This is a genomic window from Halomonas sp. LBP4 (assembly GCF_003202205.1).
GTDB classification, from domain to species: domain Bacteria; phylum Pseudomonadota; class Gammaproteobacteria; order Pseudomonadales; family Halomonadaceae; genus Halomonas; species Halomonas flagellata.
Genome location: NZ_PDOG01000004.1, coordinates 322,431 through 379,076 on the forward strand (window position 1 = coordinate 322,431; position 56,646 = coordinate 379,076).

49 protein-coding genes, 1 tRNA gene and 2 pseudogenes (2 of these 52 running past the window's edge) are annotated in these 56,646 nt (G+C 65.5%); 23 read left to right on the forward strand and 29 right to left on the reverse strand.

Annotated features, from left to right (window positions below; translation table 11 throughout):
• The 10 genes from CR157_RS14905 to glyA form a co-directional block, all read right to left on the reverse strand.
• Positions 1-1,299, reverse strand: the 5' portion of a protein-coding gene (locus tag CR157_RS14905; protein WP_110284315.1) for a copper resistance system multicopper oxidase. Its footprint begins 516 nt before the window's first position; 1,299 of the gene's 1,815 nt are visible here — the first part of the coding sequence; its start codon is at positions 1,297-1,299; the stop codon falls past the left edge of the window.
• A 74-nt stretch (positions 1,300-1,373) separates the two neighbouring features.
• Positions 1,374-2,702, reverse strand: a complete 1,329-nt coding sequence (locus CR157_RS14910; RefSeq protein WP_258364186.1) for an ATP-binding protein — start codon at positions 2,700-2,702, stop codon at positions 1,374-1,376.
• On the reverse strand, positions 2,689-3,354 hold the full coding sequence (locus CR157_RS14915; RefSeq protein WP_110284317.1) for a response regulator transcription factor: 666 nt from the start codon (positions 3,352-3,354) through the stop codon (positions 2,689-2,691). Before CR157_RS14915 ends, CR157_RS14910 begins: the two co-directional genes overlap by 14 nt.
• A gap of 3 nt (positions 3,355-3,357) precedes the next feature.
• Positions 3,358-3,852 carry a cupredoxin domain-containing protein gene (locus CR157_RS14920; RefSeq protein WP_110284318.1) on the reverse strand — a complete coding sequence of 165 codons (495 nt, stop codon included), beginning with the start codon at positions 3,850-3,852 and terminating at the stop codon, positions 3,358-3,360.
• 310 nt (positions 3,853-4,162) lie between these two features.
• Positions 4,163-5,026, reverse strand: coding sequence for a formyltetrahydrofolate deformylase (gene purU / locus CR157_RS14925; protein WP_219999956.1), 864 nt, complete (start codon positions 5,024-5,026; stop codon positions 4,163-4,165).
• Positions 5,027-5,073: 47 nt separating this feature from the next.
• Positions 5,074-5,724: a sarcosine oxidase subunit gamma gene (locus CR157_RS14930; RefSeq protein WP_110284320.1), complete on the reverse strand. Its 651-nt coding sequence runs from the start codon at positions 5,722-5,724 to the stop codon at positions 5,074-5,076.
• Positions 5,717-8,767, reverse strand: a complete 3,051-nt coding sequence (locus tag CR157_RS14935) for a sarcosine oxidase subunit alpha (protein ID WP_110284321.1) — start codon at positions 8,765-8,767, stop codon at positions 5,717-5,719. Before CR157_RS14935 ends, CR157_RS14930 begins: the two co-directional genes overlap by 8 nt.
• The gene (locus CR157_RS14940) at positions 8,764-9,123 is read right to left on the reverse strand and encodes a sarcosine oxidase subunit delta (protein WP_110284322.1); all 360 of its coding nucleotides are present in this window, start codon (positions 9,121-9,123) and stop codon (positions 8,764-8,766) included. Before CR157_RS14940 ends, CR157_RS14935 begins: the two co-directional genes overlap by 4 nt.
• Before the next feature lie 22 nt (positions 9,124-9,145).
• Positions 9,146-10,396 carry a sarcosine oxidase subunit beta family protein gene (locus CR157_RS14945; protein WP_110284323.1) on the reverse strand — a complete coding sequence of 417 codons (1,251 nt, stop codon included), beginning with the start codon at positions 10,394-10,396 and terminating at the stop codon, positions 9,146-9,148.
• A gap of 39 nt (positions 10,397-10,435) precedes the next feature.
• A complete protein-coding gene (gene glyA / locus CR157_RS14950; RefSeq protein WP_110284324.1) occupies positions 10,436-11,755 on the reverse strand; it encodes a serine hydroxymethyltransferase in 1,320 nt (439 codons plus the stop codon).
• 318 nt (positions 11,756-12,073) lie between these two features.
• Here glyA and CR157_RS14955 point away from each other — a divergent pair, with 318 nt between their 5' ends.
• Entirely contained in the window at positions 12,074-12,937 is an 864-nt protein-coding gene (locus tag CR157_RS14955; protein WP_181422076.1) for a LysR family transcriptional regulator, read from the forward strand.
• A gap of 50 nt (positions 12,938-12,987) precedes the next feature.
• Here CR157_RS14955 and CR157_RS14960 read toward each other — a convergent pair whose 3' ends face one another.
• The 7 genes from CR157_RS14960 to CR157_RS14990 all read right to left on the reverse strand — a co-directional run bounded on the left by CR157_RS14960 (position 12,988) and on the right by CR157_RS14990 (position 22,343).
• Complete coding sequence (locus CR157_RS14960; protein WP_110284326.1) at positions 12,988-13,746, reverse strand: creatininase; 759 nt, start codon at positions 13,744-13,746, stop codon at positions 12,988-12,990.
• Positions 13,746-15,293: a BCCT family transporter gene (locus tag CR157_RS14965; protein WP_258364187.1), complete on the reverse strand. Its 1,548-nt coding sequence runs from the start codon at positions 15,291-15,293 to the stop codon at positions 13,746-13,748. The genes CR157_RS14960 and CR157_RS14965 overlap by 1 nt, the downstream gene beginning before the upstream one ends.
• Positions 15,294-15,402: 109 nt before the next feature.
• A complete protein-coding gene (locus CR157_RS14970; protein ID WP_110284328.1) occupies positions 15,403-16,611 on the reverse strand; it encodes a M24 family metallopeptidase in 1,209 nt (402 codons plus the stop codon).
• A 22-nt stretch (positions 16,612-16,633) separates the two neighbouring features.
• The gene (locus tag CR157_RS14975) at positions 16,634-16,945 is read right to left on the reverse strand and encodes a hypothetical protein (RefSeq protein ID WP_110284329.1); all 312 of its coding nucleotides are present in this window, start codon (positions 16,943-16,945) and stop codon (positions 16,634-16,636) included.
• Positions 16,946-17,311: 366 nt separating this feature from the next.
• Positions 17,312-18,874, reverse strand: coding sequence for a hypothetical protein (locus tag CR157_RS14980; protein ID WP_110284330.1), 1,563 nt, complete (start codon positions 18,872-18,874; stop codon positions 17,312-17,314).
• Between the two features lie 317 nt (positions 18,875-19,191).
• A complete protein-coding gene (locus tag CR157_RS14985) occupies positions 19,192-21,558 on the reverse strand; it encodes a hypothetical protein (protein ID WP_110284331.1) in 2,367 nt (788 codons plus the stop codon).
• Positions 21,558-22,343, reverse strand: coding sequence for a protein-L-isoaspartate(D-aspartate) O-methyltransferase (locus tag CR157_RS14990; RefSeq protein ID WP_219999957.1), 786 nt, complete (start codon positions 22,341-22,343; stop codon positions 21,558-21,560). Before CR157_RS14990 ends, CR157_RS14985 begins: the two co-directional genes overlap by 1 nt.
• A 245-nt stretch (positions 22,344-22,588) precedes the next feature.
• Here CR157_RS14990 and CR157_RS14995 point away from each other — a divergent pair.
• A pseudogene (locus CR157_RS14995) lies at positions 22,589-22,885 on the forward strand (transposase domain-containing protein); the annotation flags it as partial.
• 68 nt (positions 22,886-22,953) lie between these two features.
• On the forward strand, positions 22,954-23,724 hold the full coding sequence (gene hpaI, locus CR157_RS15000) for a 4-hydroxy-2-oxoheptanedioate aldolase (RefSeq protein ID WP_110284332.1): 771 nt from the start codon (positions 22,954-22,956) through the stop codon (positions 23,722-23,724).
• Between the two features lie 28 nt (positions 23,725-23,752).
• Here the strand turns inward: hpaI and CR157_RS15005 are convergent, their stop codons facing one another.
• Positions 23,753-24,931, reverse strand: coding sequence for a fumarylacetoacetate hydrolase family protein (locus CR157_RS15005; protein ID WP_110284333.1), 1,179 nt, complete (start codon positions 24,929-24,931; stop codon positions 23,753-23,755).
• Positions 24,932-25,109: 178 nt separating this feature from the next.
• Here CR157_RS15005 and CR157_RS15010 point away from each other — a divergent pair, with 178 nt between their 5' ends.
• The 8 genes from CR157_RS15010 to nanR all read left to right on the forward strand — a co-directional run bounded on the left by CR157_RS15010 (position 25,110) and on the right by nanR (position 33,158).
• Positions 25,110-25,874, forward strand: coding sequence for an SDR family NAD(P)-dependent oxidoreductase (locus CR157_RS15010; protein ID WP_110284334.1), 765 nt, complete (start codon positions 25,110-25,112; stop codon positions 25,872-25,874).
• On the forward strand, positions 25,871-26,884 hold the full coding sequence (pdxA, locus tag CR157_RS15015) for a 4-hydroxythreonine-4-phosphate dehydrogenase PdxA (RefSeq protein ID WP_110284335.1): 1,014 nt from the start codon (positions 25,871-25,873) through the stop codon (positions 26,882-26,884). The genes CR157_RS15010 and pdxA overlap by 4 nt, the downstream gene beginning before the upstream one ends.
• Positions 26,881-28,086, forward strand: coding sequence for a four-carbon acid sugar kinase family protein (locus CR157_RS15020; protein ID WP_258364188.1), 1,206 nt, complete (start codon positions 26,881-26,883; stop codon positions 28,084-28,086). The genes pdxA and CR157_RS15020 overlap by 4 nt, the downstream gene beginning before the upstream one ends.
• A gap of 187 nt (positions 28,087-28,273) precedes the next feature.
• Positions 28,274-29,272, forward strand: a complete 999-nt coding sequence (locus CR157_RS15025) for a sialic acid TRAP transporter substrate-binding protein SiaP (protein WP_110284591.1) — start codon at positions 28,274-28,276, stop codon at positions 29,270-29,272.
• Between the two features lie 63 nt (positions 29,273-29,335).
• Positions 29,336-29,869, forward strand: a complete 534-nt coding sequence (locus CR157_RS15030) for a TRAP transporter small permease (RefSeq protein WP_110284337.1) — start codon at positions 29,336-29,338, stop codon at positions 29,867-29,869.
• A 25-nt stretch (positions 29,870-29,894) separates the two neighbouring features.
• Positions 29,895-31,274 (forward strand): TRAP transporter large permease, encoded by a 1,380-nt coding sequence (locus CR157_RS15035; RefSeq protein ID WP_110284338.1) that lies wholly within the window; start codon positions 29,895-29,897, stop codon positions 31,272-31,274.
• A gap of 19 nt (positions 31,275-31,293) precedes the next feature.
• Positions 31,294-32,370, forward strand: a complete 1,077-nt coding sequence (locus tag CR157_RS15040; protein ID WP_110284339.1) for an Ldh family oxidoreductase — start codon at positions 31,294-31,296, stop codon at positions 32,368-32,370.
• A 65-nt stretch (positions 32,371-32,435) separates the two neighbouring features.
• Entirely contained in the window at positions 32,436-33,158 is a 723-nt protein-coding gene (gene nanR / locus CR157_RS15045; protein ID WP_110284340.1) for a transcriptional regulator NanR, read from the forward strand.
• 85 nt (positions 33,159-33,243) lie between these two features.
• Here the strand turns inward: nanR and CR157_RS15050 are convergent, their stop codons facing one another.
• The 5 genes from CR157_RS15050 to CR157_RS23355 all read right to left on the reverse strand — a co-directional run bounded on the left by CR157_RS15050 (position 33,244) and on the right by CR157_RS23355 (position 38,326).
• Positions 33,244-34,884, reverse strand: coding sequence for a UxaA family hydrolase (locus tag CR157_RS15050; protein WP_110284341.1), 1,641 nt, complete (start codon positions 34,882-34,884; stop codon positions 33,244-33,246).
• Positions 34,862-35,932, reverse strand: a complete 1,071-nt coding sequence (locus CR157_RS15055; RefSeq protein ID WP_110284342.1) for a zinc-binding alcohol dehydrogenase family protein — start codon at positions 35,930-35,932, stop codon at positions 34,862-34,864. The genes CR157_RS15050 and CR157_RS15055 overlap by 23 nt, the downstream gene beginning before the upstream one ends.
• Positions 35,933-35,945: 13 nt before the next feature.
• The gene (locus CR157_RS15060; protein WP_110284343.1) at positions 35,946-36,797 is read right to left on the reverse strand and encodes a fumarylacetoacetate hydrolase family protein; all 852 of its coding nucleotides are present in this window, start codon (positions 36,795-36,797) and stop codon (positions 35,946-35,948) included.
• A 16-nt stretch (positions 36,798-36,813) separates the two neighbouring features.
• The gene (locus tag CR157_RS15065; protein WP_110284344.1) at positions 36,814-37,563 is read right to left on the reverse strand and encodes an SDR family oxidoreductase; all 750 of its coding nucleotides are present in this window, start codon (positions 37,561-37,563) and stop codon (positions 36,814-36,816) included.
• Between the two features lie 361 nt (positions 37,564-37,924).
• Positions 37,925-38,326 (reverse strand): HAD hydrolase-like protein, encoded by a 402-nt coding sequence (locus CR157_RS23355; protein ID WP_373681023.1) that lies wholly within the window; start codon positions 38,324-38,326, stop codon positions 37,925-37,927.
• Between the two features lie 106 nt (positions 38,327-38,432).
• On the opposite strand from CR157_RS23355, the pseudogene CR157_RS15080 reads away from it, so the two are divergent.
• Positions 38,433-38,693 (forward strand): annotated as a pseudogene (locus tag CR157_RS15080) (IS66 family transposase); the annotation flags it as partial.
• 136 nt (positions 38,694-38,829) lie between these two features.
• Here the strand turns inward: CR157_RS15080 and CR157_RS15085 are convergent.
• Positions 38,830-38,906, reverse strand: a tRNA-Arg gene (locus CR157_RS15085).
• Between the two features lie 327 nt (positions 38,907-39,233).
• Here CR157_RS15085 and CR157_RS15090 point away from each other — a divergent pair.
• Positions 39,234-40,046 (forward strand): c-type cytochrome, encoded by an 813-nt coding sequence (locus tag CR157_RS15090; protein ID WP_258364189.1) that lies wholly within the window; start codon positions 39,234-39,236, stop codon positions 40,044-40,046.
• A 101-nt stretch (positions 40,047-40,147) separates the two neighbouring features.
• Here CR157_RS15090 and rep read toward each other — a convergent pair whose 3' ends face one another.
• The 4 genes from rep to pyrE form a co-directional block, all read right to left on the reverse strand.
• Positions 40,148-42,196, reverse strand: a complete 2,049-nt coding sequence (gene rep, locus CR157_RS15095; protein ID WP_110284346.1) for a DNA helicase Rep — start codon at positions 42,194-42,196, stop codon at positions 40,148-40,150.
• Positions 42,197-42,199: 3 nt separating this feature from the next.
• On the reverse strand, positions 42,200-42,715 hold the full coding sequence (gene trmL / locus CR157_RS15100; protein WP_110284347.1) for a tRNA (uridine(34)/cytosine(34)/5-carboxymethylaminomethyluridine(34)-2'-O)-methyltransferase TrmL: 516 nt from the start codon (positions 42,713-42,715) through the stop codon (positions 42,200-42,202).
• 76 nt (positions 42,716-42,791) lie between these two features.
• Positions 42,792-43,355: a YfaZ family outer membrane protein gene (locus CR157_RS15105; RefSeq protein ID WP_110284348.1), complete on the reverse strand. Its 564-nt coding sequence runs from the start codon at positions 43,353-43,355 to the stop codon at positions 42,792-42,794.
• Between the two features lie 45 nt (positions 43,356-43,400).
• A complete protein-coding gene (gene pyrE, locus CR157_RS15110) occupies positions 43,401-44,081 on the reverse strand; it encodes an orotate phosphoribosyltransferase (RefSeq protein ID WP_258364190.1) in 681 nt (226 codons plus the stop codon).
• A gap of 110 nt (positions 44,082-44,191) precedes the next feature.
• Here pyrE and CR157_RS15115 point away from each other — a divergent pair, with 110 nt between their 5' ends.
• Positions 44,192-44,959, forward strand: a complete 768-nt coding sequence (locus CR157_RS15115) for an exodeoxyribonuclease III (RefSeq protein ID WP_110284349.1) — start codon at positions 44,192-44,194, stop codon at positions 44,957-44,959.
• A 293-nt stretch (positions 44,960-45,252) separates the two neighbouring features.
• On the opposite strand, the gene rph is transcribed toward CR157_RS15115, so the two are convergent.
• Positions 45,253-45,975, reverse strand: coding sequence for a ribonuclease PH (gene rph / locus CR157_RS15120; protein WP_146218697.1), 723 nt, complete (start codon positions 45,973-45,975; stop codon positions 45,253-45,255).
• Positions 45,976-46,089: 114 nt separating this feature from the next.
• On the opposite strand from rph, the gene CR157_RS15125 reads away from it, so the two are divergent.
• The 9 genes from CR157_RS15125 to CR157_RS15165 form a co-directional block, all read left to right on the forward strand.
• Positions 46,090-46,953: a YicC/YloC family endoribonuclease gene (locus CR157_RS15125; protein ID WP_110284350.1), complete on the forward strand. Its 864-nt coding sequence runs from the start codon at positions 46,090-46,092 to the stop codon at positions 46,951-46,953.
• Between the two features lie 6 nt (positions 46,954-46,959).
• The gene (locus CR157_RS15130) at positions 46,960-48,735 is read left to right on the forward strand and encodes a transporter substrate-binding domain-containing protein (RefSeq protein ID WP_110284351.1); all 1,776 of its coding nucleotides are present in this window, start codon (positions 46,960-46,962) and stop codon (positions 48,733-48,735) included.
• 62 nt (positions 48,736-48,797) lie between these two features.
• The gene (locus tag CR157_RS15135; RefSeq protein ID WP_110284352.1) at positions 48,798-50,222 is read left to right on the forward strand and encodes a sigma-54-dependent transcriptional regulator; all 1,425 of its coding nucleotides are present in this window, start codon (positions 48,798-48,800) and stop codon (positions 50,220-50,222) included.
• 351 nt (positions 50,223-50,573) lie between these two features.
• Positions 50,574-52,040 carry an alanine/glycine:cation symporter family protein gene (locus CR157_RS15140; protein ID WP_110284353.1) on the forward strand — a complete coding sequence of 489 codons (1,467 nt, stop codon included), beginning with the start codon at positions 50,574-50,576 and terminating at the stop codon, positions 52,038-52,040.
• A gap of 107 nt (positions 52,041-52,147) precedes the next feature.
• Positions 52,148-53,095 (forward strand): glutaminase B, encoded by a 948-nt coding sequence (gene glsB / locus CR157_RS15145; RefSeq protein ID WP_306766784.1) that lies wholly within the window; start codon positions 52,148-52,150, stop codon positions 53,093-53,095.
• Between the two features lie 165 nt (positions 53,096-53,260).
• Positions 53,261-53,875, forward strand: a complete 615-nt coding sequence (gene gmk / locus CR157_RS15150) for a guanylate kinase (RefSeq protein WP_110284596.1) — start codon at positions 53,261-53,263, stop codon at positions 53,873-53,875.
• Positions 53,876-54,064: 189 nt separating this feature from the next.
• Positions 54,065-54,325: a DNA-directed RNA polymerase subunit omega gene (gene rpoZ / locus CR157_RS15155; protein ID WP_110284354.1), complete on the forward strand. Its 261-nt coding sequence runs from the start codon at positions 54,065-54,067 to the stop codon at positions 54,323-54,325.
• A 66-nt stretch (positions 54,326-54,391) separates the two neighbouring features.
• Positions 54,392-56,527 carry a RelA/SpoT family protein gene (locus tag CR157_RS15160; RefSeq protein WP_110284355.1) on the forward strand — a complete coding sequence of 712 codons (2,136 nt, stop codon included), beginning with the start codon at positions 54,392-54,394 and terminating at the stop codon, positions 56,525-56,527.
• Positions 56,528-56,632: 105 nt separating this feature from the next.
• Positions 56,633-56,646: the beginning of a RidA family protein gene (locus CR157_RS15165; protein ID WP_110284356.1), read on the forward strand. The gene runs 376 nt beyond the window's last position; only the first 14 of its 390 coding nucleotides appear in the window; it begins with the start codon at positions 56,633-56,635; the stop codon falls past the right edge of the window.

The window sequence follows — 56,646 nt, forward strand, 5'->3', positions numbered from 1 at the left end:
GGCCTCATCCATGCCCGCCATATTGGAGTGGTCCATGCCCGCCATGGCGGAATGCTCCATGTCGCCCATGGTGGAGTCGTCCATGCCCCGCATATCGGAGTGATCCATGCCCGCCATGGCGGAATGCTCCATGTCGCCCATGCTTGAGTGATCCATGCCACCATGCGCGCCCATCGCTTCCATGCCGCGGTCGGCAATCCTTCTAGGCTCCGGGATGGCCGCCGTCATGCCCTCGCGTGGTGCCAGGGTGCCGCGGGCGTAGCCGCTGCGGTCCATGGCCTCGGCGAACAGGGTATAGGCGGTATCGGCTTCGGGCGCGACGAGCACGTCGTAGGTCTCGGCGACCCCGATACGAAACTCGTCGACGGGTACCGGCTGGCCATCGGCGGCCACCACGGTCATCTTCAGCCCGGGGATGCGCACATCGAAGTAGGACATCGCCGAGCCATTGATCACGCGGAGGCGAACCCGCTCGCCGGGGTTGAACAGCGCCGTCCAGTTCTCTCCCGGGGCATGCCCGTTGAGCAGGTAGGTATAGGTGCTGCCGGTGACATCGGCGATATCCCGCGAGCTCATGCGCATCCGGGCCCACATGGCGCGCCTCCTGGCCGTGTCGGCGAAGCCGTCTGCGCGTACATCGGCCAGGAAGTCGGCGATGGTGCGCTCCTGGAAGTTGTAGTACCCCTCGCCGATCTTCAAGTGACGGAACACCCGGGCCGGATCCTCGAAGGTCCAGTCGGTGAGCAGTAGCACATGCTCGCGGTCGTAGCGGAAGGGCTCCCGCTCGGCCGCATCGATGATCAGCGGCCCGGCATGGCCGAGCTGCTCCTGCAAGCCCGAGTGGCTGTGATACCAGTAGGTGCCGTTCTGGCGGACCGGAAAACGGTAGGTGAAGGTCTCGCCCGGTTCGATGCCGGCGAAGCTGATCCCCGGCACGCCGTCCATCGCCGCGGGCAGGATCAGGCCGTGCCAGTGGATGGACGTCGGCTCCTCGAGCAGGTTGGTAACCTTGAGGACGGCATCCTGGCCCTCCTTGAGCCGGATCAGGGGGCCGGGGCTGGTGCCATTGATGCTGATCGGGCGGGCGGCCCGGCCGTCGATGGGCAATGACTCCCGGCGGATGGCCAGGGCGACTTCGGGGCCCTCCTCGACGCCCTTGGGATAGGCCGTGCTCTGCCCCCAGGGGTTGGCCCAGGTCGGCTGCAGGCCCAAAGCCGCCGTACTCAGCCCCAGGGCGGCACCGCCCTGGAGGATCTGGCGGCGCGAGAGAGGGAAAGCAGCAGCTTTCGAGCTTGCCATGCGTGTCTCCTGTCAGGGGATGAAACAGGAGTCGATAGTGACCCACCAAGCTGAAACAAGGCTGAATGGCGCGGTCAGGGACACGGCTCGCCATGGGCAATGGTGAGCACCACCCGCAGGCCTCCTCGCGCACCGATGTCGAACCGCAGCTGGCCACCGTACTGCTCGACCAGCTGCCGAAGGATGGAGAGCCCCAGGCCGTGGCCGGGGCGACTCTCGTCGAGACGCCTCCCCCGCTGGCCCAGCAGTGGAATGTCACCCGGCGTCACACCGGGGCCATCGTCCTCGACGGTGATCCTCAGCGATGACGCCAGTTCCAGGCGACAGACCACCGCGCGCTCGGCCCACTTCCCGGCATTGTCGAGCACGATGCCCAGCATCTCCGAGAAGTCCCGGGATTCGATCGGCGCGCAGGCTTCACCGTCGGGAAGGACCTCGAGGCGAAAGTCCTTGTCCGGATAGAGGACGCCGAACATCTCGATCAGGCGCTCGCCATCCCGTCGCAGATGCGTGACCTGGCCGGCATGGGGCCCGGCGATCTGTGATCGGCGCAACTCGGCGGCGAGCTGGGCATGAATGTCCTCCAGGCGCTGCAGCATCCTGTGGCGGCGCTCGTCATCGATGGGACGGGAGCCCCGCAGCACCTGGGTGACGGCCGCCAGGGGCGTCTTCAGCGCATGCGACAGGTTGGCGACGGATTCGCGGGAGCGCTCGAGGCGCCTGTCGATCTCGTCCATGAAGCGGTTGAGCTGCGCCACCAGGTCATCGAGTTCGGAGGGCGTCTCGAGGTCAAGCCGATGCCGACTGCCCGACTGCAGCTCGTGGAGCTGACGCTGCAGCCGGGACAGCGGACGCAAGCCTCGGTTGACCGCCATCAGGTTGAGGGCGAACAGCAACACCAGCAGCAGGCCGGCAATGCCCCCGACCCACCAGTGCAGCGTCGCCAGCCCCGCCTTCACTTGGGCGAAATCCTCACCGATCAGCAACACCCCCCGACCACCCTCCAGCGTGAAGGCGCGGCGATGGATCAGTAGCTGGCGGTCCTGCCACACGACATCGACGAGGGCATCGTCCTCCCCCTCCAGGTGGGGCTCGAGTGGCGCCAACCAGCGCGGATGGGACGTGGTGACCTCGCCATTCAGCTGCAGCACATAGAGGTGATGGAACACTTGGTAACCCTGGCTCGCCGAATCAAGCAGGGAAGGTGCCGAGGAGCGGTCCTGGCGAAGCTGCTGCAGGGTATGGCTGGCCTCCTGACGCAGACGCTCGCCGAGAAAGTCCCGTGCCAGATCCTGCAACAGGAAGCCGTGCAGCAGCCAGGTCGTCCCGACGACGACCAGGGCGACACCACACAACCAGGTGAACAGGTGGAAGCGCAGGCTGCGCCGATCAATGCGAAACAAAGATGTACCCCTGGCCACGCCGGGTCTGGATGACATCCTTGCCGAGCCGACGTCGCAAGCGGCCGATATAGACCTCGACCAGGTTCGGGGCGGCGGCATCCTGCTCCAGCGCATAAAGCTGGTCGAGGAGTTGCGACTTGGAGTGCAGCCGGTCGGGGTGATGCATCAGATACCGCAGCAGCCGGAACTCGGTGGCCGTGAGGGCCTGCCAGGTCGCCCCATCGGTACTGACACGCTGCGTGTCCTCATCGAGCCGGATGCCGTGGAGGGTCAGGCCATGGACCCCGCCGCCGGAGCGGCGCCGCAGCAGCGCGTGCAGCCTGGCCAGCAACTCGGCTTCGTGGAACGGCTTGGTCAGATAGTCATCCGCGCCACGCCGCAGCCCGACGACCTTGTCCTCCCAGGTATCCCGGGCCGTGAGGACGAGAACGGGCAAGTCATGCCCCTGATGCCGCCATCGCTCCAGCAGGTCGAGCCCCGAACCATCGGGCAGGCCGAGGTCGAGGATCGCCAGCGCGTAGTCTTCGGTCGCCATCAAGGACTCGGCCTCACGGATGCTCGTGGCCGAGTCGATGCGATAGCCGTTGTCTTCAAGGGTCTCTGCCAGGCTCTCGGCCAGCAGGTCATCGTCTTCGAGAAGCAACAGCTTCATGCGTCAGCCCTGGATATCGATCATTCCCGACATGCCCGACTCGTAGTGGCCGGGAAGGTTGCAGGCGAACTCCAGGCTATCGACCTCCGCGGGCGCGGTCCATACCAGGGTGGTGGTTTCACCCGGCGCGATGGTCACCGAAGGCATCTGGCCACCGTGCTCGCCTTCGGCCATGTCGTGGCCATGATGGTCGCCGTGCCCACCATGCCCGGCCGCCCCCATCTCCTGCATCATCTTGCGGTGCGCTTCCTGGGCCTGGGCATCGCCGATCACGAACTCGTGCTCGAGATTGCCGGTGTTGGCGATCTCGAACTTCACCGTCTCGCCCGGCTCGATATCCAGCTTGCCGGGGGTGAACCACATGTCGCCGGCCTCGAAGCTGATGGTCCGATCTACCCGGGCATCGCCTTGCTCAGCGTGCTGGCCAGCGTGTTCGCCTGCTGCCATGGCGGCGGTCGAGAACATTCCAAAGGCCATTACCAACAATCTCTTACGCATGTCACTACCTCTTGATTCGATCAGGGGAGTCCCCGTTGTAACCGATGATCCTGAAAAGGAGCTGAATGACTGCCACTGCATCGCGTTGGCGAGCATCGTGGGCAATGAAGAATAGCCAAGCAAGGCTGTTCCCATCACGATATCAGCGCCTGACCTTCCGATGATAGGAAGGCTTATGGTGCAGGGAGTGCTTCTCACAGCGGAGTGCGGCGCATGTCGACCAACGATGCAGCAAGGCCAAGGCCGGCGGCTCGGGCCTGGCGCCGGTGAAGTCGCTTGTGGAAACGGCACTGGCTGCGTCGACATCGTGCTAGCGATCAAACACGACCGTGCGCCCGGCATGCAGGAAGACCCGCCGCTCCACGTGCAGGGCGACGGCCCGGGCCAGCGTGAGACACTCGATATCGCGCCCCTTGGCCACCAGGTCCTCCGGGTAGTCGGCATGGCCGACAGGCTCCACCCCCTGGGTGATGATCGGCCCCTCGTCCAGGTCGTCGTTGATGTAGTGGGCCGTCGCCCCGACCAGCTTGACCCCCTTCTCGTAGGCCTGGTGGTAGGGGCGTGCCCCCTTGAAGCCGGGCAGCAGCGAGTGGTGGATATTGATCGCCCGACCGGCGAGCTTCTCGCACATGTCGCTGGAGAGGACTTGCATGTAGCGGGCCAGGATCACCAGCTCGGCGCCGGACGTCTCGACCACCTCCCAGACACGGGCTTCCTGCTCGGACTTGGTCTCGGGGGTGATCGGGAAGTGGTGGTAGGGGATGTCATGCCACTCCGCCAAGGGCGCCAGGTCGGGGTGGTTGGAAACGATGGCGCGGATCTCGATGGGCAACTGGCCGATGCGATAGCGGTAGAGCAGGTCGTTGAGGCAATGATCGGCCCTGGAGACCAGGATCACCACCGGTATGCGCCGTCCTGGCGGGGTCAGCTCGAAGCTCATTGCGAACTCGGCGGCCCGCTCGGCGAAGCCGGCCTGGAAGGGGGTGGCATCGAACCCCGCCTCCTCGGGCCGGAATTCGGTGCGGATGAAGAAGCCCCCGCTCAGCCGGTCATCGAAGGAGTGCTGCTCGGTGATGTAGCAACGCTGCTCCTTGAGGAAGCGCGTCACCACGTCCACCGTACCCAGTCGGCTCGGGCACTGGGCCGCCAGGATCCAGCAGTTGTTGTCTTGCATGATAGGTCTCTCCCGGACGGGGCCGGCGACTGCCGGCCCCGTCGCTGTCAGGCCTCGACGCCGATGGCATACTCCGCGCCGGCATCCAGCAGCCAGCGATAGAGGTAGTCGGCGAAGCTGCGGCGCACCACCAGTTCCCAGCGCTGCTCATCCGGGCGGCGCAGGATCAGGTTGCTCTTGGCGAATACCGTGGTGACCCCCTTGCCCACCGGGAAGGCGTCGGGATGGACATCGTAGGGCGTCGACTTCATCAGCAGCTCGCGGGCCTTCTCGCCCTCGAGCTCGAGCAGGGTCTGGCCGCCGCTGACGTTGACGATGGCGTAGTGGGCGTCGCCCAGCGCCTCGCGCAGCTTGGCCTCCAGGGCGAACTCCTCGCCGCCGGGCACGATCAGCAGCCACTCGTCGGGCGAGAGCCACTGGATCGAGCGCTCGCCGCTCTCGTCCCGGGTCAGGCCGTTGGGACGCGCCGGCAGGCCGACACCGAGCACCTGGCGCACCGCCTCGTCGAGCACGATGGCGCCGCCGCGCAGGATCATATGACCCAGCATGGCCCGCTCGCGCAGCACCACGCAGCTCTTGGCGCTGACGCCGGGGCGGCCGCTATGGTGGTAGGACCAGGCCAGCGGGGACTCTGCCGGCACCGTGGCTTCGGGGTGCGTCTCGAAGGTCCTGACGTTCTGGGCAACCGAATTAGACATGCTGGCGCTCCCCCTTGGGATCATAAAAGACATTGCTGACGATCTCAGCCTCATGCACCTGGCCATCGACCATGGGCAGGTAGACCGTTTCCCCCATCCGGTTATGCCCGCCCTTGACCACCGCCAGGGCGATACCGTGACCGAGGATGGCGCTGTAGTAGCTGGAGGTCACATGGCCCACCATGGGCATGGGGATGGCATGGTCCGGGTCGAGGACGATCTGCGCGCCCTCCTCCAGTACCACCGCCGGATCCCGGGGCTTGAGGCCCACCAGCTGCTTGCGGTCGACCCGACGCGTATCGGGGCGGGAGAGGGCGCGCTTGCCGATCCAGGGAAACGGCTTGTCGTAGCCGATCGCCCAGTGCATGCCCAGGTCCTCCGGGGTCACCGAGCCGTCGGTGTCCTGGCCGGCGATGATCAGGCCCTTCTCGGCCCGCAGCACGTGCATCGTCTCGGTGCCGTAGGGCGTCAGGTCATACTTCTCGCCGTGCGCGAACAGCGTCTTCCAGACATGCATGGCGTAGTTGGCCTGGACGTTGATCTCGTAGGCGAGCTCGCCGGTGAAGGAGATGCGGAACACTCGGGCCGGCACCTCGGCCACCTTGCCCTCGCGCCAGTCCATGAACTTGAACTGCTCCTTGTCGAGATCGATATCGGTGATCTCGGCGAGCAGCTTGCGCGCCTCGGGCCCGGTGACGGTGATCGTCGCCCAGTGGTCGGTCACCGAGGTGAAGGTCACGTCGAGCTCCGGCCACTCGGTCTGGTGCCACAGCTCCAGCCACTCCATGACCCCGGCGGCCCCGCCGGTGGTGGTGGTCATCAGGAAGTGGTTCTCCCCCAGGCAGCTGGTGGTCCCGTCGTCCATCAACATGCCGTCGTCCTTGCACATCAGCCCGTAGCGCACCCGGCCGGGGGCCAGCTTGGCCCACTTGTTGGTGTAGACCCGCCCCAGGAACTCCCGGGCGTCCGGTCCCTGGATGTCGATCTTGCCCAGGGTCGACGCATCCAGCACCCCCACCCCCTGGCGGACGGCCAGACACTCCCGCGCCACCGCCTCGTCCAGCGTCTCGAGCTTGCCGTTGACATTCTTCGGGAAGTACCAGGGGCGCTTCCACTGGCCCACGTCCTCGAACTCGGCGCCGTGCTCCACGTGCCACTGGTGCATCGCGGTGTAGCGCTCCGGGTCGAACAGCTCGCGGCAGTGACGCCCGGCGATGGCGCCGAAGGTGACCGGGGTGTAGTTGGGGCGGAACACCGTGGTCCCCACCTCGGGAATCGTGCGATTCAGGCAGCGCGCGGCGATGGCCATGCCGTTGATGTTGCCGAGCTTGCCCTGGTCGGTGCCGAAGCCCATGGCGGTGTAGCGCTTGACATGCTCGATGGACTCGAAGCCCTCGCGGGTGGCCAGCTCAATGGCCGCCGCCGTGACGTCGTTCTGCAGGTCGACGAACTGCTTGGGCCCGCGCAGGGTCGGCTTCTCGTGGGGCACCTGGTAGAGCGCGCAGGTGGCTCCTTCACGACGCGCATCGACCTGGGGCAGCTCGAGGGTCCCGGCGGAGAGGTCCAGCGCGGCGAGCGCCCGGGCGGCCGCGGCGCTGCCGTCGGCCAGCCCCTCGGCCAGGTCATGGATACCGCGGGCGCTGCCGGCGGCATGCACGCCCTTCACCAGACTGGGCACGAAGCCGAGGATCTCGTCGTTCCAGATCGGCCGGGCACCGGTGTGCGAGGCCAGGTGGATCACCGGGCTGTAGCCACCGGAGCTGGCGATGGTGTCGCACGCCAGGGTCTCGGCCTGGCCGGTGACCTTGAAGGCCTCGGCGTCGATGGTCGCCACACGGGCGCCGCTCACGCGCTTGTCCCCCTTGGCCTCGAGCACGGCACTGCCGGTGATGATCCGGATACCGCGGGCGCGGGCCTGCTCCACCCACTCGCCGTCCGGCGCCTGGCGGGCATCGACGATGGCCACCACCTCGCGGCCGGCCTCATCCCAGTCCAGGGCGGCGCGATAGGCGTGATCGTTGCTGGTCGAGAGCACCAGCCTGTTGCCCGGCACCACACCATAGCGGCGGATGTAGGTGGAGACGGCGCCGGCCAGCAGGTTGCCCGGCACGTCGTTGTTGCCATAGACCAGCGGCCGCTCATGGGCGCCGGTGGCCAGCAGCACCTGGCCGGCCCGCACGCGATGCATGCGCGAACGAGCGGGACGGACACCGTCGACCAGCGGCGCGGTCTCGCCGAGGTGCTCGGTGCGCCGCTCGTGCAGGGTGACGAAGTGGTGGTCGTGGTAGCCGTTGGCGGTGGTGCGGGCCAGCAGGGTGACGTTGTCGAGCGCGGCGAGCTCGTCGATCACGCGCTCGGCCCACTGGGCGGCAGGTTGGTGGTCGAGCAGCTCGCGGCTGTCGAGCAGCGAGCCGCCCATCTCCTCCTGCTCGTCGCAGAGGATCACCCGGGCGCCGCCACGCGCCGCGGTCTGGGCCGCTGACAGGCCGGCGGGGCCGGCGCCGATCACCAGCAGGTCACAGTGCTGGTGGAGATGGTCGTAGCTGTCCGGGTCGTTCTCCATGGGGCTGCGGCCCAGGCCCGCCCCCTTGCGGATATACTTCTCGTATGTCATCCACATCGAGGCCGGGGCCATGAAGGTCTTGTAGTAGAAGCCCGGCGGCATGAAGCGCCCGCCCAGCTTGCCGACCAGGCTCATGACATCCCGCTGCACGTTGGGCCAGCCGTTGGTGCTTTGCGCGGTGAGGCCGTCGAACAGCACCTGCTGGGTGGCGCGCACGTTGGGCACCTGGGCCGCTTCGGTGCTGCCCAGCTGGACCAGGGCATTGGGCTCCTCGGCGCCGGCGGCGACGATGCCCCGCGGGCGCGAGTACTTGAAGCTGCGGTTGACGATGTCCACCCCGTTGGCGAGCAGCGCCGAGGCCAGGGTGTCGCCGGCATGGCCTTGGTAGCGCGTGCCGTTGAAGGTGAAACTCAGCGTGCGAGCGCGATCGACGCGTCCACCTTCGCGAAGACGATTCGGCTGTTTCAACGACTGGCTCATACGTTGACTCCTTCCTGACGCGACACCGCTTCCGCCTCGGCGGCCACCTTCTCGGCTGGCTTGCCGTCGGGGTGCTCGGCGGTGAAGTGGGGCTGCTCGCCCATCTTGTAGGTCTCGAGGATCGCGTAGCTCACGGTGTTACGCGTGATGTTGAAGAACTTGCGGCAACCCACCGCATGCACCCACAGCTCGTGATGGATGCCACGCGGGTTGTCGCGGAAGAACAGGTAGTCACCCCACTCCTGGTCACTACAGGACTCGGGGTCCGCCGGCCGGGCGATATGCGCCTGGCCCTTGGCATGGAACTCCTCTTCCTCGCGGTGCTCCTCGCAGTAGGGGCAATGAATATAGAACATGTCGGCTTTCCTCTGCGGTTGGTCAGTGCGCCACGCCGGCGGCACCATGCTCGTCGACCAGCGCCCCGGTGTGGAAACGGTCGATGGAGAACGGGGCCGCGAGCGGATGGGTCTGGCCCTTGGCCAGGGTCCAGGCGAAGACGTGACCCGAGCCGGGGGTGGCCTTGAAGCCGCCGGTACCCCAGCCGCAGTTGAAGAAGAGCCCCTTCACCGGCGTCTTCGACAGGATCGGGCAGGCGTCCGGGCAGGTGTCGACGATGCCGCCCCACTGGCGGTTCATGCGCACCCGCGAGAAGATCGGGAACATCTCGACGATGGCCTGCAGGGTGTGCTCCACGGTCGGGTAGCTGCCCCGCTGGCCGTAGCCGTTGTAGCCGTCGATGCCGGCGCCGATCACCAGGTCGCCCTTGTCGGTCTGGCTGATGTAGCCGTGCACATGGTTGGACATCACCACCGTATCCAGTACCGGCTTGAGCGGCTCGGAGACCAGCGCCTGCAGCGGGTGGGACTCCAGCGGCAGCCGGAAGCCGGCCATCTTGGCCAGCACCCCGGAGTTGCCGGCCGCCACGCAGCCCACGGTCTTGGCCTCGATGTCGCCGCGGTTGGTGTGAACCCCGTGGACGCGGCCGTCGCGGATCTTGAAGCCGGTGACCTCGGTGTTCTGTAGCAGGTCGACACCGAGCGCGTCGGCGGCCCGGGCATAGCCCCAGGCCACGGCGTCGTGGCGCGCCACGCCGGCGCGCGGCTGCCAGGAGGCCCCCAGCACCGGGTAGCGGGCATTCTTCGAGCAGTCCATGATCGGCACGATCTCCTGGATCCGCTCGGGGGTGATCACCTCGCTGTCGATGCCGTTGAGGCGGTTGGCGTTGACCCGCCGCTGGACGTCGCGCATGTCCTGCAGGGTATGGGCCAGGTTCATCACGCCGCGCTGGGAGAACATCACGTTGTAGTTGATATCCTGGGATAGCCCCTCCCACAGCTTCATGGCGTGCTCGTAGAGCGCGGCGGACTCGTCCCATAAGTAGTTGGAGCGCACGATGGTCGTGTTGCGGGCGGTGTTGCCGCCGCCCAGCCAGCCCTTCTCCACCACGGCGACGTTGGTGATGCCGTGCTCCTTGGCCAGGTAGTAGGCGGTGGCCAGGCCGTGGCCGCCGCCGCCGACGATGATCACGTCGTACTGCTTCTTGGGCGTGGGATTGCGCCACTGGCGTTCCCAGTTCTCATGGTGGCTGAGCGCGTGCTTGGCCAGCCCGAATCCTGAATAGCGTTGCATGAATTCTCTCCTGAAACCGCTCCTGACTCGTGAAGGCGATCAGACCGCTGACGCGGCGTCAGCCTGGGCGTGGGCCTGGCGACCCTCGGCGACAGATTCGCCGTAGACCGGATGGCGCTCGCAGAGCGCGGCGACCTTCTCGCGTACCTCGGCCTCCACGGCACCGGTGCTGTGGCGCTCGGCCAGCATGTCGAGGATGTCGCAGATCCAGCCCGCCAGCGCGGCGCACTCGGCCTCGTCGAAGCCACGGCTGGTCACCGCCGGGGTGCCGATGCGCAGGCCCGAGGTGACGAAAGGGCTCTCCGGGTCGTTGGGCACGGCGTTCTTGTTGACGGTGATATGGGCCCGGCCCAGGGCCGCGTCGGCATCCTTGCCGGTCACGCCCTGCTTGATCAGCGAGACCAGGAAGAGGTGGTCGTCGGTGCCGCCGGAGACGACGTCATAGCCGCGCTCGACGAACACCCCGGCCATGGCGCGGGCGTTGTCGATCACCCGCTGCTGGTAGCGCACGAAGTCCTGGCTCATGGCCTCCTTGAAGGCCACCGACTTGGCGGCGATGACGTGCATCAGCGGGCCGCCCTGCTGGCCCGGGAAGACCGCGCCGTTGAGCTTCTTGTACAGCGTCTCGTCGCCGTGGGCGGAGAGGATCAGGCCGCCACGCGGGCCGCGCAGGGTCTTGTGGGTGGTGGTGGTCACCACGTGGGCGTGGGGCAGCGGGCTCGGGTAGAGGCCGGCCGCCACGAGCCCTGCCACATGAGCCATGTCCACCAGCAGCCAGGCGCCCACGGCATCGGCGATGGCACGGAAACGCCGCCAGTCGACCACCCGCGCATAGGCCGAGAAGCCGGCGATGATCATCTTCGGCTTGTGGCTGCGCGCCAGGCGCTCGACCTCTTCATAGTCGATCTCGCCGGTCTCCGGGTTCAGGCCGTACTGCACGGCGTGATAGTGCTTGCCGGAGAAGTTCGGGGCGGCGCCGTGGGTCAGGTGGCCGCCGTGGGCCAGGCTCATCCCCAGCACGGTGTCGCCCGGGCTGACCAGGGCCATGAAGGCCGCGGCGTTGGCCTGGGCGCCGGAGTGGGGCTGGACGTTGGCGTAGTCGGCGCCGAACAGGTCGCAGGCGCGGTCAATGGCCAGCTGCTCGACCACGTCGACATGCTCACAGCCGCCGTAGTAGCGCTTGCCCGGATAGCCCTCTGCGTACTTGTTGGTCAGCTGGGTGCCCTGGGCCTCCATCACGGCGCGGCTGGCGTAGTTCTCGGAGGCGATCAGCTCGACGTGGGCCTCCTGGCGGGCCACCTCGTCGGCGATGGCCACGGCAACTTGGGAGTCGAAGTCGGAAAGGGGGGAATGGTTCATGGAAGTCTCCTTTGTTGTTGGATCTCGGCACAAGCCCTCTGTCAGCAATCTATTTTCGATGGCGCCTAAGGACCAATGAGAAGGGCAAATGCCGTGATAAGGCGGAGATAAAGGAGGCAGCCATAAGAGGCATCACCCCATAGCCCCACCCGCATGGCCCCGTGGGATATACTCAGGGATAGTGTTGCTGCTCATCCCGTTCGCGTGTTGCCGCAGCAACTGAGCGAAGTCGAGCATGGCGCTCATACTGGCCGGGGCAAGAATTGGCGCCCTTGCGCTGGCATCGATGGCCCAACCAGACATCACAATGGCAATAAAATGACCAACATACCCACCGATCTTCTGAGAACCTTTGTCACCATAAAGGACCTGGGAGGCTTCACCAGTGCGGGTGAGCTGCTTGGCCGCTCGCAACCGGCCATCAGCCTTCAGGTGAAGAAACTCGAGGAGATCCTCAACACCAAGATCTTCCTGAGGGGGTCGAGCCTCGAGCTGACCGAGGACGGGGAATATCTCTATGAGGCTGCGCGACAGATTCTGGAAATCAACGACCAGATCATTGCCAAGGTCAGAGGAGACAACATTTCTGGCAAGGTCAGGCTCGGCATCCCCAACGACTTCGAGCTGGCGTTCCTTCCCAAGGCACTGAGAAATCTCTCGCGTGTCTACCCGAACATCATCGTGGAAGTCGACTGCGAGATCAGCAAGGTGATACTCCAGCGCTATCAGAAGGGGCACTATGACATCGCCCTGGCCATGGAACGCGCAAAGAAAAGCGAGGATCGGGATTCACGTGATTATCGCCTGGAGGCCCTGGAGTGGGTCTACAAGGATAGTCGCCTCATCGACGGCTATGATGAGCCGATTCCCCTGGTCGCCTACCCTCAAGGATGTGTCTACCGCTCCCTTATGGAAGAGTCGCTAGCGGCACAACAGCATCCTTTCCGCTTCATGTATACGAGCACCAGTTTGCTGGGAATCTTCTCGGCCGTTGAGGAAGGGCTGGGGATTACAGCGATGGCCAGCTCGGTGATTCCAGACCACTTGAAGCATGCCGGCAGCACCGACAGCCTTCCGAGCCTGGAGAAGGTGTGCATCGGGTTGTACTATAAGGAGCGTGAGCTGAACGTGGCCTCTCGGCATGTACTCGATTTTCTGCGCTCGGGGATTGCCAACATATAAAGGCTTAAAGACATTGCCACCCATCATGGATGGCAATGCCCGTTACCGATTCAGCTGAATGTCTTGGCAATCTTCTCGATGCACTCGTCGAGAATCCATTCGCCTTTCTCGGCAGTTGCCTTTGACGGCGAGGAGAGAGTTCCCGATTCGGGAACCCAGGAGGGGTCCGGCGGGAAGACGTCATACGGAGGAAACTCCGCGGGTGGAATATCGACCGCTCTTGACATATCTACCAGCTCGGGGTGGATCTTAAGCATTATTGACGTCTCTAGAACGCCCCCATGCTCGACGGCCCAGCCCGAGAACCCCTCGGGAAAGACCTTTCCGACAGTGGCCTCACTGATGAAGTCCCAATAGGAGAGCAGGACCACCTTCAGTTCTATCCCTGCCAGCCTGGCATGCTTCACGGCACGGTCGGCCGCCTCGACCAGGAACATGGAGTTCTCGTAATGCCCATTGATCACGATGAACTCCCGGTTGCCATGCTCCATGAAGGCGAGGATCACGTCGTAGGCATACTCCTCCAGGGAACGACCGCTGACGCAGGTGGTACCGGGAAAGAAGTTGCCGCCCCCCGACTTGACCTGTGACTTGTAGCCATAGGCAATCGGCGGAGCGACTAACATATTGCCACTCCGCTCGGCCACCCGGCAGGCGATATGTTCCGGAATCAGCACATCGGGGTTCAGGGACATATGCGGCCCATGCTGTTCAATGGCGCCCACCGGCATCACTATCTTGCACCTACCATGCTTCACCCTGTCGCGATATGACACCCAGTCCATTTCCGCTATCTTGACACTATTCATCAGACTTTCCCCTCCGAAATGGACTTTAGCGTGTGTGGCTCGCGAAAGTAGCTATCATTCTGTACCGCCTTGAGAATCGAGTAGGCCATCAAGAGCATGATCACCGAGAAAGGCAGTGCCGAGAGGATGGCAGCGGTCTGCAAGGTCGACAACGCCCAGGCGCCTCCCACCAGCAGCAGTACAGCCGCGATGGCTCCCTCCATGACGCCCCAGAACACGCGGTGTCTGGAGAGCGGGTGCGGATCCCCCTCACTGAGGATGGTGGTAATGACCAGGGTTCCCGAGTCGGACGAGGTAATGAAGTAGGTGGCGACCAACACCGTACCGAAGAATCCGGCCAGCACCCCGACGACACCAACGTCCATGGCCGTGAAGGTAGCATAGAGCGCCAGGGAGACATCGTTGGCGACGGCGTCTGCAATGCCCCCACTGCCGAACAGTTCAGCGTAGATCGCCGTGCCGCCATAGGCCGATAGCCAGACGAAGGAGAGCAAGGACGATACCCCCACTACACCAAAGATGAACTCACGGATGGTTCTGCCCCTCGAGACCCTCGCCACGAAGACCCCAACGAAGGGAGCCCAGGACATCCACCACCCCCAGTAGAAGACGGTCCACCAGCCCTGCCAGGAATCCTGCCATGATTCGGCACCATTCGCTGCGGTCACATTGCTGCCAGTATAGAAGCTCAGGGGAATCACCGACCTGGCATAGTCACCCACTGAGTCCAGGAAGCCACCGATGATGTAACGTGTCGGGCCGAAGATGAAGAAGAAGGCGAGCAGCAGGAAGGTCAGCCACATATTGGCCTGAGAGAGATATTTGATTCCTCGTTTCAAGCCCGTGAGAACCGAGATGAGTGCCAGAATGGTGATCACACCGATCAACGCGACCTGCACCAGGCTATTGACAGGCACATCCCACAGATAATTAAGACCAGAATTGATTTGTTGGACACCCAGCCCCAGAGAGGTTGCAATACCAAAGAGGGTGGCAAAGACAGCAATGATATCAATGAGGTTACCAATCCACCCATTGACCCTCTCTCCCAGGATTGGATAGAGCGTGTAGCGGATGCTCAGTGGCTTACCATAGCGATAGGCCATCAAGGCCAGGCCAAGGGCGACGATGCAGTAGATGGCCCAGGCATTGAGTCCCCAGTGGAAGTAGGCAAGACGCATGGCAACATCTGCGGCTTCTCCGTCGCCTACCGCCGACGAGAAGGGTGTCCCGTGCGAGAGGTGCATGATGGGCTCAGCGATTGACCAGAAGATAATGCCAATGCCTTGGCCGGCCGCATACAGCATCGCGAACCATGTAAAGTAGCCAAACTCCGGCTTTTCATCCTCTTCTCCCAGCTTCAAACGACCATACTTGCTGAACGCCAGGGCCAGGAGGAAGATCAGGAAGCTCGCCGCCAGTCCGACATACCACCAATTGAAATAGAAGGTTACATAGGTTCTTCCTTTGTCGATCAGCCCCGTCGCGGCCTCGGGGAAGAGTATGGCAAGGGATATAAAAGCGACCATGACCAGTACTGATACCATGGTAACCAGTGGATTCACCCCCCTGAAGGGGCCTGAGTGAAGGACCATACCGAACACTCCTATAGTCATTGTTCTTGTACGCAAAAAGGGGGCCATGCCCCCTTGAATGCTACCTGATGATATTGTGGTTCGGGCCGTACGGGAACCCGGTGATGTTGTCGGCTCCGTGCTCGTTGACTACCAGGATATCATGTTCGCGGTAGCCCCCCGCGCCTGGCTGGCCTTCCGGCACCATGATCATCGGCTCCATGGAGACGACCATGTTGGGCTCGAGCACCGTTTCGATATCTTCACGCAACTCCAGACCCGCTTCGCGACCATAGTAGTGGCTGAGGGTACCGAAGGAGTGGCCATAGCCGAAGGTGCGGTACTTGAGCAGGTCGTGCTTGGCGAAGATCTCGTTGAGCTCATGGGCGATATCGCAGCAGCGCACGCCGGGCTTGATCAGCTCCTGGCCACGACGGTGGACCTCGCAGTTTGCCTCCCAGAGGCGCAGGTGCTCATCGGAGGCATGCTCGCAGAACAGGGTGCGCTCCAAGGCGGTGTAGTAGCCCGAGATCATCGGGAAGGTGTTCAGGCTGAGGATATCACCCGGCTGAACGCGACGGCTGGTCACCGGGTTGTGGGCACCGTCGGTATTGATGCCGGACTGGAACCACACCCAGGTATCCATCAGCTCGCTGTGCGGGTAGGTCCTGGCGATCTCGCGCACCATGGCCCCTTGGCCGGCCAGAGCCACTTCATATTCCGGCACACCCGCGGTGATGGCATCGCGCACGGCGACCCCGCCCACGTCGGCGATACGGGCCCCCTGGCGGATCAGCGCGATCTCCTCGGCGGACTTGATCATGCGCATCTTCATGGTCGGCACGCCGATATCGACCAGTTCCACCTCCCCCAGCGCCGCCAGCAGCTTCTGCTGATTCTGCAGCGTCAGGTGGTCGAACTCGACGCCGACGCGACGACGGCCCTCGCAGAGCTGCTTGACGGCCTTGAAGAAATTGTCCTTCTGCCAGTCGGTATAGACGATATTGTCGCCCAGGCGATTGCGCCGCCAGGGCTGGCCTCCGTCGATATTGGCGGTGACAGTGGTAAAGCGATCCTGGGTGACGACAAGACCATAGTCACGTCCAAACTTGCAATAAACGAAGTCGCTGAAGTAGTTGATGTTGTGATAGGAAGTCATCACTACAGCATCGATGTCATTCGACGCCATGTAGTCCCTGAGCCGGGAAAGGCGGCCTTTCATCTCTGCGTCCGAGAAGGTCGGAACCACCTTGTCCCCGTTGGGGATCTCAATCAGTGACGGCAGATTCATCTTGTTGTCTCCTTCGTCGTTATCAAGCGACTTTCATCGCGGGGTTTGAACCGATCTTTATCGTCATCCCGGCCGCGTCCTTGTCATACAGCTCACCAAACTGCATGATGGACAGCCGGTATCTCGCTTCGAGGATCTTCAACAACCTCATGATGTGGTTGAATTCATGATCCTCAGCGAAGAAATCAACGCCTAGCATACGAATTCCCAGACACTGCACTTCATAGGTATCCGAGACTCGCATGATGGTGCTGATGTCATGCTTTAGCGTTTTGGAGTCCTGCGACTCTTCTGCATGACGAGCGATCCGAAAGACTAGCCTCCAATGCTTCATTCTTTAACTCTCCTGCTGGTACCGATGAATATGGCCAGCAGGAGATGGCAATACCAATGACTAGTGCAAATCGGCCCATTGGCTACGGTAATGCCTTGGGTTTTCATTGGCTTGTGGGGCAGTTCGCCTCTCTTCCATGACCCGGGCAACGGGCTCCGACCGGTTTGCCCTGCCGCAATCACGCCTTGGCTTACCTGCATCACATGACCTGTGAGCTGGCGCAGGCGGGTTTCGAGAGAATCATTGAAAACGACCCCGACTGCGTGATGTCGCATCGGGGCGTTACCGGCCTCGTTCCGCAGCCTCGGGGGGCTCAATGGTGAGCTTGGGGGCGCTCCCCCGGACGCCGGCCAGGGAACTGCGAGCCTATCGCTTCAAATACGCTTGCGCCTCGATGACACCTGGCCTCGCCGAGCCCCCAGCGATGTCAAGCAAGGTGGCGTAGTGGTCGCCCGCCGTCTGGGCTTTGCCTGCAGCGGCGGCGGCACGGGCAGCGCCGAGCAGGGTGTTGTAGCGCCTGGGCCACACCACGTCGGAAGCTTGATACGCTTCCCAGGCCTCCGCCGGGCGGTCGAGATCGAGAAGCAGGTCGCCCAGCGCCTCGTAGGGCGGCAGCAGGGCGCCCGGGGTGACCGTGGGTTTTTCGACGGTGCTGTCCAGTTCCGCGGCAGTGCCGATCAACTGGATCGCCTCCTCCGGCCGGTCCTGAGTACGTGCGATCCAGCCGGCAAGGATGAGCCGGTCCATCTCGATATAGGTCGCGAAGGTGGCCTCGTCTTCCGCCGCCGCAGCGTCGCGCAGTGCGATGAGCCTGTCTTCAGCCTCCTGCGCGGCGTCCACCTTGCCACTGTGCAAGGCACCGAGCCCGCGGGCGAGCCATGTCAGCCCCTCGGCCCAGGGCGCATCATCCCAGGGCAGATAGTCCGGCATGCGCGGCGTCAGCGCGGCCGCTTCGCCCCACTGCCGCCGCTCCACGGCATAGCGCGCGGGCATGGAGGCGAGGTGGAAGGCACTGATGAAGGACGGCTGGTAGTCCGTATGGGACAGCACCTCCTCTACCATGGCCTTCGCGCGCTCGTCCGCCCCCTGCTGCAGGAGGGCGTACAGGCCATAGTCCATCGCGTGCAGGTAATGCTGCGATACGGTGTCGCCTCCCAAACGGCGGAGCGCCGCATCGGCGGAGCGCCGGTTCCATTCAATGACCTCCGGCCATTCGCCGAGGCGCACAAAGAGGTGCGTGGGCATGTGCTGCGCGTGCGGCACTTCCGGGGCTATGTCGCTGTAGCTTCTGACGATGTCCAAGGCATGGCCAGCGCGGCCGGTCGCGTCGGTGGCGTGGAGGGTGTAGTGCACGGCGCCCGGATGCGTCGGCTCCTGCTCGTAGACGCCGCGCAATACGCGCTCGGCCTCGTCGAACAGCGCCGCCCGGTTCTCCGTCACGGGGACCAGGGCAAGCCGCGAGAGCGCGTAGAGGGTTGCCACATCGGCGTCCTCAGGCGTGGCGCGATAGGCTCGTTCCATCGCCTCTCCCCACCGACGAATGCGCGTCCACCACTCCGCCGTGTCGGGCTCGCGGAAAAAGGCCTCGGTCGCCGCCACCAGATTGCGTTCGCGCTCGCTCGCCGGGAGATGGGCTTTTACCTCCTGGATCGCCCTCCAGCCGCGGTTCATCACCTCGGCACCCGGCCGGATCGCCCATAGGGGCTGGAACAACGTGGTGGCAACGCCCCAGTGCGCCATCACGCAGTCGGGGTCGTTTTCAACGATATTCTCGAAACCCGCCTGCGCCAGCTCATAGGTCATGTGATGCAGGTAAGCCAAGGCCTGATCGAACGCCGCTCGGCTGGCCTCGGTGCAGGAGACCCGAAAGTCCACCGTGCCGAGGGCTTCGTCGGCGACCTCGATCGCCTGGTCACCGTCACCGTACATGGTCGCCTCATCCGCCCGGGCGTCCGGGGCGAGCCCTGCCGCGCCCGCGAGCAGTAGTGAGGCGGAGAACACTATCGCGAAGTGACTGCGCCACCGCCGAGATGCGATAGATCCAAGCACACATCGCGCCCTCTGAGGCGCGGCACGGAGGGTTCGACTCATGGCACCCCCTTGTTGGCTATGATCAGTCGATGGATTCTTAGTATAGCCTCGCGCCGAGGGCGGTGGTCGGCCGCTCCGTTGCCTCATCTGCGGCAACCGTCTCGCCCGCCACCACGTTTTCGAGAAGGTCGCCGGCAAGCATCAAACCCTGGGCATCAAGTGGACCAGCCACGGTTCGACCGCGCCAACCAGCGCGCGGCGATGGCGAAGGCCACCACGTAGCAGGCAGCCCCGGCCACCAGGGCCGCGTTCTGGCCAATATGGATGGAGAGCAGCGGCGCCAGCGACGCCCCCAGCACCGAGGTGAAGCCGTTGATGCCCCACGCCCAGGGAATCCAGCGCTCCTGCCCGGCGAGTTGGCGCAACGCCCAGGGGAAGGGGCGGCCCATGGCCCAGGCCAGGGGCAGCAACAAGGCAACCAGCAGCGCCACGCGCCCCGCCAATGGCGGGGTACTCAGGGCATGCACGGCCAAAAACGGCACCAGGGCCAGCGCCAGACCCACGGCCACGGCGCTGTAGATCCGCCCCAGACTGGCGCGGCTGGCGTCTGCCGGCGTCATGGCGCTGCCGATACCGGAGCCGATCAGGAAGGTGGCGAAGACCAGCGCCGCGGCAAGGACCGGCTCCCCCAGGTACAGGATCAGGCGCTGGAAGACCACCAGCTCCACGACGATGTAGCCCAGGCCGAGCGCGGTGAAATACCCGGCGACCGAGAGCCGGCCGAAGGGGCGCTGGATCGCCGGTAACCGCCCCAGCGGCACCAGGACCAGCAGGAACGCCAGCACGGCGACGACCACGGTGGTCACCACCGACAGGATCAGGGTCCAGTCGAGATAGCTCCAGCCGCGTCCGCCCAGTTCGCGGACCAGCCGCGGCGTCTCGCCCCAGGCCAGGGAGCGCCACGGATAGGGGCGGTCGAGCTCGGCCGGCGCGGCATGGAACAGGCGTGCCGCCGCCGGCATCGGTCGTTGCTCGAACAAGGCGCGGGCGATGTCGTGGAAAACGGGGGAGTCCAAGCGGTGATAACGATTGGCCTGCTCGCGGGCCAGGCCAGGCAACCAGGCGATGTCGAAGCGCCACCGCTCGGCGAAGTCCCGCAGGGTGGCGATGTCTGTCTCGGCCAGTGGCCGCGGCGAGGCCAGGATCAGCAACGCCTGCAGGCCGCGCAGCACGGCCACGTGTTCGCCCGGCGCCGCCGCACCCTGCCGATGCAGGGCACGCTCCAGCGTGGCCATCACGCGGGGGTAATAGCGGGGCGGGTCGTCAAGCGGCAGCGGAATGGCGAGCAGGCCGTCGGCCTCCAGCCGCGCCAGGGCGAGCGCCAGGCCGGCCACCGTGAGGACATAGTCCTCGGCAGCGGCATCGCCCTCCTCCCAGGCCGCGTCGAAGGCGATGATCGAATAGGGGCCGTCGGGGGCGGTGACCAGATGCCGCCAGGCGCCATCCTCGACCAGGGTGATACCGGCCTCGCTCGCGCCACGCGCCCGGGCGATCTCGAGCAGACGACCGTCGGCTTCCACCCAGGTGACCGCCCGGCCGCCGGCGGCGACCGGGGTCTGCCAGGCGCCGCTGCCCAGCACCAGTGCCCGTCCGTGGGAGCGCAATTGCCGGGGCAGCCCGGCCAGCGAAGCGCGCCTGTGCTCCGCCTCGACCGGCCATCGGCGCACCAGGGGCACCACCCGATCGCTGCCGACCACCGCCACGTCCACCGACGGCACGCTCTCGGTCCAGCCCAGGCTCAGGCCCGGTGCGTAGCGCAGGCTATCGGCCCGCAGCAGGGTAAGCTGGCCCGGCAGACCGGGGCGGACCGCCAGGGTTTCCACCCCGGGCAGCTCGCCTATCCGCGACAAGGCCTTGAAATCCGAGACGGCGGGTTCCGGCGGACGAACGGCGGCCATCAAGGCCAGCGCCAGGCCCAGGACACACGCCGCCCCCGCCACCCGCTGCCCGCGAACCCACCCGATCACGCTCCCGAGGGCGAACAGCAGCACGGCGACCACCGCCAGCGCCATGGCCACCGGCACGGTCGCCAGCAGTAGCGCCGCCCCCAGGCTGCCAATGCCGCTGCCGAGCATATTGGCGGCATACAGGGCTCGGGTACGCTCGGGCCAGCGCAGGAACACCTGGCCGATCGCCAGGCCGGCCCCATAGAAGGGCACGAACGCCGCGAGGTCCACCAGCAGCAGCCGCACCAGCTCGCCCAGGTCCCAACCGGCGAACACCGGGCGCAACGTGACCCGGGACTGCACCACGAGCAGCAGCAGGAAACCGGCGCCGGTCACCCCCAGCCCGGTGAGAAACCAGCCATCGCCGCGGCTGAAGGGGTAGCGCCCGGCCAGGGCCAGGGTGGTGCCCGCCGTCCCCAGGCCCAGCAACGCCAGGGCAATGGCCAACCCGGCGAAGTGGTACCAGTGGCTGAACTCGAAAAGCCGCAGCAGCAGGACCTCAAGGGCCAGCAACGCCGCGGAGACGCCGGCCACGGCCACCAGGTCGAGTCGCCCCGGTGTCTCCCGCGCCACCATCAGTGGCCACCGGTCAGCGGCACGAAACGCACCGACGCCAGGTTGCGGGTGCTCACCTCGCCGTCGGCATGCTTCTCCACCAGCAGCAGGTTCTGGATCCAGCCGGCACGTCCTACCGGGATCACCATGCGCCCGCCGGGACGCAGCTGGGCCACCAACGGCGGAGGGGTGTGGGATGCCGCGGCCGTGACGACGATGGCATCGAACGGCGCGCGTGCCGCGTAGCCGTGGTAGCCGTCGCCGTGCAGCACGGTGATATTGCGATAGCCCATCCGCTGGAGACGTTCGGCGGCGCTATCGGCCAACTCACGGATGATCTCGATCGTGACCACCTCACCGACGATCTCGGCGAGGATCGCCGCCTGGTAGCCGGAGCCCGTACCGACCTCCAGCACGCGATCATCGGCGCCCAGTTCCAGTACCTCGGTCATGTAGGCGACGGTGTAGGGCTGGGAGATCGTCTGGCCGTGGCCGATCGGCTGGGGCTTATCCCCATAGGCGCTTCGCGCCGACACCATCGGCGCGAAGCGGTGCCGGGGCAGGCGTCGCATGGCCGCAAGCACGGCCTCGTCCGCCACCCCTCGGCCCTCGATCTGGTCGCGTACCATCGCCGTCCTGAGCTCGACGAACTCATCGTCGTCGAAATGCGGACGTGGCGGGGCCTGCTCCGGAGGGGAAGCCTGCAGGAGCACCGTGACCTCCTGCGCGGCAGCCGGCACACAGGCAACCAGGGCCGCCAGCAGCGCGGCGCGAATCCAGCCGGCTTGCGAAGATGCCTGGACCATCGCCGGCTCCCCTTTCGGCCCCTGGAATCCCAAGGATAGGCCACGATCGACGACGACAGCTACGGCAGGTCCCGCTCGAGGATCCCCCTCCCCCCGAGACCTTCCCGATCAAGTGGCTTTGATAGGCGTGACGCAGCGCTTGCGACCCCCCCAGTGACCAGACAACGCCAACGGTCAATCGTAAGCCGGTGAATCCATCTACCGCAGTTATGCCCAGTTCGGGATTATGCGCAGCTGCGCATAAGCGCCGTTACTGGCTATTCTGCTGGAGCGAGATCGGTGCCGAGCACGTCGGTATCCTGCAGAGCCTGCTGACCACCTGCCGGCTGCAGGGGGTGGCCCCCTACACCTACCTGGTCGACGTGCTGCAGCGCATCGCCATCCCTCCGGCGTCGCGTGCTGAAGAGTTGACGCCGCGCCGCTGGAAGGTGCTGTTCGCCGATAACCCGCTCCGGTCAGACATCGAAGGGGAAGTCCAGGCGCTCTGGAATGACCGTACACAGAAGGCCAGCCAGGTCCACGAACTCCTGCCTCAGAACTAGCGGCACAACGTCTGATCACTGACAATCGGTGATGGCCGAGCGCTTACTTTTGAAAAGGAATCTTACCCATGCAAATGCCCACCAACGACTTCAAGCAACGGCTGCTGGCCGGTGAGGTCATGACCGGGATCTGGCTGGGGCTGGCGAGTCCCTATGTCGCAGAGTTGGCTGCTACCGCCGGCTTTGACTGGCTGCTACTGGATGGCGAGCATGCCCCTAATGACTTGCAGAGTCTCTTGGGCCAATTACAGGCTGTCGCTCCATACGATAGTCAGCCGGTGGTTCGACCGCCTTATGGTGACCCGGTGCTGATCAAGCAGTATTTGGACATCGGTGTGCAGAACCTTCTCATCCCTATGGTGGAGAGTGCCGAACAAGCTGCCGCCCTGGTTGCTGCAACGCGATACCCGCCCGAGGGGATTCGGGGTATGGGCAGCATGCTGGCGCGTGCGTCGCGATGGGGGCAGATAGAGGATTATTTGGAGAAAGCGGATAACGAAGTATGCCTGATCCTGCAGGTGGAGAGCCCCAGTGCCCTCGCAGAGATCGAAGCGATCGCGGCTGTGGAGGGGGTCGATGGCATCTTCATCGGTCCTGCGGACCTGTCGGCTGCCATGGGCTACCGGTGCCAGCCTGGGCACCCGGAGGTGGTGCACGCCATCGAATCGGCTATTGTCCGGATCCGAGCGGCCGGCAAAGCGGCAGGTATCATCACCCTGGATGAGCAAGCGGCACGCGGCTACCTGGACGCGGGCTGCACCTTCGTCGGCGTGGGTGTGGATGCTCTGCTACTGACTGATGCTATGCGCAAGCTGGCCGCACGGTTTCGTCCCTCCTGACCATGGCAGGTGTTGTCCGTCGAGACGCTCAGCGGCCGGCCAGGTCTCGCATCAGCTCGCGTATGCCGTAGGTCCAGGGCGGGAGCTGATCACTTCTGCCGACGTTGTTGACCAGCGCTCCAAGGGTTGGTGTCGAGATTGTGACGATGTCACCGAGGTGGTGCGTAAAGCCTTGTCCTTCGCCACTGCGATCCTTGATGGGGGAGAACATGGTGCCGAGATAGAGCATGAAACCGTCGGGATACTGGTGGTGGGTGCCCACGGTCTGCTTCACCAGGTCCAGGGGGTCACGGCTGATTTCGGCCATGTCGCTCTCGCCCTCCAGTCGGAAGCCATCGTCTTGCCCCTCGATGCGCAACGAGACCTGCGCCCGGCGTACGTCATCGATACCGAAGCCGTCGTCGAACAGCCGGATGAAGGGGCCAATGGAGCTTGATGCATTGTTGTCCTTGGCCTTGCCGAGCAGAAGTGCGCTTCGCCCCTCGATGTCGCGCAGGTTGACGTCATTGCCGAGCGTCGCGCCTTTGACGTTGCCATGGCTGTCAACAGCCAGGACGATCTCCGGTTCGGGGTTGTTCCACCGCGATGCGGGGTGAAGGCCCACGCTGGCCCCGAAGCCCACGGAAGAGAGCGGCTGGGCCTTTGTGAATACCTCGGCGTCTGGACCAATTCCCACTTCCATGTACTGTGACCAGCCGCCACGGGTCTGAAGCTCTCGCTTGAGCGCCATCGCCTCTTCAGAACCCGGCACGATGCGAGACAGGTTGCTACCGATAAGCGCCTGAAGTTCGGCGCGCAGCTCGTTGGCCCTTGTCGCGTCGCCGCCGGCCTGTTCCTCGATGACCCGCTCCAGCAGACTCACCGCGAAAGTGACGCCACATGCCTTCACCGCTTGGACATCGCAGGGTGCCAGCAGAAAGGGCGGACGCTGGGGCGTGGATAATGAGTTTTCCAACAGGCTTTCTACGGACCCCAGCGATGCGCCCTCAGTATTCCGCAGGGTGCTCTCCACATCGGCATGATCCAGCAGATCGGCCATCGTGGGACCAAGATGGGTGACATCAAGGGCCTCTCCGTCACGGATCACGAACAGCACCGGCCCGGGACGGGGCGACTCGCACCAGGCGCGGCCTACCAGCAGGGCGCGGTCAAGGTCCTTTGGCAGATAGTCTGTTACCGGACGATGCGGTGAGTCGGAAAGGGTCATGGAGCCTCCTGGGTCGGGTCGCTGGCATCTGGCCAGCGCTCAACTATCATGTTATTGGTGTAGTGATGTATGACAGGTATGCCAATGGCTTCACTCTAGTCCATGGCGTGGCCCCGGGTCGATAGCGTGATGCCAAGAGAGGAGCCCCCACCTCAACCGACAAGAACGGGAGACGGCAATGCTGGAGGAATGGAAAGGTAAGCGAGTACTGGTGACCGGCGCGAGCCGAGGTATCGGGGCTGCCGTGGCCAGACAGCTCGGTGCCCTTGGGGCTCATGTGGCGGTGCATTACCACGCCAGTGCCGAGGGCGCTGAAGCCGTGGCCGAGGCGATCCGCGAAACGCACGGCGAAGCCTTTACGGTGAAGGGTGATATCAGTCGTTCAGCCGAAGCGACTCGCTTGGTCGACGAGGCCGCCGAGCGGCTTGGCGGGCTGGACCTGCTGATCAACAACGCCGGCGATATGCTTGGCCGGGTAACGCTGGAGGAAATGGACGATACACAGTATGACCGCGTGATGGGTCTCAACGCCCGGTCGGTGGTGATGGCCAGCCGAGCCGCGTTGCCCTATTTCCGTCGTGCCGGTCGCGGCAACATCATTCATACCACCTCCATCGCCGCGCGCAATGGTGGAGGCCTGGGGGCCGGGCTCTATGCTTCGGCCAAGGGCTTCGTCAGCACCTTGACGCGCAACATGGCCAAGGAGCTCGCCGGGGAGAGTATCCGGGTAAACGGCGTGGCTCCCGGAACCATCGCCACCGACTTCCATGAACGCCACTCCAACGACAACCACATTGCCGCGGCTCGAGCCTCGATCCCCATGGGGCGACTGGGCAGTGCTGAGGAGTGTGTTGGCGCCTATGTATTTCTGGGCACCGAGAGCATGAGCGGTTATGTCACCGGCCAGGTAATCGAAGTCAATGGCGGGCAGTTGATGCCATGAATCGTTCATCGCACACCTACGGCATCGCCATCACCATGGGAGATCCGGCCGGTATCGGGCCGGAGATCATCTGTCGTGCTCTGGCGGCCATGTCTCATGACGATCGGGCCAGCACCATGGTCGTCGGTCACCCGGCGATCTACCGTCGCGCCGCGGCCACCATCGGCGCCGAGCTCACCTTCGTTCCACTCGACCAGAAAACCCAGGACGACGACAGCGTGGCAGTCGCCGTGGTCGAGGCGCCGGAGGGTGTCGAGATCCCCGATGGCCGTATCAGTGCCGGTGGTGGAGACATGGCCTTTCGTTGCGTCCGGACAGCCGTGGAGCTGGTGCAAGCCGGACGTGCGCGGGTGATCGTCACCGCGCCGCTCAACAAGGCCGCGCTGCATGAGGCTGGCCATCATTATGATGGCCACACTGGCATGCTGGCGTCGCTGACCGGCGCCCCCTCATCGTTCATGCTGCTGGCCTCCGAGACGCTGTCGACCCTGCATGTTTCCACACACGTGTCGCTGCGCGGCGCCATCGAGAGGGTCACCGAGTCGCGCATCATCGAGACAGTGGAAGCCGGTCAAGCGCACCTGGCCGCCATGGGGGCAGCCCGGCCGCGCATCGCCGTGGCAGGGCTCAACCCCCACTGCGGCGAAGGCGGTATCTTCGGCGATGAGGACGACCGCATCATTGCCCCGGCAGTCAGGGCCCTGCGAGATCGAGGCTATGACGTCCAGGGGCCCATCTCTGCCGATACCGTCTTCTATCGGGCTCACCGCGGCGAGTTCGACCTGGTGGTGGCCCAGTATCACGATCAGGGTCACATCCCGGTCAAGCTGATTGCTTTCGACACCACGGTGAATGTCAGCCTTGGCCTACCTGTTCAGCGCACGTCGGTAGATCATGGTACCGCCTTCGACATCGCCTGGCAGGGCAGGGCGGATGCCACCAACATGGGCGCCGCCATCGCCTATGCGCGCCGCCTGGCGGCAGGCAATGATGAGGCGTCAGTGTCATGAGTCAGCGCATGACCGGCTGTCGGCTCGCTATCGTTGCCGATGACCTGACCGGCGCGCTGGATGCCACGGCCCCCTTTGCTGCGCGAGGCGCCGATGCGCGGGTGGTGATCTCCCTGGCGGCGTTGGACGACGTGCTGGCGAGCTGGCAAGGCGCCTGGCCTGATGTGATTGCGGTGAACACTGAATCCCGTCATCTGGGCGCCGCCGAGGCCGCCGAACGGGTTGCCGACGCAGCCCGTCGTCTCAAGAGGGCAACGCCGGCAGCCTGGTTCAAGAAGATCGACTCGACCTTGCGTGGCCAGGTGGTGGCTGAATGTATTGCCATGCGCGAATCGACGGGGAGAGCGTTGCTGCTGGCCCCGGCGGTACCCGCCCAGGGCCGCATAGTGCGGGATGCAGAGGTCTGGGTGGACGACGTTCGCCTGGCCGACAGCGTCTATCAGGGCGATGCACGTTCGGCGCCGCTGAGCGGTCCGCTCGACAGCGCTTTCAACGCTGGCGGGATGAAACTGGCCCGCTACGCCGGTGATGAGGCCGCATTGCCCCAGGGTGACGCGGTGGCAGATGCCGATAGTGACCTCACTCTGGCTCGTCTCTATGATGCGACGCTGGCAGCTGGCATTCCACGGCTGATGGTAGGGGCGGCAGGCCTTGCCACGGCCATGGCTCAGCGATGCTTCGGGCGTCTGCGCGCCAGCCATCGTTCCCTATCCAGGGTGAGTGCGGTGCTCTATGTAGTGGGCTCGCAAAGTCCGCGAGCCGCCGAGCAGCTTGCCAGGTTGCGTTGCGAGCTACCGCCGCTGCCGGTGATTGAGGCGCTGAGCCCCCCATACGCTATTCCACAGGGTAAAGCTGCGCTACTAGTGCCCGGCATGATATCCAGTGGTGGCACCTCGGGAGCGCTGGAGGACACCGAAATGGTCGGTGCCGAAGAGGTGGCACAGGCCATGGCCGAGGGCGTTGCACATACTCTGGAGTGTTGGCCGGATGGCAGAGAGACCCTGCTGTTTCTGACCGGCGGCGATATCGCCATGGCCACGCTGACGCGACTCGGTGTTACCTCGATCAGCGTGGAGGCGGAGTGGGCACCCGGCGTGGCGCTTGGCAGTCTCGACGGAGAGCCGACGCGCCGCGTGATGACCAAGGCAGGTGGCTTCGGAGCGCCGGACCTTCTACAACACCTGCACCGCACCTTCCACTAAAGGCGAATACCGATAGGTCTGCTTCCTGGTTGCGCGGGGCTGCGGGAAGGGCTAGTTTGAAGTCGGTGGTATGATACGTATACAGACATACGCTCAGGTAAGCGCACGAGAGCCATCGAACCGAGCATGGATGCGCCACCGTTCCAGCCACAAGCAGAACAAACTCAACGGTTGTGAGGAGTACAAGATGAGCGATAAGCCCCAACGCCAGTTCACGCTGTCCCGGGTGATGACTGCCCTCCTGATCGCCGGCGGCATCAGCCTGGCCGGTGCCGCCCAGGCCGAGGAGCTGAACTTCGCCCACGTCTACGAGACATCGGAGCCCTACCACGAATGGGCCCTGTGGGCGGCAGAGCAGATCGAGGAGCGCACTGACGGTCGCTACTCCATTACCGTGCACCCGGCCTCATCGCTGGGCAAGGAAGCGGATATCAACGAGGGCCTGCAGCTGGGGACCGTAGACCTGATCTACACTGGCAACCAGTTCGCCGGTCGCTTCTATGGTCCGATCGGCATCGCGGGAGCGCCCTACATGTTCCGCGACTTCGACCACTGGCAGGCCTATGCCGACAGCGACCTCTTCAAAGAAATCGCCCAAGGCTACCAGGATGCCACCGGCAACGTGCCCCTGGCCATGAACTATTATGGTCGGCGCCACGCCACCTCCAACAAGCCGATCAATACCCCCGCAGACATGCAGGATCTGAAGATCCGCACGCCCAACGCGCCGATGTACATGATGTTCCCCGAGGCGGTCGGCGCGAACCCCACCCCCATCGCCTTCGCCGAGGTCTATCTGGCGCTGCAGCAGGGTGTGGTTGATGCTCAGGAAAATCCGCTTCCCACCATCAAGGCCAAGGCCTTCCACGAGGTTCAGGACTACATCAACTTGACCGGCCATATTACAGATTCGCTGATCACCATTGCCGGTGGGCCGCTGTGGAACCGCCTCTCCGAGGAGGATCAAGATATCTTCCGCGAGGTCTACGCAGAGGCCGGCGAGCGCATTACCCAGGATATCCTGCAGTCCGAGGAGGATCTGGTTGCCTGGTTCGAGGAGCAGGGCACCACGGTGAATGAGGTCGACATCACGCCCTTCCGCGAGGCCACGATCCCTGCCCACAACAGCGACGCGGCCACCTGGGATCAAGAGACCTACGACCGCCTCCAGGCCATCGGCCTGTAACCCTCCCTTCCATCTCGGACGTCGCATCACCCCGGTGTCGGGGGTGATGCGCGGGAGTCTGACATGAACCAATCGGACCGAGACGAGGCGCCCGCCTTCGACTTTCTCGAGGAGGATTCCTTTGATAAACGGGATCATGGCCTCGAGGACTACCTGACCCTGGGGATCTTCTGGCTACTGGCACTGGACGTCTTTCTTCAGTTCTTCACCCGCTACGTGCTGGGTAACTCCATCGCCTGGACCGAAGAGATGGCCCGTTACCTGCTGGTGATGGTGGGTTTCATGGGCGGCACCATGGCGGTGCGCAAAGGGTCCCATATCGCCGTTGAGTTCTTCTATCGCTACATGCCGTCCTGGATGGCACGTATGGCCTCGACGCTGGTGGACCTGGTCAACATCGCCTTCTTTTCCGCCATGGTGTGGATTACCTTCAAACTGGCCGGTCGCACCTCGGCATTGATGACGTCCGTGGATATACCCAAGAGCTACCTCTACTACATCGTGATGCTGGGGTTCGTGCTGATGCTGGCGCGCGCCGTCCAGGTGGCCATCCGCCATTGGCGCAGCGGAACCAGCGAGCTGCTGGATTCACAGTGATAACGTCGACCGAGAGAGCCTGTCCATGTCCAATACCCTGATCCTGAGGCGGCACGGTGCCCTGGTGCCGCCGTTGGTCGCTGCACTCGCCATCCTCGGCTGCATCGTCCTGGCAGTCACCGAGCAATATCTGCTGTTCCTCTTCGCCGCTCTTTTCACCATGCTGGTGCTCGGCGTGCCCATCGCCGTCAGCCTCGCGGGGTCCTGCCTGATCTATGTGTTGTTGACCGGGCGCGTGCCCGACGTGGTGGTCGTGCACCGCATGATTAACGGCATCGACAGCTTCCCTTTGCTAGCGATTCCCTTCTTCATCCTTGCCGGCAACCTGATGAATAACGGCGGTATCACCACGCGTATCTTCGACTTCGCCAAGGCGTTGATGGGGTGGATGCGCGGTGGCCTGGGCCACGTCAATGTCGGTGCCAGCATCGTCTTCTCGGGAATGTCCGGTGCTGCCGTGGCCGATGCCGGTGGCCTGGGTACCATCGAGATCAAGGCGATGCGAGATGCGGGCTACGACCAGGAATTTGCAGTGGGCATCACCGCGGCGTCCTCCACTATCGGCCCCATTATCCCGCCCAGCCTGCCCATGGTGATTTATGGCGTCATGGCTTCAGTCTCGGTGGGCCAGCTGTTCGTGGCCGGCTTGATCCCTGGACTGCTGATGGGGCTCGTGTTGATGCTGATGATATTCTTCCTGGCAAGGCGTCGCGGTTATCAGCGCGATGCGGCGTTCTCGGTGCCGGTGCTGTGGGAGACGTTCAAGCGTGCCTTCTTCTCCCTGCTTACTCCGGTGATCATCGTCGGCGGCATCATGACCGGCGCCTTTACTCCCACAGAAGCCGCGATAGCTGCAGTCGTCTACGCGCTCTTTCTCGGTGGTGTGGTCTATCGCAGTCTGACCTGGAAGCGCCTGCTCAAGGTCAGCATGGAGACCATTGAAACCACCGCCGTCATTCTGTTGATCGTGGCCGGCGCCTCGATCTTCGCCTGGATCCTGACCAGCAACCAGGTCACCCAGCACGTCATCGAGTTGCTCGGGCCCTTCGCTGACAACCCCGTCGCCACCCTGATCATCATCAACCTCGTGCTGATCATCGTCGGCTGCTTCATGGAGACCATCGCCGCTATCACCATTCTGGTGCCAGTACTGCTGCCACTGGCGGTGGCATCCGGGGTCGACCCGGTCCATTTCGGGGTGATCATGGTCCTCAACCTGATGATCGGACTGCTGACGCCGCCCGTGGGCATGGTGCTCTACGTGCTTTCGCGGGTGTCGAACATCTCCTTCGAGAAGTGCATGCGCGGGACCCTGCCGTTCCTGGTGCCGCTGGTGCTCGCCCTGCTGCTGGTGACCTTTGTCCCGGCGATCTCCATGTGGTTGCCGACCTTGATATACCGCTGATCATGAGGAAGACCGATCGATGAGTGACGCCTCCCAGGCATTTCGTGTGCCCCGAGATGAACTCGAGCGCTTCATGCTGGCGGTGCTGGCGCGCGCAGGAGCCGATGCCCTTTCGGCCGAGGCAGTGACCCGGGCACTGGTGACCGCTTCGCGCATGGGCACTGACAGCCACGGCTTGCGCCTGCTGCCCCACTATATCCATGCGCTCAAGGGCGGGCGCATCTCAGGAGCACCTGAGATGCACTTCGAGCGTCGCCTGCCCGCCACCGGCTACCTGGATGCCGGTGACGGTTTCGGACACCTGGCGGGCTACACCGCCATGGAGCATGCTGCGGCCATGGCCGACGAGGTGGGCGTGGGGGCTGTGGCGGTGGGGCGCTCCTCGCACTTCGGGGCGGCAGGTTGTTATGCCCTGGCCGCGGCCGAGCGCGGCCTTCTCGGCCTGGCGGTATGCAACTCCGACCCCTTCGTACTGTTGCACCAGGGGAGCCGGCCCTTCCATGGCACCAATCCCATCGCCTTTGCCGCCCCGGTGGAGGGAGAGAACCCCTTTCTGCTCGATATGGCCACCAGCTCGATCCCTTGGAATCGGGTGCAGCAGTACGGAGCCATCGGTCGTGAGTTGCCGGACCAGGTGGCCGCCGATTCGGCGGGCGGGGTAACCCGTATCCCGGCGGAAGTGGCGGCGCTGCTGCCGTTAGGAGGTAGCGACTTCGGCTTCAAGGGGGCGGGGCTGGGTGGCATGGTGGAAGTGCTCAGCTCCACTCTCTCAGGCATGCTGCACGGTTTCCGCCTGCTGCCTATGGGCGGCCCCGACATGACAACACCGCGTGGGGTCGGCCACTTCTTCCTGGCGCTCCGGCCCGATGCCTTCGCACCGGGCGACCCCTTCCCCGAGGGCATGCGCCGCTATCTTGAGGACCTCCGAGCCCAACCGGGCCGGGGCAGCGCTCGGGTCATGGCGCCCGGGGACCGGGAGTGGGGCTGCCGGGCGCGCCGCGACGCTGAGGGTATTCCGCTGGACAGCGCCAACCAACGCGCTTATGCCGAACTGGCCGAGACCCTGAATGTTCCGGCATTGCAGCCTGTTGTCTGAGCGGGGGGAGGGGCAAATGCAGTAACATGGCAGTCAAGCAGCGGGTCAACCAGGAGAACCAGCCCATGTCCCGATACCGGATCGAGCGCAAGACGCTCTCCGAACAGGTCGCCGAGCAGCTCGAGGCGGACATCCTCGAGGGACGGCTTGGCGAGAACGATCAACTGCCCTCCGAGCGAGAGTTGATGGAGCAGTTCGGCGTCGGCCGTCCGGCGGTGCGCGAGGCGTTGTTTTACTTGCAGCAGCTGGGCCTGATCGCCATTAACAGTGGTACCCGGGCACGAGTGATCCGGCCCACCGCCGAGGCGGTGATGGCGCGGCTCTCCGGGGTAACCCGCCAGCTGCTCTCCAAGCCCGACGGCCAGCAGTACTTCCAGGAGGCCCGGGCCTTGTTCGAGATCTCCTTGGCCCGCTATGCGGCGCGCTACGCCGGGGAGGAGGACTTGGCTCGCCTGCGTGGCGCCCTGCAGGAGAATCATGACGCCGTAGGCGACGAGGCGCGCTTCAAGCGTTCCGATAACGACTTCCACGGTGTGCTGGCGAGCATCGCTCGCAACCCTATCTTCGATGCCATCCATGTGGCGCTCTCCGAGTGGCTTGACGATCGTCGCGCCCAGGTGCTTCAGCAGAAGGATGAGGACGAGGCGGCGCTGGCGGCCCACACCGAGATCGTCGAGGCCATCGAGTCCCGTGATCCTGATGCTGCCGAGGCGGCCATGCGGCGCCATCTGGACCGTCACTATGGCACCTACATGCAGCTCAAGAAGCGTCTCACTGCTGAGGAGTGAGTCCCCTATCTGCCACTAGCCGGAAGCTATCGCGAAGAAGGGCCCGCTGCATGAGCAGCGGGCCCTTTAGGCTGTGGGGGTGTCGCTACAAGGAAACCCCTCGTTTCCAGGGGATGAAGTCGTGCTGCGCCAGCTTCAGCGCGCGGGGACGATAGCACCCCGAGGCGGCGTCGATGCACAGTCTCAGCAGCTGCTCTGCCAGCTCGTCGATGCTGGTCTCTCCGCGGATGATGGGGCCGGCATCAAAGTCGATGACGTCGCTCATGCGCTCGGCCAGCTCGCTGTTGCTGGAGATCTTGATGACCGGGGTGACCGGGTTGCCGGTGGGAGTGCCCAGCCCGGTGGTGAAGAGGATCAGGTTGGCACCGGAACCCGCAAGTGCCGTCGTGGACTCCACGTCATTACCTGGTGAGCAGAGCAGATTGAGGCCAGCCTTGGTGCGGGGTTCGGTGTAGTCAAGCACGTCCACCACCGGGCTGTCGCCACCCTTCTTGGCGGCGCCGGCGGATTTCATGGCATCGGTGATCAGTCCGTCTCGGATGTTGCCGGGGGATGGATTCATCGAGAAGTCGGCGCCTACCCGTGCGGCGTGCTGCTGGTAGGCCTCCATCAGGTTCTGGAAGCGGCTTGCCACGGTGTCGTCGGTACAGCGGGCGATCAGCTCGTGTTCCACGCCACACAGTTCAGGGAACTCGCTAAGAATGCCGCTGCCACCCAGCGCTACCAGGCGATCGACGACCGCGCCTACCAAGGGGTTGGCGGAGAGCCCGGAGAAGCCGTCGGAGCCGCCGCACTCCACGCCCAGGGTCAGCGCCGAGAGCGGCGCCGGGGCTCGCGTGACGTTGTTGGCCTCGGCCAGGCCGTCGAAGATGGTGGTCAGCGCCTCGCGGATCAGCGCCTCCTCGCTCTGGCTGGCCTGCTGCTCCAGGTAGTGCACCGGGCGCAGGCCGTCGGGATCGCGTTCGGCCACGGCGTCGCGCAGCATGCCGATTTGGGCCTTCTGACAGCCCAGGCTCAGGACCGTGGCGCCGGCCACGTTAGGGTGGCAGATGTAGCCTGCCAGCAGCTGGCACAGCGCTTCGGCATCGTCATCGGTACCGCCGCAGCCCAGGGTATGGGTGAGGAATCGCACCCCGTCGACGTTGGGGAAGAGCCGTTCACCGGGCGGCTCGGCCGGTGCGGCGCCGGCTGAACCGTGAAGCAGTTCGCGGGCCATGTGCTTGTAATCGCGATAGGGGTCCTCGCCCAGAGCATCAGCCACGCACTGTCGCAGCACCTCGATGTTGCGGTTCTCGCAAAATACCAAGGGGACCACCAGCCAGGCATTGGCGGTGCCAACCTGACCATCGGGGCGGTGGAAGCCTTCGAAGGTGGCGTCGCGAAAGGCCGTGACATCAGGAGCCTGCCACTCGCCGCGCCTCGCCTGGGGCTGGGTGGTGGCGGTGCCGTGCTCGGTGTTTTCGGTGGTGATGGCCGCGCCTTCAGGGATCGGTCGAGTAGCGCGACCCACAGTGACGCCGTACATGATCACTGCCTCGCCCGTGTCGAGCGGCCGGACGGTGAACTTGTGCTTGTGGCGGATCGCCTCATCCAGGCGCAGGGTGCGGCCATCATCGTCGATCTCGGTGCTGGCTGGCAGGTCCTTGAGGGCGACGCGCACGTTATCGGCGGCGTGCACGCGCAGGCTGGCCAGCTGGCCGCTGTCACTGGCGATGGTCTGGGGCATTGTCGGCCTCCGCTGAAACATATCCTGGGGAATCGAGCTCTATCATGGCCTTGATAACGCCGCTGTCCGGGGCGCACCAGGCGGGCATGTATTCGGGCAGGTCATCGAGCTCGGTGCGGTGGGTGATCATGGCGCTGGCCGGGAGGCGGCCCGCTTCCATCAGCCGGCATACCTCGTCGAAGTCCTCTCGGGTGGCGTTGCGGCTGGAGAGCAGGCTCATCTCCTTGCGGTGGAAGTCTGGATCGTGGAAGGAGATGTCTGCCTTGACGATGCTGACCAATACGTAGCGGCCGGCGTGGCCGACCAGGTCGAAGCCCTGCTGCATGGCGGTAGGGTTGCCCGTGGCATCGAACACCGCGTCGGCCAGCTGGCCATCGCTGAGTGCCTGCAGAGCCGCGGCAACGTCCTCCTCGACGGGATTCAAAGTGTCCGTGATACCGAGCCGTTCGCGGCAGAAGGCCAGGCGCTCGGGGTTGGTGTCGACCACCACCACTCTGGCTCCTCGCTCGCGGGCAAGCTGCGCTACGCCCATGCCGATGGGGCCGGCGCCGGCCACCACGGCTAGTTCACCCTCGGTGAGCCCGCTGCGGCGCACCGCGTGGGCGCCGATGGCCTGGCACTCGACCAGGGCCAGCTGGTCCAGAGGCAGGGTGTCGGAGGTCACGAGCTGCTCTACGGGCACCGCCAGGTTATCGCACATGCCCCCGTCGCGATGCACACCGATCACCTGCATTTGCCGGCAACAGTTGGTACGGCCCTGGCGACAGGCCCGGCAGTCTCCGCAGTGCAGGTAAGGAATCACGTAAGCGTTTCGGCCTATCAGCGCCGGGTCGACCTGGTCGCCCACCGCGACGATCTCGCCGGCCAGTTCGTGGCCGAGTACCCGCGGATACTGGAAGTAGGGCTGGTTGCCACCGAAGGCGTGGATATCGGTGCCGCACACCCCGACCCGGCGGATGCGCAGCAGGGCCTCGCCGGCCCCGCATGACGGGGCGGCGCGCTCCTCGAGGATTAGCCGGCCGGGTTCCTGGCAGACGACAGTTCGCATGACGGCCTCCGGATCAGCGGCTGGGTTCGGCGACGACAGCCTGATGCTGCTCGCCGAGCCCCTCGATGCCCAGGCGCATGTGCTGGCCGGGTTTCAGGTAGGTCGGCGGCTGCTGGCCCATGCCCACTCCCGGCGGTGTGCCGGTCGAGATGACATCACCCGGCTGCAGGCTCATGAAGCGACTCAGATAACTGATCAGGAAGGGGATCTGGTAGACCATGGTGCGGGTATTGCCATCCTGGTAGCGCTGGCCGTCTACTTCCAGCCAGAGGTCGAGGGCGTGGGGGTCTGTGATCTCGTCCGGAGTCACCAGCCAGGGGCCCAGGGGGCCGAAAGTGTCGCACCCCTTGCCCTTGTCCCAGCTGCCGCTGCGATGGAGCTGGAACTCGCGCTCGGAAACGTCATTGACCACGCAGTAGCCGGCCACAAAGTCCATGGCTACGGCCTCGCTCACGTAGCGGGCCTCCTTGCCAATCACCACGCCGAGCTCCACTTCCCAGTCGGTCTTGGTGGAGTCGCGGGGGATGATGACATCGTCATTGGGACCGCAGATGGCGCTGGTCCATTTGTTGAAGACCACCGGCTCCGGCGGCACCTCGGCGCCGGTCTCGGCGGCGTGGTCAGAGTAATTGAGGCCGATGCAGATGAACTTGCCGACGCGTCCCACGCAGGGACCGAGATGGGTGTCGGCCGGGACTTCAGGCAGGCGCGAGGGGTCGAGCTCGGCCAGTCGGGCCAGCGTCTCGCGGTCCAGATGCCGGCCGTCGAGGTCGGGCAGATGGGCCGACAGGTCGCGGATCACGCCGCCGGCGTCGAGCAGGCCGGGTTTCTCGTGGCCCCGGGGGCCAAAGCGCAGCAGTTTCATGGGATCTCCTTGCAATTCAGATCAGCCAACCGCCGTCGATGACTTGGGCGGTGCCGGTGGTGTAGGCGGACTCGTCCGCGGCGAGATAGGTGGCCAGGGCGGCGATCTCTTCCGGGGTGCCCAGCCGCCCCAGCGGCTGGCGGGCGAGAAAGTCAGCCTGTACCTCGGCCTCCGGTCGTCCTTGCTGGTGGGCCTGGTCGCGGATGCGCTGGCGCAGCGAGGGGGAATCCACGGTGCCAGGGCAGATGGCGTTGCAACGGATGCCCCGGTTGATGAAGTCGGCGGCGATCGATTTGGTCAATCCGATCACCGCAGCTTTGGTAGTGCCATAGGCGCAGCGGTCAGGAACGCCTTTGAGGCTCGAAGCTACCGAGGCCATGTTGATGATGCTGCCACCGCCGTGGTCGACCATGGCTGGAAGCAGTGCTCGGGTCAGGCGTGCCATCGCGGTGACGTTGAGGGCCAGTGATAGCTCCCAGTCGGCATCCGAGCCTGTGAGTAGGGTGCCACCGGCCACGTAGCCGGCGCAGTTGAAGAGCACATCCAGGGGTGGCAACTCAGCTGCTAGAGCTTCAATGGACGCAGCGTCGAGCACATCAAGGCGACGTGTCTCGATGCCAGGAGTCGCCTCCAGCTCGCGTAGCTTACCGGTGTCGATGTCGGTGGCGATGACCCGCGCGCCCTCCGCGGCGAAGTGCAGAGCAGTGGCGCGGCCGATGCCCTGGCCAGCGGCGGTGATCAGGGCCGTCTTGTCCTTCAATCGCATGGTGCGGGCTTCCTGAGATTGTGTCGGTTGTTGGGGAAGGGCCATGGTGCGTTACTGGTATGACAGGATGCTAGCCTGATAGTAGGTCAGAGTATGGCCTAGTCGCCCAGTAGTTGCCAACATGCGCCAGCGCCTCCGCTCTCCTTCCGGGCTGAAGCTGCAGAAAAAAGGCGGCCCGAAGGCCGCCGAAGGGTTCCAACCGCTTGCAAATTCCAGGGATTACTCCCGCTTGCCGTCCACCAGCCGGCTAACGCCCAGCGGGTTGCCCTCCTTGAGGGCCTCGGGCAGCAGAACACCGGGTTGATGGAGCTCATCTCGGCGTAGACGGGGATCGGTTGGGGGCGCGCCTGGGCGGTGGCCATCAGGGCCAGGCCACCGTTGCGTGAACCGGTGAAGCCCATTGCCGCCGTGCTGGTCCGGGCGGAAGGCGCGACTCACGGTGATCCAGCCACGGGTCCCGATCAGTTCGTAGTGATGGCGCATCGTCTGGTAAAAGCTGGATGTGAACTCGGCCAGCCGGCCGTCGGCGAAGCTCAGAATGCCGCTTGCCGAGGGTGTCGACGATGGTGCGGAAGCGTACGCCACGAAACTCCTCCAGATACTGCCGGGCGGAGAAGGGCAGGTCGAAGGCCGGCAGAATTTCACCCATCACCTCGGCGAGCAGGATCTCGCTGTCGACCAGGGTGCCGTCGGAGTCGAAGAGCAGGCAGAGCGGTTCCCCTGTCTTCTCTGGCATAGCACCCACATCCGCCCGCCACTCCATCCGGTGACATGACCATCAGCGACATCAACGTCGACGCGGCCCTGAACGGGTCCGGCAGCAGCTCAAGGAAGACCGCACGGTCTCACCGTCCTTGCGCGCCGCCATCGACGTGCTGCGTTTTCTCGAGGATTCCGCCGCGCCCTTCACCAACAACCAGGGGTAGCGCGACCTGCGGATGACCAAGGTCCAGCAGAAGATCTCGGGCTGTTTTCGATCCTGGGAGGGCGCCGAGATCTTTTGCTGGATGCGCAGCTTCCTCTCGACCGCGGTCAAGCAGGGCCTGGCGGCGCACACGGCATTGGAGCAACTGTTTGCCGGCGAGGTGCCTGCCTTCATGCGACAGGACGACCTGGATCAGGCGGCGTGAGCTGAATAGTTATAATGCATATACACTGCGTTCCAGTCAGCGCGCGGTTACACCATTGGAGCTGGTCACAACGAGGCCACAGGATGGTCACAGAAGCGAAAAGGGCCTACGACAGTGTCGTAGGCCCTTGAATTCGTGGCGCGCCCGGCAGGACTTGAACCTGCGACCCTCGGCTTCGGAGGCCGATACTCTATCCAGCTGAGCTACGGGCGCTTGTTGCTCGAGACGCGGCGCCATCGAGCGGTCCACATCCTACCCGGCTCCCCCACTCCTGTCCAGCGAGAGCCCCCGGCAATCGCAGTTACCCAAGGCGAGAGGCGCCGGGGACAGCCTCGAGCGTTACCGCCATCTGCGTCAGCCCTGCCCATGGTATCGACGGCCATGCTGCCAAAGACGTTGGCCGCGGCATTTTCCAGCCGAATGCGTTGCCGGTATACTGTCGCTCATTGTGCGCGTCAGGGCGTCCCTCGGCTGTCGTGTTGCCGTTAGCGACGTCGCCACGGGCAGATTCGATTACAGGACCGTCAAGAGGTGGAGAGAGTGAAATCCAGCAAGCTGATCATCGGGGCCCTGGCCGCCCTGGGCCTGACCGCAGGCATGGCCTCCGCCCAGGCCGAGGAAGACCGTGACGCCATCGCCGAGCGGCTCAAGCCGGTGGGCCAGCTGTGCCTGCAGGGCGAGGATTGCGGTACGGCATCCGCGGCCGGCAGCGATGGCGGCGGAGACAATGGCTCATCGAATGGTGCCGACGGCGAATCCATCTACGGCAGCGTCTGTGCCGCCTGTCACGACTCCGGCGCCGCCGGCGCCCCGGTGCGTGGCGACGAGGCCGCCTGGAGCGACCGGACCGGCCAGGGCTTCGAGACCCTGCTGGATCACGCCATCAACGGCATCGGCGCCATGCCGGCCAAGGGTGGCAACCCCAACCTCTCCGACGAGGAAGTGCAGGCCGCGGTCGCCTACATGGTCGAGCCGGTGATGGAGGTCCCCGAGCTGGGCAACGGCGACGAGGCCGCCGCCGAGGAAGACGCCACCACTGAAGAAGACGCTGCTACCGACGAGGTCGCCGCGGAAGACGAGGCCACCGAGCTGGCCGAGAATGGCAACGGCTTGGATGGCGCAGCGCTGTATGCCGGTTCGGCCTGTGTCGCCTGCCACGCCAGCGGTGCCGCCGGCGCTCCGGTGGTAGGCAACGCCGATGACTGGGCCGAGCGGCTCGACAAGGGAGTCGAAACCCTCTACCAGAGCGCCATCAACGGCATCGGTGCCATGCCACCCAAGGGTGGCGCCATGGCCCTCTCCGACGAGGAGGTGAAGGCTATCGTCGACCATATGGTCGCCGAGGCGCAGTAAGCCGACCTACCCGAAGAGACCACGAAAGGGCGCCGTTTGGCGCCCTTTCGCGTTATGGGTCGATCCGTCGAGCCTAAGCCCGGCAGGAGCCTTCGGCCAATTCAGCTCAACAAGGAACGCAGCCCGGCGATGGCGTCCTGGCCACGGGCCTGCTTCTTCTCCGGGTCCTCCTTGTCGGCGCGCCCTTCCCAGTCGAGGTCATCGGCGGGCAGCTCGTCGAGGAAACGGCTCGGCACGCAGTCCATCAGCTCGCCATAGGCCTTGCGCTGGCGCGCCAGCGTCAGGGTCAGGGTGCGCCGCGCCCGGGTGATGCCCACATAGGCCAGGCGACGCTCCTCCTCCACGGTGCCGGCCTCCACGGCGTTGCGGTGGGGCAGCAGCTCCTCCTCGAGCCCCATCAGGTAGACATGGGGAAACTCCAGCCCCTTGGAGGCGTGCATGGTGAGCAGCTGCACCCGGTCGGAGTCGTCCTCCTCGGCCTGCTGCTCGAGGATGTCGCGCAGCACCAGCCGCGAGATGGCCGCCTCGACGCCGTCGGTCTCGGTCTCCGTGCTGGCCGTGTCCTCGGGGTCACGGTTCATGGACTTCTCCAGCTGGTCGATCAGGATCCAGACATTGGCCATGCGCCGCTCGGCGATGGTCGGGGCGCTGGCGTTCTGGTAGAGCCAGGCCTCGTAGTCCATCTCGCGCAGCATGTCGCGGATGGCGGCGATGGCATCGCCCTGGTCCATGCGCCGGCGCACCCCGTCGATGAAGTGGGTGAAGCGCCCCAGCCGCTCGACGGCACGGATCGGCAACTGCTGCTCCAGGCCCAGCTCGTGGCAGGCGGCGAACAGCGAGATCCCGCGATCGGTGGCGTAGTTGGCCAGCTTCTCCAGGGTGCCGGGGCCGACCTCGCGGCGCGGCACGTTGACGATGCGCAAAAAGGCGTTGTCGTCGGCCGGGTTGATCAGCAGCCGCAGGTAGGCCATGGCGTCCTTGATCTCGTTGCGCGAGAAGAAGGAGGTGCCGCCGGAGAGCTTGTAGGGGATCTGGTAGTGCTGCAGCTTGAGCTCGAGCAGCCGGGCCTGGAAGTTGCCGCGGTAGAGCACCGCGAAGTCGCGCCACTCGGCCCGCTCCTTGATGCGCCGGGTGAGGATCTCGCTGGCCACCCGCTCCGCCTCGGCCTCCTCATGGCGGTTGACCACCACGCGGATCGCCGCCCCCTCGCCCATCTCCGACCACAGGGTCTTCTCGTAGACGTGGGGGTTGTTACTGATCAGGGTGTTGGCGGCGCGCAGGATGGTGCCGGTGGAGCGGTAGTTCTGCTCCAGCTTGATGACATTGAGCCGCGGGAAGTCCTCGCCCAGGGTAACGAGGTTCTCGGGCCGGGCGCCGCGCCAGGCATAGATCGACTGGTCGTCGTCGCCGACCACGGTGAAAGTCTTCCGCTCGCCCATCAGCAGCTGGACCAACTGGTACTGGCTGACGTTGGTGTCCTGGTACTCGTCCACCAGCATGTAGTGGATCTTGCGCCGCCAGCGGGCGAGCGCCTCCGGGTCGTCGCGCAGCAATACCACCGGCAGCAGGATCAGGTCGTCGAAGTCGACGGCATTGTAGGCCTTGAGGTGGCGACCATAGGCCTCGAAGACCCGGGCCGCGTACTGTTCGTCGTCGTCCGCGGCATGGGAGAGCGCCTGGCCGGGCAGGATCAGGTCGTTCTTCCACTGGGAGATCTGGTGCTGGACCCGATTGATCTGGTCGGCGTCGACCTGGGCATCCTTGTTCATCAGGTCGCGCAGCAGCGCCTTGGCATCCTCCGGGTCGAACAGCGAGAAGCCGGGCTTGTAGCCCAGCGCCTTGAGCTCGGCGCGAATGATGTTGAGGCCCAGGGTATGGAAGGTCGAGACGGTCAGGCCATGCCCCTCGCGCCCCTTGAGCATCTGCCCCACGCGCTCCTTCATCTCGCGGGCGGCCTTGTTGGTGAAGGTCACGGCGGCGATGCGACGCGCGCTCATGCCGCACTCCTGCACCAGGTAGGCGATCTTGGTGGTGATCACGCTGGTCTTGCCGGAGCCGGCCCCGGCCAGCACCAGGCAGGGGCCATCGATGTAGCGCACCGCCTCCTGCTGGCGGGGGTTCAACTTGGCCAGGCGCTGCTTGATCGACATCGCTTACTCCTTCAGGGTGCCGAGGTTCCCGGGCTGCACCGGGCTGGCCCCGGGCAGGCCCGCCCCCCTGAACCCCAGCTGGCGCCAGGCCTCGAAGACGACCACCGCACAGGCGTTGGCGAGGTTCAGGCTGCGGCTCTCGGGCAGCATGGGGATGCGCAGGCGCCGCTCGGCGGGCAGGGCGTCGAGCATCGCCTGGGGCAGGCCGCGGGTCTCGGGTCCGAACACCAGGGCATCGCCCTCGCGATAGGCCGGCTCATGATAGCCGGTCCGCCCCCGGGTCGATACGGCGAAGACCCGCTCGGGCGCCACGGCGTCGAGAAAGGCGCGCCAGTCGGCGTGCACCCGGACACGCGCCCACTCGTGGTAGTCGAGCCCGGCACGGCGCAGGCGCCGGTCGTCGAGTTCGAAGCCCAGCGGCTCGATCAGGTGCAGGTGGAAGCCGGTATTGGCACACAAGCGGATCAGGTTGCCGGTGTTGGGGGCGATCTCCGGCTGGTAGAGGACGATATCGAGCATCGGGCTCCTGCAGGGTGGCCTTCAACGCAGTCGGGCCCCACCCGGGGCCCGACGCTGATGGCACGGGGGCGGTTACTCAGAAAGAGAGACGAACACCGAGCAGCGGGCCGCTGTCCAGGGTGCGCGAACCGCCGCGGTCGTCATCGAAATCGGCGCGCAGGGCCCGGTAGCCGACATAGCCGTCGACGTTGGGGGTGAAGGCATAGCGGGCCCGCACGCCCAGCTCGTAGCCGTCGTTCAGGTCGCGGGTACTGACCGCGCTCGGGGTGTAGAAGCCGTAGCCCCCCAGCGACAGCGCCGGCATGGCCGGCACGTAGGCATAGCCGTAACCGCCGAGGCCCAGGCCGCCGCCGTCGCCATGGTCGGTGTCGAACTGGGTCCAGCGGGCACCCACGCCGATGTCGTAGTCGGCGTTACGCTCCACGCCGAGCAGCTGGGCATGGAAGGCCGTGGCATCGCCACGGTCGTCGCTGTCGATCACGCCACCCCCCAGGGCGATGCCGTCGACAAGCTCGCCGGTTGCCTCGAACTGCACGGCATCCTGGCTGAGGTTCAGGTCCAGGCTGGCGGTCTGGGCCTGGGCAAGGGCCGCGGTGCCCAGCAGCGCCGCCCCGGCGATGATGGTGATGGCCCGTCTCATGTCACTCTCCTGTCCGCCCCGTGGGCGTGACTGCTGTGCATCGGGTCAGTCGGCCTGCACGCCGTAGCGCGCGCGATAGTCACGAATGGCCGCCGCATGACCCTGGAGTGCATCGCCTGCATGCTGTTCAAGATAGGCCAGGACCATGTCCAGCGTCACTATACTGATCACCGGCATGCCGTAGCTGGCCTCGACCTCCTGGATGGCGCTCATCGCCCCGTTGCCGCGCTCCTGGCGGTCCAGGGCGATGACCACGCCGGCGGCCCGTGCCCCTGCGGCCTCGATCAGCCCCATCACCTCGCGAATGGCGGTGCCGGCGGTGATGACGTCGTCGATGATCAGGACGCGGCCGTCGAGCTCGGCGCCGACGATGCTGCCGCCCTCGCCATGGGCCTTGGCCTCCTTGCGGTTGAAGGCGTAGGGCAGGTCACGATCATGGTGATCGGCCAGGGCCACGGCGGTGGTAGCCGCCAGCGGAATCCCCTTGTAGGCGGGGCCGAAGAGCACGTCGATCGCCAGGCCGCTGTCGGCGATGGCCCGGGCATAGAAGCGCCCCAGCCTGGCCAGGGCCCGGCCGGTGCGGAACAGGCCGGCATTGAAGAAGTAGGGGCTGACCCGGCCCGACTTCAGGGTGAACTCGCCGAAGCGCAGCACCCCCTGCTCGATGGCGAACTCGATGAACTCTCGCTGGTAGGCTTGCAACTCGCCGTTCTGCTGCCTGGACACGCCGGAATTCTCCACCTCGGCCTCTCTATATCATGTTCATGGGCAAAGGCCATTTACCCAAACGTCGAAACGTCGGGTATCATACACGCGCGACGCAAAAGGGACCATGTATGAAAATCGCCACCATCAATGTCAACGGCATTCGGGAGGCGGTCGGTCGGGGCTTTCTCGACTGGCTGGCCGACCAGGATGCCGATGTCGTCTGCGTACAGAACCTCAAGGCCAAGAGCTTCGAGCTGGACGACAGTATCCTCTACCCGGAAGGCTACGAGGGCTACTTCCTCGACGCCGAGCAGGACGGCTTCTCCGGCGTCGGGCTCTACTGCCGCAAGATTCCCAAGGCCATCATGTACGGCCTGGGCTTCCCGCAGTGCGACCATGAAGGCCGCTTCCTGCAAGCCGATTACGACCGCTTCAGCATCGCCAGCTTCCTGATGCCCGACGGCAGCGACCCGACCGCCAAGCAGACCTTCATGGCCCAGTACCAGGAGTACCTGGCCAAGATGGCCCGCAAGCGTCGGGAATACATCATCTGCGGCACCTGGCACATCGCCCACAAGACCATCGACCTGGCCAACTGGGCGGACAACCAGACCACTCCCGGCTTCAAGCCCGAGGAGCGCGCCTGGATGGACCAGGTCTTCGGCCCCACTGGCTTCATCGATACCTTCCGCGAGATCAACCGCGACGCCGGGGAGTACACCTGGTGGCCGGCCCTGGATCAGGACCAGCCACGCTCGCGCCAGGAAGGCTGGCGCATCGACTACCAGGTGGTGGGCCCCAACTTCCGCCGCCACGTGATCGATGCCTGGATCGATACCGACGCCACCTTCTCCGAGTTCGCCCCGTTGATCGTCGAGTACGACCTGACGCTCTGATCGCGCCCCTTCGTCGCCGCTCCGGCTCCGGCCGGAACGCATTGCGCCGGCCCAATAAGGCCGGCGCAATGCGTTAGGTAGTGGCTCATGGCTGTTCCGTCGACAGGCCTTCGCGGAGGCGCTGTGAACCCATCCCTGGGCGCTACCTGCGCCCAGCTGCGCTCTCGCATCCTGCTCCGCTTGCAGGGCCGGTGCTGGCCATCCATGGCCAGCCCGTTCGGAGCAGTGCTCCTCACCCCTGGCGCAGGACCTCCGCTTCGGCCTGTCCCCCCGCCATTCGCGCCAACGCCATGTCAGCGACGAATCCCCAGGGCCTCGCGCTGATGGGCGAACAGCTCGGCCCCGGCCCGTTCGGCCAGGTCGAGCATGGCGTCGAGCTCCGTGCGGGAGAAGGTGCCCGCCTCGGCGGTGCCCTGCACCTCGATCATCCCGCCGCTCTCGGCCATCACCACGTTCATGTCGGTATCGGCGCCGCTGTCTTCGGGGTAGTCGAGGTCCACCACCGGCACGCCCTGGAAGATGCCCACCGAGACCGAGCTGACCAGTTGCTTGAAGGGGTCGCCCTTGAGCTTCTTCTCGCGTTGCAGGTAGCGGATGGCGTCGATCAGCGCCACGCAGCCACCGGTGATCGCGGCGGTGCGGGTGCCGCCATCGGCCTGGATCACGTCGCAATCCACGGTGATGGTGAACTCGCCGATCTTCTTGAGGTTCACCGCCGCCCGCAGCGAGCGCCCGATCAGCCGCTGGATCTCCAGGGTACGGCCGCCCTGCTTGCCGCGGGCCGCCTCGCGTCCGCCGCGGGTATGGGTGGCACGGGGCAGCATGCCGTACTCGGCGGTGACCCAGCCCTGTCCCTTGCCGCGCAGCCAGCGCGGCACCCCGGCCTCGACGCTGGCGTTGCACAGCACCCGGGTGTCACCGAACTCCACCAGCACCGACCCCTCGGCATGGCGGGTATAGTCACGGGTCAGGCGGATCTCGCGGGGCTGGTCGGGCTGTCGTCCACTGGGGCGCATAGAATCTCTCGTCTTTCGGTTGGGCATCATGGCCGCGTCGGCCTGGGGGCCGCCATTCTACACCCTTAATCGGGTACACTGGTGCCCCACCGCCGCGACGCATCAGGAGTTCCCATGGCTCACAGCATGACCGCCTTTACCCGCCTGGGCCGGGAAGCCGAGTGGGGCAGCCTGCAGCTGGAGCTGCGCTCGGTGAACCAGCGCTACCTGGACCCCCACTTCCGCCTGCCGGAGTGCCTGCGCGACCTGGAGCCGGTGTTCCGCGAGGGGCTCCGCTCGCGCCTGGCCCGCGGCAAGGTGGAGTGCACCCTGCGCTTCGAGCCGGCCAGCGACGCGGCGACCCTGGCCGTCAGCCGCGAACGGCTCGAGGCCCTGGCCGCGGCCCTGGCCGAGGTGCGCGGCGTGGTGAGCGACGCCCCCATGCCCGATGCCCTGGCCCTGCTCGACCACCCCGGCGTGCTCGATGCCCGGGGCCCGGACCTCGAGACCGTCAAGGCCGAGGCCACCGCGCTGTTCGAGGCCGCGCTCGACGACCTGGTCGCCGGCCGCGCCCGCGAGGGCGACAAGCTCGCCGGCCTGATCCGCGAGCGGCTGGCGGCGGTGAACGCCCAGGTGGCCGAGGTACGTCGGCTGATGCCGGAGATCCTCGAGCGCCAGCGCGCCCAGCTGCTGGAGCGTCTCGAGGTGGTCAAGGCCGACCTCGAGCCCCAGCGGCTCGAGGCCGAGCTGGTGCTGCTGGCCCAGAAGGCCGACGTCGACGAGGAGCTCGACCGCCTGGCGACCCATGTCGCCGAGGTCGAGCGTCAGCTGGGCCAGAAGGGCCCGGTGGGGCGGCGACTCGACTTCCTGATGCAGGAGCTCAACCGCGAGGCCAACACCCTCTCCTCCAAGGCGGTGGTCGCCAGCACCACCCGCTGCGCCGTGGAGCTGAAGGTGCTGATCGAGCAGATGCGCGAGCAGATCCAGAACATCGAGTAACGGCCGATGACGGCAAGACAGGCGCCATCACGACGTACGACTGCCCCCGCCGCATCGGGCCTGCTGTGGGCGATCGCGGTGGTCGTCAGTCTCCCCCTGACGCCGTTGTCGGGCTGGGGGCAAGAATCGTCCCCCGCCGACGAAGGCCGCAGCGACGCCACCATCGTCGTCGGGGGAGATCACTACCACCCGCCCTACGAGTTCCTCGACGAGGACGGCCAGCCCACCGGCTACAACGTGGAGTTGACCCGGGCCATCGCCGAGTTGATGGGCATCGAGGTGCAGATCGAGCTCGGCGTCTGGGGCGACATGCGCCGCCGCCTGGTAAGCGGCGAGATCGACATCCTCCAGGGCATGTCCTACTCCGAGGAACGCGCCCGGCAGTTCGACTTCGCCCCACCCCACGCCATCGTGCATCAATCGATCTTCGCCCGCCGCGGCGACCCGGCCGTGGAGGTGGAGGGATTGAGGGGCAAGGAGGTGATCGTCCAGCGCGGCGACATCATGCACGACTACCTGGTCGAGCACGACGTGGGCGCACGGCTGATCACCACGGATACCCATGCCGATGCCCTGCGCCTGCTGGCCTCGGGTCAGCATGACTATGCCCTGGTCGCCAACCTGCCGGCGCTCTACCTGGGCCGGGAGCTGGGGCTGACCAACATCGTGCCGGTGGCCAGGCCCTTCTCGTTGCGCTACGGCTACGCGGTGAAACGAGGCGATTCGAACCTGCTCGCCCAGTTCAGCGAGGGGCTGGCCATCCTGAAGAACACCGGCCGCCACCAGGCGATCTACGACAAGTGGCTGGGGCCCCTGGAGGCCCCGGACGGCATTCCCTGGAAGAAGATCGGCCAGGTCGGCGCGGCGGCCTCCGCGGCCCTGCTGTTGATCCTGGGCGGTATCGTGGTCTGGAACCGGATGCTCAAGCGACAGGTCGCCAGCCGCACCGAGGAGCTGCGCCTGCACCAGCAGCAACTGATCCAGGCCGACAAGATGACGTCTCTCGGCATTCTGGTGTCCGGCGTCGCCCACGAGATCAACAACCCCAGCAGCCTGTTGCTGCTCAACCTGCCGGTACTGCGCGATGCCTATGCCGACGCCCAGCCGATTCTCGAAGCGCACTACCGCACCCATGGCGACTTCACGCTCGGCGGCCTCGAGTATTCACGCATGCGCGACGAGATCCCGTACATGCTCGACGACATGCTGGAGGGCACCAAGCGCATCAGGCGCATCGTCGGGGATCTCAAGGACTTCGCTCGGCAAGGCAGCCCGGGCCAGGCAGAAGCGCTGGACCTCAACGAGGTCGTGGGCACCGCCATTCGTCTGGTCGACACCTCGATTCGCCAGGCCACCCGGTGCTTCGCCACGCACTATGCGGAAGACCTGCCCGCCATCGAAGGCAATGCCCAGCGCATCGAGCAGGTGGTGATCAACCTGGTGCTGAATGCCTGCCAGGCCCTGGATGACATGGAGCAGGCCATCGTCCTGACCACCCGCCACGATCGCGACAGGCGCTGCGTGCTCCTCGAGGTGAGCGACCAGGGCCGGGGCATCGACCCCGAGTCGATGAACCTGCTGACCGACCCGTTCTTCACCACCCGGCGCGAATGCGGCGGCACCGGACTGGGACTGTCCGTCTCCGCCGGTATCGTGCGTGAGCACCACGGCACCCTGACCTTCGCGTCGAGCCCGGGAGAGGGCACCACCGTCACCCTTGCCCTGCCGGTACCGCCGCAACCGCCCCCCGCCGAGGCGCCGTCGCCCCCGGCGCCGGGCTGAAACAGCGCAAGAGCGCCGCACGAGAAGCCACGCACTCCTGGACTGTAGGTGGAAAGCGTCCGATGACGAAGAATCTCTACCCCTCCTTTGGCCTGCTGCTCGTCGATGACGAGCCCTCCTTCCTGCGCAGCCTGAGCATCGCGCTGGAGCGCTCGGGCGGCATCACCAACATCCACCGCTGCCAGGACAGCCGGGAGGTCTTGACGCTGCTGGAACGCGAGAACATCGGCCTGGTGACCCTCGACCTGACCATGCCCCACCTCTCGGGCGAGCAGCTGCTGGCCCGCATCGTCGAGGAACATCCGGATGTCGGCGTGATCGTGATCAGCGGCCTGAACCAGGTGGAAACGGCCGTGAACTGCATCAAGCAGGGTGCCTTCGACTACTTCGTCAAGACCGACGAGGAAGACCGGCTGCTCGAGGGCATCAAGCGCGCCATTCGCCTGCAGGAGCTGCGCCAGGAGAACCAGGAGCTGCGCAAGCGCTTCCTCAACGATACCCTGGAGCACCCCGAGGCCTTCGCCCACATCGTCACCGCCGACAAGGGCATGCGCTCGGTTTTCCAGTACCTGGAGTCGGTGGCGCCAACCAGCCAGCCGATCCTGATCGGTGGCGAGAGCGGCGTGGGCAAGGAACTGATCGCCCGCGCCGCCCATGACCTGAGCGGCCGCGCAGGGCCCCTGGTGTGCGTCAACGTCGCGGGGCTGGATGACAACGTCTTCGCCGACACCCTGTTCGGCCACCAGCGCGGCGCCTTCACCGGCGCCGACCAGCCACGCGCCGGGATGATCGAGCAGGCCGCCGGCGGCACGCTGTTCCTCGACGAGATCGGCGATCTCAGCCGGGCCTCCCAGGTCAAGCTGCTGCGCCTGCTCCAGGAGGGGGATTACTACCCGCTCGGCAGCGATCGTCCCAAGCGCCTGCGGGCGCGGGTCGTGGTGGCGACCCACCAGGACCTGGACGAGAAGCAGCGCCAGGGCGAGTTTCGCAAGGACCTCTACTACCGGCTGCGCACGCACCAGGTCCAGGTACCGCCCCTGCGACAACGCAAGCAGGACATCCCGCTGCTGCTGGCGCATTTCCTCGCCGAAGCGGCCGACGAGCTCGGCAAGAGCAAGCCGACCTTCCCGGCGGAACTGCCCGTGCTGCTCTCCACCTACTCCTTTCCCGGCAATGTCCGCGAACTGCGCGCGATGGCCTTCGATGCCATGAGCGTGCACCGCTCCAGGACCCTGTCCATGGAGGTCTTCAAGCGCGCCATGCAGCGCACGGGCGACACGCCGCTGCCCAGCCCTGTCGCCCGGCACGCCACATTCGCACCCGACGAACCCCTGCCGACACTGCATGCGGTCGCCGACCTGCTGGTCGACGAAGCGATGAAGCGCGCCGAGGGCAACCAGTCCATCGCCTCGCGCCTGCTGGGCATCTCCCAGCCGGCGCTGAGCAAGCGGCTGAAGAAGATGCGCGATGGCAGGCCGGACGACTAGGCAGCCGCCAACCCCTATAACCGGCGCCATACCCATAACCCTGGTTATAACCTGGCGTATCATGCTGTATTAATTGGCTTTTCCATGCCTGATGCAGGCACCTGGCAGCCCACGGTTATACCCCTTCGTCTCGCCCCGGCCAGCAGGCCATCGCCAATAGCCTTTCCATAACAACGGGTTAAATCTTTTCGGCCGGATGGCACGCCATTTGCGTTGTATCTGTCGGCTCGTGACGACCCACGGGCCCCGGAAAGCCCGGCAACGACAGAGACGATTAACAACCACGGCGACGGCCAACACGGCCACTGCGCACCTTTCCATGCCAACAACAACCACCGGTGGAGATTCATCATGCTGGATGTCATCAACGATATACTCTGGGGCAAGATACTGATCGTGCTGCTGATCGCGGTCGGTATCGGCTTCACCCTCGCCTCCCGCTTCGTCCAGTTCCGCTACTTCGGTCGCATGTTCCGGATCCTGAGTGCCAGCCAGGCGTTCAGACGGGACAAGCACGGCCACCTGAGTTCCTTCCAGGCCCTGCTCCTGTCCGTGGCCGGCCGTGTCGGCGGCGGCAATATCGCCGGGGTGGCGGTCGCCATCACCCTCGGCGGCCCCGGCGCCATCTTCTGGATGTGGGTGGTCGGCCTGATGGGCATGGCCACCAGCTACCTGGAATGCACCCTCGCCCAGACCTACAAGACGGCCGAACCCAATGGCACCTACCGGGGCGGCCCGGCGTACTACATCGCCCGCGGACTGGGCAGCAACTGGAAGTGGCTCGCGAGCCTCTATTCAGTGCTGCTGCTGGTCACCTTCGGCTTCGGCTTCACCGCCCTGCAGTCCTATGCCGTCGCCACCTCGGTGGACGATGCCTTCGGCGTGCCGGTGCTCTTCACCGGAGTCGCCATGGCCATTATCGTCGGCCTGATCATCTTCGGTGGCGTCAAGCGGATCGCCCGGGTGACGGAAGTCCTGGTGCCGGTGATGGCGGTCGGCTACCTGCTGGTCGCCATCGTGGTGCTGGCCCTGAACATCACCCGCATCCCCGAGGTGATCATGCTGATCGTCAACAGCGCCTTCGGGCTCGAGCAGGCGATCGGCGGCGGCATCGGCGCGGCCATCATGATGGGCGTCAAGCGCGGCCTGTTCTCCAACGAGGCGGGGCTGGGCAGCGCGCCGAACGTGGCGGCGGTCGCCTACGTGCCGCACCCGGCCAACCAGGGCATCGTGCAGGCCTTCTCGGTGTTCATCGATACCCTGATCATCTGCTCGGCCACGGCCTTCACCATCCTGCTCAGCGGTATCTACGACCCGGCCACCACCGCCGATATCGGCGGCGTGGCGCTGACCCAGGCCGCGCTCGCCGAGCACGTGGGCGAATGGGGGCGCAGCTTCGTCAGCATCGCCCTGCTGCTGTTCGGTTTCAGTACCATCCTCTACAACTACTACCTGGGGGAGAACAGCCTCAACTTCTTCAGCCGCCAGAACGCGACGCTGTTCAATGGCTTCCGTGTCGCCATCATCGCGCTCTGCGCCTGGGGCGCCACCACCGACCTGGGCACGGTGTTCGGCTTCGCCGACGTGACCATGGGCTTTCTGGCACTGGCCAACCTCATCGCCCTGATCATGCTGTTCAAGCCCGGCCTCAGGGTCATGCGCGACTTCGACGCGCAGATCGCCGCCGGCGCCGAACAGCCCATCTTCGATGCCAGCAAGTTCACCGACCTGGACATCGACCCGGCCGCCTGGGACATCGAGCCCGAGGACCTGCAGTCGCGGCAGCGGGCGGCGGCGGCCAGCCCCTCGTCCAGCTAGACCTCAACCGGCCCGGCCATGGCCGGGCCCCCCTCTCGTCCCTGTCAGGGGTCACTACAACGCATGAATACCTGCACGAAACGCGCTTCGACCCGAGGCCTGGCATCATGCTGACGATGCAGTCATGGGTGGAGGAGATAGACCGACGCGCACGGGAGACACTGGGGCAGGGCCGCGTCGCCGATTACATACCGGCGCTCGCGGAGCAGGATGCCAACCGGTTCGGCATCGCGATCTGCACCACCGACGGGGCGCAGTACACGGCTGGCGATGCGCAGGAGCCGTTCTCCATCCAGAGCCTGTCGAAGGTGTTCCTGCTGACCCTGGCCCTGCGTGCGCACGGGGACGCGCTGTGGGAACGGGTTGGCCTCAACCCCTCGGGGATGCCGTTCAACTCCCTGGCGCAGCTGGAAGCGGAGCGCGGCAGGCCCCGAAACCCCTTCATCAACGCCGGCGCCATCGTGGTCGCCGACCACCTGGTCAGCGCCTTCGCCACCCCCTCGAAGCATATCCAGGACATCGCCAGGACGCTGTCCGGCAACCCCTCGATCCTGATCGACAGGCACGTGCTGGCGTCGGAATGGCAGCACCGCTCCCGAAATGCCGCCATGGCCTACCTGATGAAGGCCTTCGGCAATATCGACAACGATGTCGACGCTGTCCTCGACGCCTATTTCTCCTGCTGCTCGCTACGCATGAGCTGCCTCGACCTTGCCGTCGCCATGAACTACCTCGCCGCCGACGGCCACGCCCTGGCGACCGGCAAGTCGTTCATCACACCGGACCTGGCGCGCCGGATCAATTCGATCATGTTCACCTGCGGCATGTACGATGCCGCGGGCGACTTCGCCTACCGCGTGGGCCTGCCGGCCAAGAGCGGCGTCGGTGGCGGCATCGTCGCCATCGTGCCTGGCCGGTTGTCGGTCTGCGCCTGGTCCCCGGCTCTCGACGCGAACGGCAACTCGGTAGCCGCCCAGCATGCCCTCGAGCTGCTCACCGACAAGCTGGGAGTCCGGATCGCCAATACCGCCCCAGCCGGGGCAGGGGTCCGGTAAGCCAACGACGCACGGCGGCGCCAACCGTCGCCGGGCTCGAGTCGTCGAGGGGAGGGAGCGTGGGAGGCGGTACGGCCGAAGGAGCCAGGCATCCAGGTAGAAGCCGGGGGGCATTGTGCGATAATGTACGCCCTTCCTCGAAGCGGCTCGATCGGACGCATGCCCATGGCCCAAGGTACACTCTTCATCGTTTCCGCCCCCTCCGGTGCCGGCAAGACCAGCCTGGTGCGCGAACTGGTCGAGAGCCTCGACGGCATCCAGGTATCGGTCTCGCACACCACCCGCGAGCGCCGGCCCGGCGAGGTGGACGGCGTCAACTACCACTTCGTCGACGTACCGGGCTTCGAGGCAATGATCGAGCGGGGCGAGTTCTTCGAGTATGCCCGGGTGTTCGACAACTACTACGGCACCTCCCGCCCGGCGGTGGAAGCCATGCTGGGTGCCGGCCAGGACGTCATCCTGGAGATCGACTGGCAGGGCGCCCGCCAGGTGCGCAGCCAGCTGCCCGAGGCCGTCTCGATCTTCATCCTGCCGCCCTCCCGCAGCGAGCTGGAGCACCGCCTGGCCAGCCGTGGCACCGACGAGCACGCGGTGATCGCCCGGCGCATGCGCGAGGCGATCCAGGAGATGTCGCACCACGACGAGTACGACTACCTGGTGATCAACGACGACTTCACCACCGCCCTGCGCGAGCTCCAGTCGCTGGTCATCGCCCGCCGCCTGACCCTGGAGAAGATCCGCGAGCGTCACGGCCCGCTGCTCGCGGCACTTTTATCCTGACCTCCAGCCGCAGGCGCTTGCCATAACCCCAGCCGCAGGCGCTTATCCTGACCCCCCCGCCGCGGCGCTTGTCAGGGGAACCGAGGGTCGAGTAACCTATTGGGTCTATCCATTGGTGGAATCCTGGCCCGCGACCGCCCTCACCGCGGGTCCGGCGCCGATTCCCCACCAGCATTCAGGAAGGCATCCATGGCGCGAGTCACAGTCGAAGATTGTCTGGAAAACGTCGAAAACCGCTTCAAGCTGGTGATGATCTCCACCCAGCGTGCCCGCCAGCTGGCCCGCGGCTCCCGCGACGCCCTGCTGCCCTGGGAGAACGACAAGGCCACCGTGATGGCACTGCGCGAGATCGCCGAAGGCCTGATCGACGAGAACGTGCTCGACGAACCGGTCGAGGCGCCGGTGCGCATCCGCCGCGAACCCGAGCCGGGTCTCGCCGCCGAGGAGTGATCCCGCACGACGGCTTCCCGCCGCCTCACTTCGTAGGGCTCTCACGCAGGATTCAGGGCGCGCCGCATGTTCACCATCGATGACCTGGCCGACCGACTCGGCGGCTACCTCCCCCCGGACGAGATCCAGCAGGTCAAGCGTGCCTTCTACTACGCCGAGCAGGCCCACGACGGCCAGCGGCGGCGCTCGGGCGAGCCCTACGTCACGCATCCGCTGGCCGTGGCGAACATTCTCGCCAACATGCACATGGACCATCAGAGCCTGATGGCCGCCATGCTGCACGACGTGATCGAGGACACCGGGGTCGGCAAGGAGGCCCTGGCCGAGCAGTTCGGCAAGCCGGTGGCGGAACTGGTCGACGGCGTCTCCAAGCTGACCCAGATCACCTTCGAGGACAAGGCGGTCGCCCAGGCCGAGAACTTCCAGAAGATGGTGCTGGCGATGTCCCGGGACATCCGGGTGATCATCGTCAAGCTCGCCGACCGCCTGCACAACATGCGCACCCTGGGCGCCCTGCGCCCCGAGAAGAAGCGCCGCATCGCCCGCGAGACGCTCGAGATCTACGCCCGCGTCGCCAGCCGGCTGGGCATCAACACCATCCGGGTCGAGCTCGAGGACCTCTCCTTCCAGGCCCTGCACCCGATGCGCGCCGAGCGCATCAAGCGCGCCGTTTCCAGCGCCCGCGGCAACCGCCGCTCGGCGATCCGCCAGATCCAGAATGCCCTGCAGACGAGCCTCGACGACGAGGGGTTGCCCGGCACCGTGGTCGGCCGCCAGAAACACCTGCTGTCGATCTACAAGAAGATGCGCGACCAGCGCAAGCCGTTCGCCGAGATCATGGACGTCTTCGGCTTCCGCATCATCACCAACGACGTCGACAGCTGCTACCGTATCCTCGGCGTGGTGCACAACCTCTACAAGCCGGTGCCGGGCCGCTTCAAGGACTATATCGCCATCCCCAAGGCCAACGGCTACCAGAGCCTGCACACCACCCTGTTCGGTTCGAGCGGCATGCCCATCGAGGTGCAGATCCGCACCCGCGAGATGGAGGCGATGGCCAACAACGGCATCGCCGCCCACTGGCTCTACAAGGCCGGCCAGACCGAGCATCCCATCGCCGAGGGCAGCCATGCCCGGGCCCGGGCCTGGGTCAAGGGGCTGCTGGAGATGCAGCGCCACGCCGGGGATTCGCTCGAGTTCATCGAGCACGTCAAGAACGACCTCTTCCCCGACGACATCTATGTCTTCACGCCCAAGGGCGACATCATGGAGCTGCCCCAGGGCGCCACGGTGATCGACTTCGCCTACAGCGTGCATACCGATATCGGCAACAGCTGCATCGCCTGCCGCATCGACCGCCACCTGGCACCGCTCTCCACCCGGCTCGAGAGCGGCCAGACCCTGGAGATCATCACCGCCCCCGGGGCCAAGCCCAACCTGGCCTGGCTCAATTTCGTGATCACCGCCAAGGCACGCTCGGCGATCCGCCATGCCCTGAAGCACCAGCAGCAGACCGAGGCGGTGCAGCTCGGCCGGCGCCTGCTCAACAAGTCCCTGGCCGACTTCGAGACCAGCCTGGAGGAGCTGCCCGACGGCCCGCTCCGCACCCTGCTGGCCGAGCTCACGCTGAAGAACGAGGACTCCCTGCTGGAGTCCATCGGCCTGGGCACCCGGGTCGCCCATGTGGTGGCACGCCGGCTGATCGACCTGCAGCATGGCGATGCGCGCGCGACGGCGGATCGCCAGGGCCGGCCCCACGGCCCCATCGTGATCAGCGGTGCCGAGGGCATGGTGATCAAGTTCGCCCGCTGCTGCCATCCGCTGCCCGGCGACCCGGTGATCGGCCATCTCTCGGTGGGCAAGGGGATCGTGGTGCATCGCACCGAGTGCCGCAATCTCGGCGAGCTGAAGAGCGACCCGGACAAGCTGTTCGCCCTGGAGTGGTCCGACGAGGTCGACGAGGACTTCCCCGTCGCGTTGCGGCTGGAAGTGGAGAGCCGCCGCGGCCTGGTGGCCGAACTCGCCGGCCTGGCCACCGACGCCGGGGCCAACATCGAGCGCATCGGCATCGAGGAGCGTGACGCCCGGCTGTCGATCGTTCACCTGACCCTGGCGGTGCACGACCGCGTCCATCTGGCCAGGATCATCAAGCGCCTGCGCAACCTGTCCCACATCGGCAGGATCTCGCGCGTCGGCAACTGACTCATTCCCTGGGGAGCCGCGCGCCGGGGACACGGCGGGCGGGTTCCCTTTTTCTCAACGATCCTTATCGAACGTCCTCAATCGAACGACAACGCGGAGAACCCCATGAGCAACAAGGC

What these genes read in the sequence shown, in the direction of transcription:
- CR157_RS14915 (WP_110284317.1), bottom strand. Translation starts at nt 3,354, where the DNA reads ATGAAGCTGTTGCTTCTCGAAGACGATGACCTGCTGGCCGAGAGCCTG.
- CR157_RS14920 (WP_110284318.1), bottom strand. Translation starts at nt 3,852, where the DNA reads ATGCGTAAGAGATTGTTGGTAATGGCCTTTGGAATGTTCTCGACCGCC.
- purU (WP_219999956.1), bottom strand. Translation starts at nt 5,026, where the DNA reads ATGCAAGACAACAACTGCTGGATCCTGGCGGCCCAGTGCCCGAGCCGA.
- CR157_RS14930 (WP_110284320.1), bottom strand. Translation starts at nt 5,724, where the DNA reads ATGTCTAATTCGGTTGCCCAGAACGTCAGGACCTTCGAGACGCACCCC.
- CR157_RS14935 (WP_110284321.1), bottom strand. Translation starts at nt 8,767, where the DNA reads ATGAGCCAGTCGTTGAAACAGCCGAATCGTCTTCGCGAAGGTGGACGC.
- CR157_RS14940 (WP_110284322.1), bottom strand. Translation starts at nt 9,123, where the DNA reads ATGTTCTATATTCATTGCCCCTACTGCGAGGAGCACCGCGAGGAAGAG.
- CR157_RS14945 (WP_110284323.1), bottom strand. Translation starts at nt 10,396, where the DNA reads ATGCAACGCTATTCAGGATTCGGGCTGGCCAAGCACGCGCTCAGCCAC.
- glyA (WP_110284324.1), bottom strand. Translation starts at nt 11,755, where the DNA reads ATGAACCATTCCCCCCTTTCCGACTTCGACTCCCAAGTTGCCGTGGCC.
- CR157_RS14955 (WP_181422076.1), top strand. Translation starts at nt 12,074, where the DNA reads ATGACCAACATACCCACCGATCTTCTGAGAACCTTTGTCACCATAAAG.
- CR157_RS14960 (WP_110284326.1), bottom strand. Translation starts at nt 13,746, where the DNA reads ATGAATAGTGTCAAGATAGCGGAAATGGACTGGGTGTCATATCGCGAC.
- CR157_RS14965 (WP_258364187.1), bottom strand. Translation starts at nt 15,293, where the DNA reads ATGGTATCAGTACTGGTCATGGTCGCTTTTATATCCCTTGCCATACTC.
- CR157_RS14970 (WP_110284328.1), bottom strand. Translation starts at nt 16,611, where the DNA reads ATGAATCTGCCGTCACTGATTGAGATCCCCAACGGGGACAAGGTGGTT.
- CR157_RS14975 (WP_110284329.1), bottom strand. Translation starts at nt 16,945, where the DNA reads ATGAAGCATTGGAGGCTAGTCTTTCGGATCGCTCGTCATGCAGAAGAG.
- CR157_RS14980 (WP_110284330.1), bottom strand. Translation starts at nt 18,874, where the DNA reads ATGTACGGTGACGGTGACCAGGCGATCGAGGTCGCCGACGAAGCCCTC.
- CR157_RS14985 (WP_110284331.1), bottom strand. Translation starts at nt 21,558, where the DNA reads ATGGTGGCGCGGGAGACACCGGGGCGACTCGACCTGGTGGCCGTGGCC.
- CR157_RS14990 (WP_219999957.1), bottom strand. Translation starts at nt 22,343, where the DNA reads ATGGTCCAGGCATCTTCGCAAGCCGGCTGGATTCGCGCCGCGCTGCTG.
- hpaI (WP_110284332.1), top strand. Translation starts at nt 22,954, where the DNA reads ATGCAAATGCCCACCAACGACTTCAAGCAACGGCTGCTGGCCGGTGAG.
- CR157_RS15005 (WP_110284333.1), bottom strand. Translation starts at nt 24,931, where the DNA reads ATGACCCTTTCCGACTCACCGCATCGTCCGGTAACAGACTATCTGCCA.
- CR157_RS15010 (WP_110284334.1), top strand. Translation starts at nt 25,110, where the DNA reads ATGCTGGAGGAATGGAAAGGTAAGCGAGTACTGGTGACCGGCGCGAGC.
- pdxA (WP_110284335.1), top strand. Translation starts at nt 25,871, where the DNA reads ATGAATCGTTCATCGCACACCTACGGCATCGCCATCACCATGGGAGAT.
- CR157_RS15020 (WP_258364188.1), top strand. Translation starts at nt 26,881, where the DNA reads ATGAGTCAGCGCATGACCGGCTGTCGGCTCGCTATCGTTGCCGATGAC.
- CR157_RS15025 (WP_110284591.1), top strand. Translation starts at nt 28,274, where the DNA reads ATGAGCGATAAGCCCCAACGCCAGTTCACGCTGTCCCGGGTGATGACT.
- CR157_RS15030 (WP_110284337.1), top strand. Translation starts at nt 29,336, where the DNA reads ATGAACCAATCGGACCGAGACGAGGCGCCCGCCTTCGACTTTCTCGAG.
- CR157_RS15035 (WP_110284338.1), top strand. Translation starts at nt 29,895, where the DNA reads ATGTCCAATACCCTGATCCTGAGGCGGCACGGTGCCCTGGTGCCGCCG.
- CR157_RS15040 (WP_110284339.1), top strand. Translation starts at nt 31,294, where the DNA reads ATGAGTGACGCCTCCCAGGCATTTCGTGTGCCCCGAGATGAACTCGAG.
- nanR (WP_110284340.1), top strand. Translation starts at nt 32,436, where the DNA reads ATGTCCCGATACCGGATCGAGCGCAAGACGCTCTCCGAACAGGTCGCC.
- CR157_RS15050 (WP_110284341.1), bottom strand. Translation starts at nt 34,884, where the DNA reads ATGCCCCAGACCATCGCCAGTGACAGCGGCCAGCTGGCCAGCCTGCGC.
- CR157_RS15055 (WP_110284342.1), bottom strand. Translation starts at nt 35,932, where the DNA reads ATGCGAACTGTCGTCTGCCAGGAACCCGGCCGGCTAATCCTCGAGGAG.
- CR157_RS15060 (WP_110284343.1), bottom strand. Translation starts at nt 36,797, where the DNA reads ATGAAACTGCTGCGCTTTGGCCCCCGGGGCCACGAGAAACCCGGCCTG.
- CR157_RS15065 (WP_110284344.1), bottom strand. Translation starts at nt 37,563, where the DNA reads ATGCGATTGAAGGACAAGACGGCCCTGATCACCGCCGCTGGCCAGGGC.
- CR157_RS23355 (WP_373681023.1), bottom strand. Translation starts at nt 38,326, where the DNA reads ATGGAGTGGCGGGCGGATGTGGGTGCTATGCCAGAGAAGACAGGGGAA.
- rep (WP_110284346.1), bottom strand. Translation starts at nt 42,196, where the DNA reads ATGTCGATCAAGCAGCGCCTGGCCAAGTTGAACCCCCGCCAGCAGGAG.
- trmL (WP_110284347.1), bottom strand. Translation starts at nt 42,715, where the DNA reads ATGCTCGATATCGTCCTCTACCAGCCGGAGATCGCCCCCAACACCGGC.
- CR157_RS15105 (WP_110284348.1), bottom strand. Translation starts at nt 43,355, where the DNA reads ATGAGACGGGCCATCACCATCATCGCCGGGGCGGCGCTGCTGGGCACC.
- CR157_RS15115 (WP_110284349.1), top strand. Translation starts at nt 44,192, where the DNA reads ATGAAAATCGCCACCATCAATGTCAACGGCATTCGGGAGGCGGTCGGT.
- rph (WP_146218697.1), bottom strand. Translation starts at nt 45,975, where the DNA reads ATGCGCCCCAGTGGACGACAGCCCGACCAGCCCCGCGAGATCCGCCTG.
- CR157_RS15125 (WP_110284350.1), top strand. Translation starts at nt 46,090, where the DNA reads ATGGCTCACAGCATGACCGCCTTTACCCGCCTGGGCCGGGAAGCCGAG.
- CR157_RS15130 (WP_110284351.1), top strand. Translation starts at nt 46,960, where the DNA reads ATGACGGCAAGACAGGCGCCATCACGACGTACGACTGCCCCCGCCGCA.
- CR157_RS15135 (WP_110284352.1), top strand. Translation starts at nt 48,798, where the DNA reads ATGACGAAGAATCTCTACCCCTCCTTTGGCCTGCTGCTCGTCGATGAC.
- CR157_RS15140 (WP_110284353.1), top strand. Translation starts at nt 50,574, where the DNA reads ATGCTGGATGTCATCAACGATATACTCTGGGGCAAGATACTGATCGTG.
- glsB (WP_306766784.1), top strand. Translation starts at nt 52,148, where the DNA reads ATGCTGACGATGCAGTCATGGGTGGAGGAGATAGACCGACGCGCACGG.
- gmk (WP_110284596.1), top strand. Translation starts at nt 53,261, where the DNA reads ATGGCCCAAGGTACACTCTTCATCGTTTCCGCCCCCTCCGGTGCCGGC.
- rpoZ (WP_110284354.1), top strand. Translation starts at nt 54,065, where the DNA reads ATGGCGCGAGTCACAGTCGAAGATTGTCTGGAAAACGTCGAAAACCGC.
- CR157_RS15160 (WP_110284355.1), top strand. Translation starts at nt 54,392, where the DNA reads ATGTTCACCATCGATGACCTGGCCGACCGACTCGGCGGCTACCTCCCC.